Source organism: Spirochaetae bacterium HGW-Spirochaetae-1, from assembly GCA_002839375.1.
Lineage (GTDB): Bacteria > Spirochaetota > UBA4802 > UBA4802 > UBA5550 > PGXY01.
Genome location: PGXY01000005.1, coordinates 57,672 through 115,342 on the forward strand (window position 1 = coordinate 57,672; position 57,671 = coordinate 115,342).

Genomic DNA, 57,671 nt, shown 5'->3' on the forward strand with positions numbered 1-57,671 from the left:
CATTTCGCTTCCTTATAAGTTATTTGTATTCTCTTTCATGAATAGAGAAAGAAGAAAAACCGTAAACAGTCAAACGGACAGAACCGGAAAAGCAGCTTCATGCCCGGCGAGCGGGAAAAAGATTTTTGACTTTCCATATTGTTCCGGCATAAATTTAAAAAAACCTTGTACGCCCGACAATTTTTGTCAATAGTTAATCATGAAGGCTCTGCAAAACCAGTTCAGGTGATACAACACATCTTACTTGTGTTGCTTGTACTGAACTTTGTCGAAGCACTTGTGTCGACCGAAGCCCAGGCATCCAAACCATTTTCTGATGACCAACAGGTTAAAGTATTGACAAAAAATTACGCGGCTATATTGTGTATATTGAATAAAATATGATTGTTTAAACCTTAAAATATGATTACGGGGATGGAATTCCCCTGAAAGAGCGGCGGGCTGATCCATACGCAAATTTTCTGCGCCCCCCGCGTTAAACCATATTATTGAGGTTACGACAATGAACCACGAACACCCTGCATTATCCGGCTGGAACAGCTTTTTCGAAGATCAGTACAGGAAAATAATTATAGAGAACCCCGAACTCATCCCGGGTCGGGTCATTGAGGTTCAGAGGGATATGTACCGTATCCACGACGGAACCCGCGAGCTGAACGGAGTACTCACCGGCCGTTTCTATCATGGAGTAGACCACGCTTCCGAACTTCCGGTAACCGGTGACTGGGTACTCTTCCGCAGCGGCGGAGATGACCTGGCCGTTATAAACCGCGTGCTTGACAGAAAGACAATTCTCTCCCGCAGAAAACCGGGCGCGTCCGTTATGGAACAGCCGATAGCCGCCAACGTCGACATAATGTTCATCGTACAGGGACTTGACGGCGACTACAATCTCAGGAGACTCGAACGATATCTCCTGTTAAGCACCGGCAGCGGAATACGTCCTGTCGTGCTGTTCAACAAGTACGACCTGATCAACTCCGGCGGATTCGACCCTGACACGGTAAAATCCGTAACCGGGGATATCCCGTTTCACCTGGTCAGCGCCCATGACAAAACCGGATTTGCCTGTTTCGATGATTACATGAAGCCGGGAATAACGGCAGTCTTTGCAGGATCTTCCGGGACCGGGAAATCATCCATCATCAACGTGCTGCTAAACGAGGAGCGCCAGTCGGTCCGCGAGGTGCGCGCCGATGACTCAAGGGGCCGCCACACAACAACGGGCAGATCTCTCTTCATTCTTCCAGGCGGAGCGATGGTAATCGATACCCCGGGAATGCGCGAGCTCGAACCATGGGACGCCGCAGATGATATGGATAATATTTTCGCGGACATTAAACGACTCGAACCCGACTGCCGGTTCAAAGACTGCACCCATTCAGGCGAACCGGGCTGCGCGGTAACCGAAGCCGTATCAGAAGGCAGACTCGCTCCGGACCGGCTGCGCAGCTGGCACAAGCTGCTCCGCGAACAGGAATATCAGCGCTTCAGGGCCGACGAAGGTGCTGACTTTGAACGTCGCCGAAAAGAAAAGAAATTTAAGAAGGAATGCCGAAAAATTATGTCAGAGAAAAACAAAACCAGAGATAGCGGTTAAGATCCTCAATTATGTTCCATCCGGACGGTATTATTATTGACACTTGACGGAGTCTCTGTTATTTTTATTCCGCAAGTAATTTTTGATAATATCCGTCGGGATGACAACACCGTACCGGCAGCATAAAAAATAATCATTCATTTTTAAGAATTACCATGAAAACAGAAACGTTCAAAAAATTTCTGGCAATGCTCCCCCTCCTCGCAGCCCTTTTGCCGGCCTGCTGTGGCGATATTAAAATATCTACAGCAGAATATAGCAATACGGGCGGAACGCGCTATGCAGTAAATGCCCAAGACCTGGAAGAGGTCCTGGACAAGGTACGGGATGACATCGGTCAGAATAGCTATGAGGCCATAAAAAGCGCTTCCGTGGCAATACTCCTGCCCGACGGCTCCATGGTCTCCACCGTTTCGAATCCTGAAAATGATCCCTACCCGGTCGCATCGGACATGAAGTTCAGCATAGGCAGCACTACAAAAACCTTTGTGGCGGCCTGCATTTATTCTCTGGCCGACCAGGGAAAACTGGCCCTCACCGACACGCTCCAGAAGCTGCTCTACGACACGGGTGTGCTGGACGAAACGCACCGGGAAAATATCGACCCCAATATCCGCGTCCTTGATCTTCTCACCCATACCTCGGGCATAGATGATTTCCTGGGCGACCTCTACTATTACACTCTGGGCCAGGAGCTCTACGACCTGGAGGAAGGCGGCACCTTCGAGCCCTGGACGCCCCTGAAAACGCTCAGTTTCGTATCCTCGCCCGATTTTGATTTTGACTTTCTTGATTTCCTCAATAACGAATTCAATTATTCAAACACCAACTACATACTGCTGGGGCTTATCATCGAAGAGGTCACGGGCGGCAAGGTCTATCCCCTGATAAAGAAGACGCTTCTCGATCCTCAGGATCTGGCCAGCACCTTCATGGTGGGCGTGGAGCCCTACTGGGGCCTGACTTCTCTGCCGGGAACCAGCGCCCTGGGATTCGAGAAAAGCATTGACCTGGATACGTGGCAACTTATCTGGGTAAAGTCGAGTACATTGCTGGACGTCGACGCCGTGGGTCTCTATTCATCCACATGGACAAGCGGCAACATGGTATCCACGGCCGCCGAAATGGCTGCCTGGGCGAAATACTACTACGAGTTCCAGAAGGACCACGGCAATACCGACGAAAGCGCATTGAACTCCATGTTGATGACATCATCATATTTCAAGGACCGTAAATACGGGACAGGGATAGTATTCCTCAGGCATGAAAGCTCGGCCGAGCTATGGGGCCACACGGGCACCATTGTGGGTTTCAGCACCCTCGTTTTCTACATGCCGTCAAAACAGGTGGGAATAGCCATACTCCTGAACAGCCACCGCGCGGCCCGCTGGGACGTCCTGAACGGCGTGGTCAATTACATCAACGAAAACATGTAACCTGCAGCCGAACAGATTTACCAAAAATGTCATGGCAAATACGGCGGGAATGCCGGAAAACTACCGCCTTCCATGCTACTGCAATATGGAAAGATAAGCAGGAGCGGTACCCACGGTAACTGTTGTGATTACAGTATTTGTTGTCCCGCTTATTACTGAGACCGTACCGGAACCGCTATTGGTAACATATATTCTATTAGCCGCTGAATTAACGGCAACACCGGTTGGAGTGGCACCCACCGTTATTGTTGTAACTAAACTGTTCGTGTTGCCGTCAATAACTGTTACCGTCCCATCGCCCGAATTGGCAACATATATTCTATTAGTAACCGGATTGATATCTATTCCAACGGGGGAACCGCCTGCTGCTATATTTTGAATGACCGTATCGGTTGCCCCGTTGATTACAGAAATATCATCGCCGTAATTGTTTGTCGTGTAAATTCTATTGGTATTTTGATTGATTGCAATACCATAATTATTATCGATTAAAGATGTAAGGTCAGTGACTGGTGTTGCCGCATCGGTTGAGCTGTTGATGACAAATACCTGGCTGCCCCCCCAGTCGGCTACATAAATCTTGTTAGTCACAGTATTTATTTTTATATCACTGGGATATGTCATATTAGCTAAACTATTTGCGATGGGGTATCCGGTGCCGGAGATAAGCGTATTTGTTGCTCCATTGAATACTGAAACCGCGGCATCATATTCCATGGAAACATAAATTTTATTTGTATTTAAATTTATTGCTATTCCGCCGCTATCGTAATTGCTGCCGGGAAAATCAGCGGTCAATGTCGCAATCGGGGTGTCCGTATTCCCGTCAATCACCGTCACATTATTACTGTCGATATTTGAGATATATATTTTTTTACTTGTTTGATTTATCGCGATAGCATAGGGACTTGCCCCTGCACTCACTGTAGTGTTAATTGTATTATCCAGACCATTTATTACCGATATGTTGCCGCTTCCACTATTAGCAACATATATCTTTCCCAATACAGACTGCATTGTGATTAAAATAGTATTCGATTCACCGGCCCTGAGAGAAACCCGTGAAGTGCCCGCATAAAGTAGTTCATTTGCCGAATCTTTTGCCTCTACCGTAAAAAGACGCTGGTTTCCCGAGGGCACTTCAAGAACAATTGATGCTACATCAGATGCATAACTATTCTCAATCGTCGACATGTCAGGAGCGGTTACCCTGACAGTGATAGACGCGACATTTGAAGGCACCTGCGCGTGGGCCTCGGCAGCAAAAAATCGCAGTACTCTATCAATGAGCGACTGGTCCAGACAGGCATTCGTTGATTGTGATTTGATATTAATAATAACCGTTGAGTAGCCGTTACTAAGGGAACATTTGTAAATTGAAAGGCTCATGGTCAGAATTAAAATAACTGGCAATACAATTGTCCTGTCGCTTTTCATATTTACCGCCTCACGGATTAATATTATTGCCGATTGAAACTTTTAAAATTATAATCCTCTTCCATTTTATTGTAAACCACAATATTGGATATTCATAATTAATCATGTACAACGAATTCTTCCTGCCCCATGCCATGATTTTTTGTTTCAAATGAAGCAATGCATAGCAGAAATAAGCGAAAATCCTTATTAATTATGACACTGGAAAATGAAATTTATTCGTATCCGATCTCCGGTGTCAATTTGACCTTGCCTCTTGCAAATACGCCGTTGCCCCGGGCGATTTCCCGGCCGTCCTGGTCATAAAGAACCGATTCAGCGAAAAATTGTGTGCTTGTCGAATTCACGACTTTCCCTATGGCCTTAACGGTCCCCGTTGAAACCGGCCTGATCAGGTATGTGGTAAAGGATGTGGTCAAAACAAAAACATCGTATACCAGAGAATTGACGGCGAACCATGCCGCGTTGTCAAGGGCCAGAAAATACATTGATCCATGCAACGCGCCGGCAGCGTGAAACAACTCTTCTCTGACCGGCAGGGTAATCTCGGCCTGTCCTTCGCTGACAACGACACGTGCCCCGGCCAGCTTAACTATGGGCGCGGAATGCATCATGTTTTCGAGTTTTCGATAATGATTTTCTTTTGTCATGACCATACTCTCATATAATTTGATATTCAGAAAATTTCACACCGTGCATTTTCTAAAGCCAGACACTATTTATAATCCACAGGAATAGAATCTACCTCCAGAGGAAATTCATAACCGGCCTTCCGGTATATTTCACGGATTTTGAGAATATCCGCCACCTTATCATCACCGGGAATCACTTCTCCAAGCCAGCGGGTAATTTTTTGCTCATTATCCAGATACCAGCAGAGAATGGAAACATTTGCATTTTTGGCAATATGCCAGAAGCCGGTTTTAATGGTCTTCACATCTTTGCGGGACCCCTCGGGAACAATGGCGAGAAAAAATACATCTTTCTCTTCAAAGATCTGCACCATCTGCCCCACAACACCCTGAGACGCATGTCTATCAACAGGAATACCGCCCATCATTCTCAGAAATAAGGACATTGGCCATCTGAACCATTCTTTCTTGATCATGATATGCCCGGTTATTTTGGCAATCCTGAACCCGGTAAAAGCACGGACCGTGTCCATATTTGTCGTGTGGGGAAAACCTATAATCACATGTTTATTTGAAAAATAAGGAGGAAGAGGCTCAAAGCGCCAACCCATGAGCATGTATAATCCTTTTCCGCATAGACTTAACAAAACTTTCATTTCAACTCCTGTTTCCGATTCATTGCTGCTTTATAAGGGACCCACTCCTTTCTGACCAGATCGGATATAGATATCTTACCACATAGCAGACCCGCCTGTTCATACACAACACATATTCAACTTTTTAAAATTATTCATCATATTCCATGTGGGTTGTTTCAATGTGTTTCATCCAGCTAAGCCTGCTACTGATGACCGTTATGTCAAATTAATAGCAGAAAGCTCCTGGCAGGCAGGGGATTTTTTACATTTTCCCATGGATAATTTCCAGGCGTTACTTGTCGGGGTTCCTCGTCAGGATCTGGAAAAGTTTTTCCATTTTAATTGTTAATGAAAAACCTTATTTTTGCAAGGTGCCCATAAGTCTTTTCCGGGGATATCTCAGTATCCCCTCCAGCGAAGGAATCGGATCACGGGTTCCAGAAGTCCGCGCACGGCGGCACGAAGCGCCGGTCTCGGCGAAATCCATGCAGCCACGGCAGGGCTGAGCCGATAGTAGAGTGCGACCAGCAGCCTGCCCGGCAGGTGCGGTTTAAGAGCGGAATCCCTGAAGCGCCTGAGGCTCATCACCTCGGCCGCCATGGGTGTACCGTAAGCGGCAGTTGCAATAAAGCAGCGCATGTCGCCATTCTCCCGACCAGTTGCTTCGCCTCCATCAAGCATAGCCTCCCGGGAAGGCGGGTTCTCAAGGATTGCGGTACTGACGTCCCCGGTCATGGCGAACACCAGTTCGACGTCGCGGTCTTTCTCTCCCCCCTCCCGTTCTTCTTTGGTTGCGGCCGGATCGTTGCCGGCAACGTCCAGGATTTCAGAATTCCCGTGACGGATCATACGGCATACAAGGGAGCCGGTGCCGTCACCGTTGTCGCGAACAGAAATATTGCGCCACTCCATGGGCCATTCAATAATAGCGCAGGTGTTGATATTCCAGTATCCTCCCGCACCATCCACGGCCTTCACGGGGGTGATGGCATTGACATGCGAGTGCCCGTTGATGTGGGCTATCACGTTGGGGTATTGACACAGCGTCTTTCTGAACTTCGCGGCCTTGATGTCGCTCATCGGGTCCATGAAAGAGGTCTTGCCCGATCCATCCTCGGGAGCCGCGCTGTGGTGTGAGAATATCAGGCAAAGCTTGTCCTGGTTGTCCTCGATCTCCTGCACCATCCATTCGTACTGGGTTTTGTCAAGAACACCCAGAGAGAAGGTTTCCCGAGGGAGCTCCTCCCAGCTCCACAGGCCCGAGACTGCCGGGTCATAAGAGTTGAAATTGGCGGTATTGAGCACGATGCAGTGTATATAGGGCTTTGGCGAAAAGCTGTAGTATCCCTGCCAATCCCGGTAATTCTGGTACGGCTGGTTGTCAAATCCGTGCCAGTAGGGGCCGGGGCTTTCGTTCGAGGTACTGTATTTTTCTATGGTCTCATTTTTACTGCTCAGCTTCTTCATGAGCGGCAGGGCACCGAAGAGCGGGGCCAGGATGCCGAACAACAGACCCTGGCTATTAAAGGTCCCGATATATTCCACGTCATGGTTGCCGATGGTCGCATACCAGGGCACCCGCAGTCCCTCGGGCGTGAAGTCTTCCCGTATGGCGCCGCTTTCCTCCAGGCTCTCGAAAGTCGGTGATTTTATCCCGTCGGCTATCTCGACAAAGAGCGTCAGCTCTTCCTCGGTATCGGTGTCCGTATGATCACCCGTGGATATGACAAAATCCATCGGCGACTGCTCATGATGACTATTGATGGAGCGGATTACTTCATCCCAGGTCTGGCATGACAGGTCTGACTGGTCACGCTTCACTGAATCGATGACCGAATCCAGTAGGTCCAGGTTGGCGTCTTTGACTCCCAGCCATTTAAGGTTTTCGAGCCGGAGAGGTCCCTCTACATTGGTGATATGAACGTCTGAAACCTGGGCAATATTGAGAAGCTCGGCCCTAAAGCCCGTTGCGGCAGCCTCGTTTGGAACAATACCCAGTTCATCACGCAGCACCGGGGCAGTGATGGCGGCCAGAAGCTTCAAAGGCCGGGCAAAAAACAGAAGAGAGCCTGCTGACCCGGTAAGTTGCATTAACCGACGACGTGATATGTTTTTCATAGAAACCTTCCCGTATCGTTTCCGGATTTTTTTATCAGGGAGTAAGTAGGCGGAAACATGTCCGGTGAGCCGGAAATATGCTTCCATCAACGCTTCAAGAAACAGCTATGAACTGATAATAGCAGGGAAATACCGTCTGGCAAGTCTTTTTTTGTTTTCGTGAATATTAATTAACAGAAAGTTTCGGATCGTCAAGGCGTTCCTTTTAATTTTTAATAATCTTCATCGGCCCAGCCCACATCGGTTAAAAAGTCATCATAGGTACCGGGGTAGATGCTTATCCTGTCGTTATCGAAAACAATCAGTTTGGTTGCAACGCTTCTCAGGTGCATCTCGTTGTGGGTTACCATAATAACCGATCCGTCAAAATCATCTATGGCCTCGATGAGAGAATCACAGGACTGCATATCCAGGTGATTCGTGGGCTCATCGAGAAACAGCAGGTGACAGGGAGTCACCAGAATTTTTCCCAGAATCACCCGGCTCTTTTCACCGCCCGATAACACTTTTATTTTTTTCAGGGCATTGTCTCCGGGAAACATGAGCCCGCCGGCGATACTTCTGGCCCTGAAATCGTTGCATGATTTATCGGCGCTTTTTATTTCTTCAAACACGGCCCTGTTGTCATTGAGATCGAGCTTGTTCGTCTGTCCGAAATATCCCTCCAGCAGGGACTGGTGTTTTTTAATTTCACCGCTCACGGGTATAAGCTCACCGGCAAGGAGCTTGATGAGCGTTGATTTGCCTTTACCGTTTTTCCCGATAATGCATATCCTGTCTCTTTTGCCCACGGCGATGGAGAAATTTTTAATCAGAAAGGGCTCCTTTCCATTATACGAAAAGGATATATCCTCTGCGGCCATCATCTGGCCCGCTGCGAAATGAGCACTGTTGAAATAAAGATCGAGATCTTCAATTTCTTCAAGGGCCTTCATCTCGCCCTGCTTCTCAAGTTTTTTGACCCGTGACTGCGTACGGCTGGCAAAACTCGCCTTGGCCTTGAACTTCGCGATGAATATTTCCTCCTGCCTTCTTTTCTTTGCTTCGTTCAGGCGTGTTTTTTCATAAATCTCTTCTTCCTGGTTGATCATAGTATAGAGCTTATCAGTATCGCCCTCAATCTTCTTCGCCTTTGTCCGGTGAATTGCGACAATGTGCGTTGCCACGCTGTCCATAAAACTTCTGTCATGAGTAATTAAAATAAATTCGCCGTCCCATGATTTGAGAAAATCTTCAAGCCATCGTATCGCCACAATATCGAGATAGTTATTGGGCTCATCAAGCATGAGCATATCGGCATCGGACACGAGGAGTTTTGCCAGGTTCATTCGGATCTGGTAACCCCCCGATAACTCGGCCGGGTCCCGCTCCATATCACTTTCAGAAAAGCCGAGACCGGAAAGTATTTTCTCCACTTTCCAGGTATCATACTCTTCACCGGCGGGAAGCCCTAAAGAACATTCTTCGAGAACAGTCGGTTGCGTAAAACGAAGATGCTGTTCCAGGTGTCCGATGCGGTAATTTTTCGGAACATTGATATTTCCGGAATCAATCTCCACATTCCCGAGAATCATCTGGAAGAGCGTTGTTTTCCCGTGACCATTTCTTCCCACCAGGCCTATTTTTTCACCGCGGTTGATACTGAGGCTGAGGTCATCAAAAAGCACCTGCCCGCCGAAGGTCTTATTCAATCCTGAAATCTTTATCATGTGCTATCGCCTTTTCTTTTTATATAAACGAACTGCCGTCATAGAGAAAGCACTCCATGAAGAAAGCTCATTACGTTTTAATGCATTGAGGTTCCCTGGTTTTTGAAGACTGAAAAGTGAACAATTGACGGGACATTGCCGGGGAGGCAAGGATTTTTTTAAATTTTTATTCTTTGCCGCACCCGACTTGCGGGGATGAGATCATATTATTTATTCACGACAATGGAACCGGAGCTGAAATCATGAATAGCCCGGCTTTTGTCTGAAAAAATGATCGAAAAAAATGATATGAATCCTAAAATAAATTTAACCGTATATCTCATATACGCTGAAAAAACGGATATTTTTTTTAAATCGGCAATTTTTCTCACGCGTATTCCCGTGAGCAACTGGCCGAACGTACAGGCCTTGCTTGTCAGAAGCGGTTCATATAAAATAACCGTGACAATCGGGAGGATAAACCTGACAGTTGAAGTTACCTGATCTTTCCCTTCAATTAAAGACAGTGAAAGAAAAAATATAACCAGAAGCAGTATGCCATCGATAAACGATGAAAGATATCTTCGCAGAATTGTGGGATATTTCATTTCCATAATAAATACCTTTTATAAATTTAAGCTCGAAAATCTCTGAAGTCCCCTGTATAAAAAATCGTTCAGTGAATATTTCTAAATCATATGATATTTTTATCAATAAATTTTCTAAACACAGGAATTTCCGGCGGGCAGGACATTTTTACAATTTTACTTCAGAATCGAAGGGTATTCATCAAACTTTTGATTTAATAATAATTGTCCCATCAATTTACCGATAGAATCATGGTGAATGGTGAATATCGCACTCAGGATATAGCTGCATACGGGATAGTGAATTCCCTTCGCATTGGGATTGGGAACGCCATTATTGGACTTGCAGTATTCGTCTGTTTGTTCCGCAAAATGGACCCGGCATACAAACGGGCGGACTTCCCATATCGTGCATGTTTCGTCAGATTTATCCAGAAATATGCAGGGCTGGTCCTCTTCTGACTGATCATTCCAGGTTGTTCTGCCGCTAAAATTATTATTGGCATCAAACTCTATGTATGCGTGCTGCCTTTGCAGTTTTTCGTAATCAATATGAATTTTATTTTTTGTGCAGTACGAATATATGAGTTGAGCTTCTTCATCGGTGCATGCGACAGGCTGGTAACAGCAGTTCGTGCATCCTTTGCGGCAATAACATGAATGGAGCCCATCCTGCTTATCAAGTTCGACCTGACAGTCAATCGCCTCATCAATTATTCTATGAAATATTCGAGTACGATTATCTCCAAATTCCAGGTATTGTTCCGACCAGGATTGAAGCTGGTTCCATATTTCTTCCGCGGGGATATTGTGGTCTACGAGTATTAAAAATCCATATAGATCAGGATATCTTCCGTGCAAAATATTTTTATCCATCCACTCATGCGCTTCATTTACATACCTTTTCCCTGTTTTAAAATCAGAATGATTACCACAGCATTTTTTATATTTTTTACCGCTGCCGCAAGGACAAATAGCGTTGCGATCTGTTTTCACAGGGAACCCCCCGGCATTTCCGATTGGTGTCAGATGAGTTTTAAATCTATTCTTTTTACCTCAGTTAAATAACTTCAGCAACTACAGCCTCATGTACAAAATCAATTTTTACATCAATAAATGAGGTACTTAACAACTCTGCTTTGGCACACGCTTTTTCTATGGCATTACATAATTGTGTTTTTTGCTGAGCATTCAACAATCCTTTATGCGACGATATAAGAATGTCTTCTATTGATGGTTTAGGCAGATTAGCTATCTTTATCTTATATGATTTATAGAAGCATGCTACTTCATATCTCCAGAAGACTTTTTTGTTTTGATCCGCCCAATCTCTGATAATTTTAGACAATCTCTTCTTTTCTAAAATTTCCTGTCTCTTGTCCAAAAGTGTCTGCTTTGCAGTGTTCATCTTTGTTTCCTCGCTAATATCCTATTCATATATTTTGAAGTGGTGTCTAATGATTCAAAAAATTCCCTTTTTTCTTTTTCTGAAAAATCTGATATTAATGACTCACAGTAACCATCGAAGTCATTTTTAATAAGATTTGCCGCCTTGATTCCTTTTTTCGTAAGAGATAATTTTATTATCCTTCTATCGTTTTCCTGGGGATTCCTCGTGATAAAACCGTTTTTTACGAGGCAATCAACAGAGCGGGTAAATGAACTTTTTTCCAATCCCGTCATCAAACTTATTTCAGACATCGATTTTTCATTATTTTCATTAATCAACATCAGGATGTTAATCTGCGTTTTATTGATATCAAGGTTCAGTTTTGATGTATCATGTTCATAGAAAATCTTTTTAACAAACTGCGGGAAAATAGTTAATCTATCCCGAAACATGAGGCCTCCCGAGCACAGTTGCATACTCAACCGTTGCAAATACAACTATACTCCGAAAACCCTGGTTTTTGTCAACAATTTAATAAGAATTTAATTTTCCTGGAAACAGCGTATAGCGCACATGATTTTATGAGCCGGATGCAAGCTGCCAAGACAGGCAAAGATTTTTTAAATTTTACCGCCTTCTTTCTCCTCCAGACGCTTTTTATCAGCCATTAAAAGGTCACGGTGTTTGTATTCATCACCGGCAATATCCTTAAAATGTTCCGCAAGAATACTGTAATGCCGTGAAAGCCGGCTCATTGTTTCAGCTGTATTATTATAGAGATCGCCAAGCTTTTCTTCTGAATCAGCCAGCACCTGTAGAATTTTCATCAGGTCATTCTCACCTTTAATTTCATTATTAACTTTTTTTGTAACAGTGTTCTGATAGTCCAATATCATGGATTCTCCCAGGGCAGGTTTATCCGTAGTCTCCGAGATCTCTGCAAGCCTTTCCGCATGTTCAAAGGAATGGGTCTCCATAAACTCCAGTACCTGTTTGATTCTTCCGAACCTGTCTTGCTTTTTCATGTTCTCATAAAAGCCGGCCAGGCCCTTTTCCAGGAGAACAGCAAATTCAAGATATTCTTCTTTCATAGATAAGCTCCCGTTAAACATTTACCTTGTACTAATTCAATATACATCATGGCCGGGGATAAGTCCATTTCATAATTGTTATGGGCACCTCCAAAAATAAGATTTTTCATTAACAATAAGTGGAACAAAATTAAAGAAAGATATTGATTTATCATGATTCATGATTTAAACTTAACCCGTTAAATCTGGAAGTGGAATTATTATTTGTAGAAGGAGATTAGCCGTGAATATAAGGAGAAAAATAATCGCCTTTGTCATTGCAATTCTCGTTCATTTTATCGCACTTGACGGTGTTCAAGCCCAGGATGTCAAAGCCGTTTCATCGGATCAGGAAACCATGGAACGCCTTAACTTTATATCACGTTCCCTCCTTGAGGGGGAAAGTAACGCAACCCTGTGGTACTGGTCCTGGACAGGTTTATTCTGTACTTCGACAGTCACCCAGCTTTCACTTTTCTTTGCTGTCGATATCGTAAATCCGGGTAACAGGGATCATTTCAGGCAGGATCAAATGACAGGAGTCATCACCTCGGCAATTGGTGTTATAGGCATGGCCTTTACTCCCATGGTCCCCTCCTACGCCCTTGACCGTTACAAAAACATGCCCGAGGAAACGCCGGAGGAACGCATTGCAAAACTCCGGGAGGCGGAATACTGGCTCAAGAAAAGCTCAGAGCGTGAGGAAAATGGACGATCATGGATTTCCCACACAATGAATTTCGCCATCAACCTTGCCGCGGGGCTTACAATCTGGCTTGGCTTTAACCGGCCCCTTAAAGATGGACTGATCACTTTTGTTCCCGGAATTCTTGTGGGAGAATTGCAGATATGTACTGTGCCAAACAGGGCAACGTATGACTTGAGGGCCTATAAAAGAAGATATATGGCAGGGACTATGCCGAAACGGGACGATGATACAAACTGGTTCTTCTCCGTCTGTCCAGGCGGCATAGTTGCGGGCCTGCATTTCTAACGGAGATCATATAACTATGAAGATACTGATATGAGTATAGAGTAGTTTCAGAAAATAGAAACAGTCGATTCACTATCCGAAAAAAGAATGTACTGGAATAAATTGCCGGCCCTTTCATTTTTCCACTGCTTTCATGTATTGCCTGTACAGGGCATGTTTTGCTGCACGGGAATTTCCCGGCAGGCAAGGCTTCTTGAAATTTAATCCCGTGTGTACTAAACAGTCATGCAAATTAAAAAAACAATTGATTTCTGGCAACGGCAGGTATCTAATGTGAAACCTATGCTGGGTCTTCTGAAAAAAATACGGAACATCGACCGTGAGGGCTACCGGCCGGGCTTCGGGGCCCTGGAGATTTTCAGGTTCATCGGCCCGGGTCTCCTGGTGACCGTCGGCTTCATCGATCCCGGGAACTGGGCCTCAAACATCGCCGCCGGGGCCGAGTACGGCTACAGTCTCCTCTGGATGGTAACCCTTTCCACTATCATGCTCATTATTCTCCAGCATAACGTCGCCCACCTGGGCATCGCCTCGGGGCTGTGTCTCTCCGAGGCAGCGACGATTCACACGCCTCTCGCGGTTTCAAGGACAGTCCTGGCTACGGCAATGCTGGCATCCATATCCACATCACTGGCGGAAATCATGGGCGGAGCCATCGCCCTGCAGATGCTTTTTGAAGTTCCCATTGCCGCCGGTTCTTTCATGATGCTCATCTTTGTAGTCGTTATGCTCTTTACCAACTCTTATAGAATAATTGAAAAAGTCATTGTGGGGTTTGTCTCGGTCATAGGGCTTGCCTTCCTATATGAGCTTACCCTGGTGGACATCGACTGGGTTCAGGCCGGGAAGTGCTGGGTGACGCCGTCATTCCCCGAAGGCTCCATGCTCATTATCATGAGCGTCCTGGGCGCCGTGGTCATGCCCCACAACCTGTTTCTCCATTCCGAGATCATCCAGAGCCGGCAGTGGAACCTCGAGGATAAAAAAATAATCAAAAAGCAGCTGGATTATGAGTTCGCCGACACCCTCTTTTCCATGGGAATCGGGTGGGCCATCAACAGCGCCATGATTCTCCTGGCCGCCGCCACCTTTTTCAGGGCCGGGACCGTTGTCGAAGAACTGCAGCAGGCCCAGTCGCTCCTGGCGCCGCTCCTGGGCGGCCATGCGGCCCTTGTTTTCGCCGTGGCCCTTCTTTTTGCCGGGGCAGCCTCCACCATAACATCGGCCATGGCCGGCGGCACCATCTTCGCCGGGATATACGAGGAGCCTTATGACATTAAGGACAATCATTCACGCCTGGGGGTGGCCATATCCCTCGTGGGGGCCTATATCATCATCCTCCTGGTGGGCAATCCCTTCAGGGCTCTCATCATCTCGCAGATGATCCTGAGCATGCAGCTTCCCATAACTATTTTTCTCCAGATATACCTCACGTCATCAAAAAAGGTCATGGGTGAATATGCCAATACACTCTTTCACCGGATTCTTCTCTGGTCGGTGGCCTTGGTAGTAACGATCCTCAACGTGATGCTCCTCATAAGTTTTTTCCGTTAAAACTGCGAGTCTCTTTATTATCAACTCAAAGGCACTTTTATGATCCAAAACCACGACAGGAGGCACTGTACTACTTTTCTGGAACTATTCCTGACGGCTACCTTTTATAATTCCTGATAAAAATTCCTCGCGGACAGGTCATTTTCAAAAAGGGAATTGACTAATTTTTTCCCCGGTATATAGTTATAGCGGAAGCTGATAGAACTGCCGATGAAAGAATCCGATAATAACCGGAAAGTATATTCCTCCCTGCATCTCACGCTCTATCGTAATGATGAGGCGAAAGCACTTATCGCCGTGGTAAATGGCTTTATCCCCTTTGAAGAGCAGAAAATAAATCATATTCATATTCTGAAAGAGATTCGTGAGCATGGACTCAGGGGTTTTATTTCCGACAGTACTGAAGCGGGTCCCGTCTCTCCCGAAATGGTTACCTGGATTACCGAGGTGCAGTTTCCCCAGCTCTTTGACGCCGGTATCAGGACCTTTGTCAATATTGTCGCCAGGAACACCATTACCAGGTTTGGCATGGAAAAAATTCTGAATGTCATTGATTCAAAGGCGCAACTCTTTGACGCCGGTGATATCGCCTCGGCCCTTGAAATCTTGAAAGGGCTGGAAGAAAATTCATAGGAAAGCTGAGCATAATGCGGGAATCGCGGGGATTCTCTGTCGCATAATTATTGCAGAAAAGTCCTTCACCTCTAACTTTCGCTTTTTACCGATCACAGATGACCATACTATCAAGCATATAACAAGAAACCATTTTTGTTCTAAACTCCTATTTTGTAATTCAACAGGAATACTCTCTATATCATAATCTTTGTATGCCTGTTGTTGTGTATCATCTGAGTAGTGACATGCTTCTTCTTCAGTGATATCATTATTGCATCCAGGTATTGCATCACACCTGATGAGGGACGAGACGACAGGAGTGATTATCAACGGCAGCTATAATAATTTCCGGGTTTATGCCGCCTGGAACGGTATGCACCCGGAAATTAATTTTATTTATGTGACAGCATACATATGACCTGATTAATGCTTCCCCGGATCCATCTTCACCCCTTTCCTCTCAGAGCATATATAGGCCAGAAGAGCGACCATCTCCTTTGAATCAAGCTTGAGGGGTTTACCCTCAAGAGGATTTATGATGCACCAGTTCACCATCTCGGCAAGGGAGATTACCTTTCCAAGCTGCTTCTGAAATTTGGGATAAGTTTCAGGATGAGTATTGGCGGCGTTAGGATGACATTGAGCGCAGGCAACTTTATTGGTCCCCAGTTTATATTCAGCGGAATCTTCAAATAACTGGCGGCCGTATCTTGCGGCTGCATCGAATTCATTCTTCCATCTTTCAACATCTTTCTTTGTGAAAGTATCTGCATAGAGAAATCCTGCAATTAATGAAAAAATAAAAAACAGTGTTGTGGTTTTTCTTATCATAAAAATACCCCCTGCAATTTATTAATAATGTTCCTGGGCATCAATTCTGTTGTTCTGAAATTTGACATCCTCCATCCTTCTTGTTGCCGTGTTATATTTTACAATACGGTTTGTATTATCCGGCAATATATATTTTGTGGTGATTCTTCCTGAGTTGACATCAATAAATTGCCAGCCTGTAGCGTCCCTTTCAAAAAACGGGTCCGCCCTGTTCATTGGCACAGTCACCACCGGAAGTTCGCTTTTAGCAAGCGCGTAAGATTGAGGATAGGGCCATGGCCATGCCGTTGCCATCACCGAATTGAAAGAAATATTGCCTATCTGATTGTACTGAATCTGATGGACATGCCCGTAAATGACAGTGACATTAGCGAATGGCCGAAGGATAGCCTGGACCTTCTCGGCATCATCAGTCCAGAAATTCCACCCCTTATAAATCTTTTGAAGGGGGGAATGTGAAAAAACAATTACCGGTGTGTCTTTTTTAATTCCGGCAAGATCTTTCCTCAGCCAGTCCAGCTGTTTATCCCCGACCATGAATGGAGAGCCGTTGGGATTGTCAAGGCCTGCCATCTGGTTCATCCGTTCTTCCGGGCTCGGCCACTTGTTAATCCATTTGTCATATGTCAGAACACTGTTCAATACGACAAAGTGAACTCCCTTATGCTCAAAGCTGTAATAATGCTTTCCGAAAAGTTTTCCCCAGTATTCTCCCAGGTCAAGATAGTAATCGTGCTCGCCCATAACATAATGAGTCTTGATTTTGCAGGCCGACAATATTTCCGCGCCGTGATCTATCTCTTCTTTTTTACCAAGTTGTGCAAGATCGCCTCCGAACATTAAAAAATCGGGCTTTGGCGTCAACAGAATAGCCTGGGACACGGCCAGTTTCAGACCCTGGTCCCAGTTCCTCACAAATTTATTCCCTTTAATCTGCTGGATGTGGGCATCGGAAATATATGCGAATGTAAAATCAGATTTCTCATTATCCGATTTTGTTTTTTTGTCATTCGTTTCACCTGTAACAATTTTAACCAGAGTTAACGGCAAAACTGACAAAGCAAAACCCATGGCGCTATTCTTCAGGAAGTTTCTTCGGCTAAATTGTTTTAACATGATTTTGCTCCCTATAGAAATTTCTCAAATTTTTTACCGGTCATAGTCTTCAGAAACGCGACCAGTGACCTTTTTTCATCAGCGGATAAATTAAGGGGCCTTATCCCTCCGCTTAAATAAGGATTAATTTTTTCATTATCAGAGCTGGCGCCGCCCCTGTTGTAATGGTCTACCACTTCCTCAAGTGTTTTCAGTGAACCATCGTGCATATAAGGCGATGTTAAAGCGATATCCCTGAGTGTCGGTGTTTTAAAAGCGCCAAGCTCCGATAGATTTCTGGTCACAGCGAAGCGTCCGAGTTCCGATGTCTTTAAATCGGCCAGCACTTTCTGATCAACGGTTTCTTTATTGTAATCAGCATTTAAAAATTCTTTGCTGAGGCGCGCAATATCCTCTTCCGAAACATTATTGATCCCGACACCGACATTATGAAATTTGCCGTCAGTAAACAAGGCAGTTGTATATTCAACTACATGGCAGGACAGACATCTGCCTTTATTTACAAAAATATCGAAACCTTTTTTTTCCTGACTGGTAAGCACATCTTCGCCTTTAAAATACCAGCGATCGAACCGGCTATTAGATGAAATTATCACCCTTTCAAAGGCGGCAATGGATTTTACAACATGAGTGATTGTAATTTTTTCAGGAGGAATATCAAAGACATTCTTAAAGGCCTTGATATATTCGGGGTCCGACCTGACAATTTTGAGTATGGGGTTGTGATCTTTAAGGCCCATTTCAACAGGATTGACAAATGGATGAAGGGCCTGATCCTCAAGATCAGGAGAGCGGCCGTCCCAGAACTGAGTCAGGTTATAAGCTGCATTTATGATAGTGGGCGCGTTGCGGGTTCCGGTTTTTTTATCAATTCCTTCCGATGTTTTGAGGGGGCTGTCTGTGAAACCCCTTTCCTGGAGATGGCATGTTGAGCATGATACTTTACCGGTGGAACTAAACCTGGAATCCGTGAACAGTTTCTCTCCGAGGAGAACCTTTTCTTTGGTGATGGGATTATCTTTCGGCAATTCAAGTTGAGGCAATCCTAAAATTAAATCTTTTTCCAGAAATTCGGACAGTAGAAACTTCGGCTTATCTTTACACCCCGACATTATAAAGAATATAATACTGAGAAAAATCAGATAGCGGTTCATTTCTTGATACCCCCTCTATGGAAAATTTAATTGGATTTCATGTATCGATAATTTGTCTCCGGATTTAGATTTGAGCCATGTTGCGAATCAAACTCTATTATAAACACTATTTGTAAACAATTGTCAACGACAATTTGATAACTAAATTGCCTGTTTTAATTGTTTTAATTGGCATAAATTCTCACCGCCCTAAACAGCCACCAGGGCCGCAATTCCTCCTCTCAGAACCTGTTCCTGTCGGCCGATAGGTTACATTATTGACAAAAGTTCCATGACCTCATAGTACAATACGACAGGGTTATCAAACTCCCATACCTTCACAGATTATTTCAGAATAAACCTGGCATCAGCGATTACCGTCCCCCGTTCCGACGCGAACACCGGGTTACAGTCGATGGAATCGACATACTCCCGCAGTTCCCAGGCCAGCATGGAAAATTTTTTTATCAGGGCTGTCAGTTTCGGAAAATTAATGGCTTCGGCTCCGCGGTAACCCCTGAGAAGTTTAGATCCCTGGAGAGAATTCAGGGCGGCAGTTATCTCTTTTTCCCGGGCCGGCGCCATGAGAATGGAAACATCGCGGTAAATTTCCACGGACGTGCCGCCCAGGCCAACCAGAATTACCGGGCCGAACTGATGATCATTTTTTGAGCCTATAATGAGCTCAACGCCCTTCTCCATCCCCTCGATTATCACCCCGCTGAAACCCGCCAGCAATGAAAGACGGTTATATGAAGAAATCAGGTCCTCGTTATTCATGATATTCAGAATTACGCCATGAACCTCGGTCTTGTGTACGATCTGCGGCGATACTATTTTTGCTGTAACGGGAAAGCCGATTGCTTTCGCCGCCTTCAGGGCTTCATCACTGGTTCTCGCCCACCGGTAATTGGTTGTTTTAAGGCCGGATATGGAAAAAATTTCCTTTGCCTGGGGCTCCATCACCCATCCCTGGTCCTTCTTCGCTTTTTTAATTATTCTGATGGCATCGTCATTCATATTTTCTCTCCGGCTATTGCTTTCACCATATTAACGGCGCCCTCAACGGAATGCGCCACAGGAATGCCGTTCCCCTCAAAGCCTTCGATAAAAATATCATATTTATCCACATGGGGGATGTAGACCACGAGGGGCTTTTTAAAAGTCCTGACCAGCTCGGAAATTCTTGAGCCGATATCGGTGCTGATTCCCGGCAGGTACGGAAGCAGCAGGAGCAGCACGCAATCGATGTAATCGGTGGAAAAGAAAAACTTCACCGATTCAACGAAATCAATATCGCCTGCGCTCCCCGTGAGATCGACGGGATTGGAAAATGAAGCAATATCCCTGATGTTTTCCGAAACCAGCGCTTTAAGACGGGTCCGGTCACCTTCGGGAATCTCCGGGATCATGATTCCCGTATCATACAGGCCGTCGCTTGCCATGGCGCCGTGCCCGCCGCTGGCGGTTATGATACAGGTATTGGTGACCCTTTTCCCGGGATAGTTGGACAACACTTCACAGAAGGACACAAATTCGTTTTCGCTTGTCGCCTCTATGGCCCGGCTCTTTGCGACAACCTGGCAAAACGTGGTGTAGTCGCCGGCAATTGAAGCGGTGTGAGAACTGACGGCGCGGGTGCCTCCGGGGGTTTTGCCCGACTTGATAATTATGACGGGCTTCTTCATACTGTCGGCTGTTTCGATGAATTTTCTTCCCCGGTCCTCTTTAAAGCCCTCGACATATATCCCGATTACATCGGTGTCCCTGTCGGTATTAAGATATTCCAGTATGTCCACCTCGTCGAGAACGGCCTTGTTGCCGATGCTTACTGCTCTGGCAATTCCCACGCCCTCCTGCGTAAGCTTGATGAGCTGGTCCACGAGAATGCCGCCACTCTGGCTTATCAGGGATACATTACCGGGATTGAGGGCGATGAGCCGTTCACGGGAAAGGAAAAAGGTATCCACATGAGGATACGACATGACGCCGAGACAGTTGGGTCCAATAACGGGAAAATCATTTTTGACGGCAGTGTCACGGATCTCCTTTTCAAGATCCTGTTTTCCCGATTCAGTGAAGCCCCCCGAGATAATGATGGCGCCGCCGACACCGAATTTGATGCATTCCTTAATGACCTGCGGCACAAAATCAGCCTTAACGCTGATTACCGCCAGATCGACCGGGACGGGTATTTCCGAAATGGATGCATAGATTTTCTGACCATAGAGCTCACCGCCCCGGGGATTGACCCCATAAGTTTCGGCCGTGCAGTGATGCCTGTTCTTATTGTAGATTACATTGGCCGGGTTAAAGGGATTGCTCAAAGAAACGCCGATTATCGCCATTGTCTGCGGTTTGAATATTTTTGTCAGGTTCATGCCCATGATGATGGTTCCTTTTAATTTTTTTGGATCTTTTATAGTATATCATGATTACAGCCATGTCAATGGAATTTTAGATATGGATACGATGGAATAAATTATTATTTGACATTCATTCTTAATTTCAATAGAGTTCCTATGCGTTCAATTACACGGTTTTACCGATTCAAATCATTTACTCGAGTTTGGCATTTTTATTCAGGCAGGTAAAATATAACACTGTCATTGCGATGAGCGATAACGATACGGCAATCTGTTATAATTATTACTTGTATACATTATTCTTTTTATCAAAAACAAAACTCTTACGGAGGATTTTATCATGGCCATATTTAAAAATAAATATTTTTCTTCGATCAGCATAATTGTGGTCATAACCTTTCTTTCATTATTATCTGGATGTATGTCTGCAATGCTTGAGTTGCAGTTCGGGCCTGTAGATGTCATCCTGAATAAAAATGTGGAACAGTCAAAATATAAAAGAATTGCTGTAGTACCCTATGATGTAAGCGGCTATGACGGAATGGGGAGAGATAAAGTCAGCGGACCAGCACTTGCAGATCGTTACACATTTGAACTGATGAGGGCCGGATTCGACGTAATAGAGCGGCAGAGACTTGAAAGTATATTGAAAGAACAGGAACTCAGCATGACAGGTCTTACTGATCCTAAAACCAGCCTTAAAATAGGCAAGATACTCGGTGTACAGGGATTCGTATTTGGAAGTGTATCAGGGAAACCAAACGCTTTCAGCGTAATGACAAAACTAATTGATACAGAAACAGGCACGACTGTATGGTCCATAGTAATAACAAACAATATTGAAAAAAATGCCATAGGAAAACTCCGCAAAACTCTCGATAAATATTACGCACGTGGCGGGAAATAAATCGTAAATTGCTGTTTGAATTATCCCGTCATTAATTGGCGGGTTTTTTCTTTGATATGGCGCGGGGGCCAGGGACATCCTTAATGATCTTGACAATCCCTCCTGGTTCTTCAGTTACTTGAACGAGGTTCTTTCTATGGAAGCACAGGATAAAAAAAAGCGGATACTGGAAGCCACTCTGAAACTGATAACGGACAGGGGGTTTCACGGAACACCCGTATCAATGATCGCCGAAGAAGCGGGTGTGGGCGCAGGAACCATCTATCGCTATTTCAAGAACAAAGAAGCCATTATCAATGAATTGTACGATATTATCCAGAAGGACCTGCACGAGGCAACTGTTCGTGATGTCCCTGATGATATCAGCGTGAGGGATGAGTTTTATGTAAAATGGCGTCATATTCTGGAATATTTTCTCGATAATTCCGATGAAGCGAATTTCATCATACAATACTCCGCCTCTCCCTATATCAGCCGAACGGTAAAAGAGGAAAATGACCGGCGCAATGCCCATCTCCGGGCCCTGATAGACCGCGGGTTGAGGAACAAAGAAATACGTGAAGTCGATTATAACACCATCGCCATTTACATGTGGGGCACCATTAAGCAGATGCACCATTTATATATAAACGATTCCATACAGATAACCGAAGAACTCATTGCGGATATTTATTCCGTATTCTGGGAAGGAATCCGGATGCACCAGGAAGGGTGATGATGGGGCGGATATCATCACAACAGAATCCCGATCCTCAAGGCCGGGATTCTGTTGTATGAAAGGACTATTACTTTGCCGCTTCAGCGGTTTTTAAGGCAGCATTGAAATTATCTTTCAGCGCTGCCTTATCAGTCAGCACATTTTTGTAGGCATCCAGATCAATGTATATATCCTGTTTAAGGGGATTGAGCCTGTATCGGACAATCCGGTATCCATGGTAGATAAACACGGCAACGTTTGCCGCCAGGGCAAGGCCGCTAACCAGCATCAGGGCCCGGGGATCATGAGACGATTTTACCGCGAACATGGATGTATCGACAAAGGCCGGGAAACACATGACAAACATCATCCATGTGGCGAGGGTCTGCGCCCGGTGCTGAAGCCATGCTCCCTTTCTGATGAAGAAAGCGGGAATGGTGCATGAGATCAAAAGCGCTGCACCGGCATAGAATGCATGATCAGAGACACAGTTGTACACATAGGCGAAATTCCAGAGATCATAGGCAATGATCCAGAACCAGAGCTGATCGGGCCAGAGCATGTCTCTTTTTTTGTCTTTGCTGATGGTGATTCCCATCCAGCCGGATATTGTCACTATATTAAGGATTCCGGCGATGCCGTTCATGATGTTCCATGGCCCGCCGAGTATCACCACGCCGTCGACAAGACCGTTAAAACTGTAGCATTGAAAATCACGGATCACCGCTTCCAGTATGTTGAGCGCCAGGATAAAAGCGGGAAACATGAGGAGATACTTGTTTTTGTCCAGGCCTTTGATGAATCGCAGGGCCATGAAGCCCAGGACTCCCGCCAGTGACGAATAAACCTTAGCCCAGTGAAACCATGTTCCCACACTTGAACCTTCACCGGCAGTCCTGGGCCATACGATAAAAGTGAGTATTATGGGCAGTGCGACATACACCAGAAGGGATGTCCGTTTACTTGACCGCGTGATCTCATTGACGAGCATAAGACCGCCCAGAACTGCAAACCACATAAGGGCGGAATACCAGGGAATAGATTCGAAGAAAAACATATCGGGACCTCCTGTTAAAAAGGTGCGGAATGAACGTTCATTCCGTATATATCCAAATGAAAACTTCTTTTAGAAATGTCAATACAAAATGATAATAATTATTTATTTTTTAAGGAATTTTGTCGCCAAAAACTGTTTGAAGGGACAAGATTACTCTTATCAGAACCTGTTCTGGGCAAGCATGGCTTTTTACAATTTTTGCTCATATCAGGAATTATCAGCATATTAATTGCATATAAAACCTCCTAATAAAAAATCGAATAGCCCTCTTTGCAAGGATACAATTTTCTATTTTTGCTCCATTTTGTTGTTGACGTTATACGAATCTATATGATATTTGAGACAATCACTGTGAAATAATATTTAACAACAAATACTATTCCTGAACCGAATGACCCTGGAAGGCTGCGTTTTACTGAAGGTATTATTACATATCCAAAATGATTCATTCCTGATACTCGTTATTGATCTATCTGGGAGGTATAATATGCATTTTCTCAATCTATTAAGCGTATTTAAAAAAGCCCTGATTCTGACTGGAATACTGATTATTGCTCTTTCCTTTGCAGGATGCGGAAGCGGTAATTCTCCGGGAGATACACCAGATGATTTCAAGGGCTCTCTGGTTCTTAACATCTCACCCAACCTTGATCAACACAGAACAATTGCACCTGATCTGGAAATGTCGGTTGCATCATATGTAATCACCGGCACCGGACCAAATTCAGACAATTTTTCAGTGTCAATAACAACCGGCTCAGCAACATTGAATAGTCTTACTCCTGGTGCGTGGGCCATCAGCGTCAATGCCCTCAATTCCAGTGGTACCGTTATTGCAAGCGGAGACACAACTGTTACTATTGAAACTGATCAAACATCCAATGCCAGTATTACCGTAAGACCTATAGACGGGAATGGGACACTCACCCTGTCTCTCTCTTGGCCGCTAGACGCGGTAACAGACCCTTCTATCACAGCAACACTCACTCCACAGGATGGAACAGCAACTGATATCACTTTTTCCATGGCAGACAATACAGCTTCTTATTCCAATTCAAGTCTACCCGATGGCTATTATACTCTCATCGTGAACATCCTTGATGGTAGTGATACGGTGTGGACAATGGTCGAGGCAGTACGCATCATTACGGAACAGACTACATCGGGCTCGTATAATCTGACCGCTGATGACTTTATTGTTGCACAGGGAACTCTCGATCTTCAAATTGACCAGGACCTTCAAAATCCCTTGATTATTTTTTTCTCCGGCAACTACTCCATCCTGGCCTTGGGCACAGAGATGACAGTAGAGGCTTTGGCATCAAACAGTGTTGACGGTTACCAATGGTACCTGAACGGCGCAGCAATCCCTGACGCGATACAAAGCAGCCTTACCATTGGGAACGGTCTCACTGCAGGCAAATACAGCCTTTCAGTTATTGCAGTGTGTGGCAGTACACTGAGTTCAAAATCTTTTTTGTTTACTGTAAGCGACATTTCCCTTAATCCCATACCGGAACACTATCCATACAGCCTCTATTTCAGCGATACTGACATGAGTGAAAATGAAGTCAGCGGCCATGCGGTAATGGTAAAGGCCCTCAATGAGGACGATATAACCGGCTATAGATTTTACTGGGGCTCTAGCGCCACGGAGAAGCTTTCCGGGCAACCGGCCGTTGCAACCTTTGCGGCTGATAATCAGGATAAAACCTATGAATTCCCCGAGAATACAGAAATTCCTGCAGGTGCATCATACCTACTTGCCTATTCCTATAACAGCAATGGTGAATGCCTCAGCCCCGTTGTTTTCCCTGTAAAAGACAGAATACTGGAAAAGGTCGACAACATTGATTCAGGAGTTTTTTCCCAAACATTAGAACATGTTTGCATATATAACAATAAACTGTTTTTTTCCGCCTCTGACGGGAATCTTGGATCTGAACTCTGGTCATTCGATGAAACAAATGGCCCTTCGCTAGTTTTTGATATTTATGCAGGATCAAGCTCCTCTCCTAATTATCTTACAGAATTCGGAGGTAAACTTTATTTTTCTGCCAATGACGGCGTTGCAGGAAATGAGCTCTGGGTCTATGACGGGAATAACGATATTCACCGGGTAGCGGACATAAATGCCGGCACAGCAAACTCCGATCCAAAATATTTGACTGTTCTGAATGATAGGCTTTACTTTTCGGCAACAGATAGTACAGTTGGAGAAGAGTTAAGGGCATATGACGGCTCCAGCGATCCTGTACTTGTAAGCGATATATACCCTGGAACTGGATGGTCCCGTCCAACTGATCTGATTGCATTTGACAACTCATTATATTTTGTGGCTAGTACTACTTCAGGTACAACACTTTACTATTATAACCAATCATCAATACAGACAGTTTCATCACTGACGTATCCGGGGCCAAGGCTTTTAATAACACTCAATAATGTACTTTATTTTGATGGAGATTCCTTTTCTGGATATGAACTCCATTCCTTCAGACCTCCAAATACAGTTACACAGTTAACCGATATCTATGCAGGCTCCAATGATTCAAATATAAAAAATATAGCAGTTTTCCAGGACAACCTATATTTTTCAGCCAGGGATAGCAGCACAAATCAGGAACTCTGGGTTTATGAAGTAGGAACCGGGGCAAGGAATATTGCCAATATCAACTCATCGGGAAACTCAGATCCAAGTTATTTAACAGTTTATGAAGGGAGATTATATTTTACTGCGAATGATGGAACACACGGTACTGAGCTATGGGCTTATGACGGAGTACATCCTCCAGAAATTGTTCATGATATTATCAATGTTAGCGGTGGCTCAAACCCGACAACACTGATCGTATATAATAATAAACTTTATTTTAAAGCCGGTGACGGCACTGCCTATTCAATGTATACATACCGTGAAAAGTAAACGCTGATAAACTACAACCAAGCAAAATATTTTTCAGCAGGTACTCCTGCCAGGACAATCACTCAGCCTGACTGCCCCGGTATACTCAGAGCATTTCCTCTCAGGATATTATTCTGTTCATCACCGTCCGGTATGGCCATTTTTATCGGCGATATATTCCGTTCCGCTTTTAGATATGCACTAATTTTCGTCGCCCTAAAGTGGTTGGGGGGACACAATTTCTCTCATCCGTACCTGTTCCGGGCGACCGAAAGGTTAATTAAAGGTCACTTTTTAGCCCTTGACCTTAATGCTTTATCCGGATATCGATAGCAGACTCATTTTAAATCATATATCGGGGGCGACAATGAAGAAGTTACTGGCATTATCATTACTGGCTATCATATTCTCAGGCTGTGGAAGTTATCAATCCATTAAACATCTGAAGGCGGATAAAATCGATACTGACGAGGGTTTTAACTCGATTCTTATACTGCACCTGACCATTATAGATAAATCAGGAAAGCTGCCTGACTGGGGGAATGTAAACCTCTGGGAAAGATATATTGGAAAGACTCAGGAAGAAAACAGGATGTCACAGTATATCATCGAACCGGAGTGGAAAAAAACAGAAGATGGACATCAATGTACGGAAACTATCTACCTGCAGACCCGTGGCGGCGACCATAAAATTCTCTCCATAGCTTTTCAGAATTCATCGGAAATTTTGCCGTTCAAAACAAGGATTGACTATGCTGTTCCCGGTAATGCTATTGCATACCTGGGGAATTTAATTCTTACCGTAGAAAAGGATTATAAATATGGCTATGCGGTAAGTCATAATAAAAACGATAAAGAAGCAGTCCTGGGAGAATTCAGCAAAAAATTTCCCGGATTGTATGAAAAATTTGAAAAAAAATATATCCTGGTAGAATCAAGGAAAGTAGGGGATTAAACATGGTTATATCTCATCCCGCCATTAAACCATGCATGAACCTGAAAATATTTGTCATATGACAGAAGCGCCGGTCCATCACTGAAACGGCACAACCCGGCCGATGATGGCGGTTCCGTCCCTTTCATGCCGAGGGGCAGAACCGCGCTTCGCCGGTACGCACGGCATCACACGACTGGTGTATCTGTTTAAAAATAAAAGGCCACACCCACCTGTCCCTTGTAGGAATAGAAGGAATAATAGTGGTCCGTATAGTCTTCCGTCAATACATGAAAACTGTCCCGGTCCTGGTATTCATAATTCCTGAAATTGAAGCCCAGACCGAAATCAGCGAATATGCCAAAAGATTCGCTCACCATATAACGCCCGCCGATAACGGCCAGGACAGTGGCATCAATGGTTTTCTTTATAACTTCAGAGCCTGAATCTTCCTCATTCTTGTAGCTTTTATATTTAAATTCGAATTTGGGGCCGGCATAGAGAAATACATTGCCTCCCGTGCTGAACTGGTAATAGGCACCCAGGCCTGCTCCCGTCTTCCAGACCTCCCTGTTGCTTTCAACGCCGTTATCATCATACTTTCTGTCCGTATACATCCCCATGAGTTCCGGCGCGATAAACAACTCCGGCATCACATATATATGCATCCCGACCCAAACTTCCATGGATTCCAACGGATTCCCTTCTGCGGCGAGAAGCTCCACTCCCCGGAGACCGAAGGAAAGGCCAATCTCATCACCGGAAAAAGACACGTCCCTGTTCACCGTATTTTTTCTGTCCGCCTTCTTCGCGGCAAAAAGGGCTGAAGCCAGGAACAGCGTGCTTATGACACACATAATAGTTATTATTTTTTTCATTATATTCTCCTCCCGGTCCTTCAATTCACGTAAAATACCACGCCCACCTGGGCCTGGTATACATAGATGGTTTTATATTGCGTACTTTCAGTACCGGGAGTCGAATCAAAATCCTCACTCCTATTATCGAGGAACATGAATCCCAGGCCCAGGTCTGCAAAAATACCAAAGTTCCGGGAAAACATGTACCGGCACCCGAAAAGACCCGACAGGCGCAGCTCATTGACAGTGTTCTTCTCATAATCACTGGTAGAAAAATCTCTCCCATCTTCAAATGACGTAAAGATATAGGCCATTTCCGGTCCCGTATAACAGTAGAGGTTTTTATTCACGGTGAACTGATAAAAGACGCCCAGGATTCCTCCCAGGCGCCAGAAAGGCTTATCATAGTCCCCCCCGGCTGGCAGGTTATTAGAACGATTCATCGACGTGAAACTAAAAGTAACGAGGGTCCGTATCATGAGGTAATCATCGATATTCATGGTAAGACCAAGCCATTGTTCACTGTAGGGCTCCACCAGGTCAAAATAATCGTTATAAAAATCATTGTACCCGGAAACACCCATGGTGAGCCCGGCACGGAAGCCGGTAAAATAGGTGTCATCATCTGCAGCAAAGGCTGCCGATGACAGAAACAGCGCCAGCAGCAGCGCCGCGGGAAGCGTTATCTTTTTCATGTATTCCTCCATAGTAATATTTTTCATATTCCACGATCCTGAGGGTATAACTTGACGGCAAGGTGACATAATATAGAGTTTATGCGGGTAAAGTCAATGGTTTTATCAAATGAAGAATATATCAGACTTGTTGCATTCCTTCATTGCAGCCCCGCTCCGGGGCTGCTCATCGGGGATTCATGGCAGATAGGGTTTCTGATTATTATAATTTCCGCCCTGGTACTGCAGTTTTTCCGGGAAGAACTATACCACCATTGCCTGGCAGATTTCCTCGTCGAAATGATTGGACTCTTCCGGATGATGGGAATTGTAATGCACCTGGGCGAAAAAGGGATTTTTTCGCGCAATTGCATCATGATTCCATCCCGGGGCCTCGCAGTGGGGGCACCAGTGACCACCCAGGAGGGTCAGGGTTGTACTGGCTTTGAACTCATGGCCAAAGGCGCATTTCCATGTAAGTTTTTCATCACGGTCTTCGTTATAGGACGGTGAGAGCAGTTCTCCTCCCCTGAAACGGGCCGCTTCACGAAGCTCATTGATGGTAAGGGCCTCAACAGCCACCGATGTATCGTATCCGTGATCCAGAAGTCTTGATTCGGCGTTTATAACCGGCACATCATTCCAGTCTCCTATCTGCAGAGATCGTTCATATGATCCGAAAAATGCGGTAACCCTTCCCGCCATTTTTTCGGCATTTTTTTTCCAATAAAGGGGGCCGTCTTTCCGTAAAGCCATGGGCCTCATGACCAGATTTTTAATCACCGGTTTCGGCACATATCTTCCCAGAGGTACATACCAGGCCATAGCTTCCTTTACCTGCCGGTAGTGGTCATTAATAGACTGCCGCTGGTTGCCCAGGTACCGGTGAAGGATGTGGGAGTCTTCAAAATAGCCGCAATGAAAGTTCCGCAGGCAGAACCAGTCTCGGTTCACTACTCTTCGGAAATCACCCATACCCATAAGGTTCATCATCTGGTTCATATAATCGATATAAATAACCCGGCAGGATTCTCCACCGGCCATGTTATAAATGCGCCGCCAGAAATCAGAATTATCGGGAATGTCAATAATCCGCGAAAGACCGTATCCAGCATCAGCTGCCGTATTCAGCTCAATGTGCTGTTCAATGGGCTGATGAAACATAATGGGGTCCATAAGGGACATGGAGTCGGGAATGGCAATATACGTCTGACGAAGCGAGACCCAGTGTTTGATGCCCGATTCAATAAGCATCCGCTCAGCGGCAATTTTAGTCGTGCCATAAAAATCAAAACGTGAAGGGGCCATGGGGTCACCGGTTCGTATACGGTGAATGGGGGGAAGCCTGTCTCCATACTGGGCAACAGAACCGATCATTGCGACCTTGATCCGTTCGGCGCCATTGGGCTCTTCTTTTATCGCTCTTATAATATTCTCAGCGCCACCGGCATTGACCTGATATGCTTTATCCGGATAATGGTCCGCTTTCGGTGAAATAAGGGCAGCAGGATGAAGGATATACTCCTGGCCGCGAACTGCTTCCCGGACCAATGCATAGTTTCTGACATCACCCCAGACAATGGAAACCGTACCGCTATATTTATTAAACATTCTTCTGTTTTTCCTGCTGGGCCGCAGAAAAAGGGTCAGATTGATATCATCAATATTTTTTAACAACTCATGAAAGGCTGCATTACCCATTGAACCTGATGCGCCTGTCAGCAATACATTTTTTCGGTCCTTCATAAAGAGGTTCTCCTGAGACAGTATTAAATTTTGGTTATCATTGATTAACTTATTTAATTAACTTATTAATTTATTGCCTGAACATAATTAAACATTGATATACAGGAAATTACACCACCCAAACCCGTTCCACGAGACTGAATGTCACTCATCTAAACCTGTTACTCAAAACAACAATGTTTAATTATTGATTGAAAGAACCGGGCAGGCAAGGCTTTAAAAAATTATTAAAACCTGTTCATTACCATGTAATGTATTTCCTATGATGACGGGTTGTCAAGAAAAAAAAGCCTGTCACATCTTCATCCCAAAGAGAAAACGGGAGACGATGTTCCTCCTTATTAGCGCTTCGTAAAACAGTAACGATAAAAGAAACGATACTGATTGTATCAATAGAAAAGCCATGCAGGACGGCCAGGATACGCAGCCAGTCCAGATAATATAAGCGCTGTCTTGTCATTCAGCTTCCCAATGATTCTATGAGTAGTTTAACTGCCCCATCAATGGACAGGTGCGTCACTGTGCGGGCCCAGTGGATCAACAGCGTAGCTTTTGACCGCCTTCCGGGGAATATAGATTTCATTGCTATCCATGCAGCCTGATTCTTTTTGTTTATAGTGAATTATTATCGTATCGTCGGTCACCCTGACAATTTTGCATATTATGGTGCTGCCGTTTCTCAGCACCACTTCATCGGCATGGGAGTCCGGTGCGAAGAGGAACAAGGGCATCATGAATAACAGCAACACCAATATTCTTTTCATTTAAACAGACCTTCCCGGTTCATTTCATGAAGCACATCCATGATCATTTCACTTTTAGCTGTCGATATCAGTTTTTCATCTCCATCGACAAAAAACTGAATTAGCATAAAAGACAGGTGATACCATGTTTTGAATTCAGCCTTTCTGCTGAAATGATAGTCGCGTTCCGTATTCTTAACATGGAACCGGGCTTTCATTTCCAGCATCGTTTTATCCACAGAGGGTATTATCATGAGCGTACACAGTGAAATCCAGTCCATAAAATCCCTGTTATCGTTTTTTTCATCAAAGAATAATTCAATAAAATAATCCGTATTATACTTATCCTTCGGGACTTCTTTTGAGTAGCTGTCAAAGATAATAACAGGATCGGAAATACGGAAGGCATCAAAAACACACTGGCGGACGATATACGTCATATGAAAATAATATTCAGGATACAGAAATTCATCACGGTCTGACCGGACAAGGACCGTCAGTGTTTTGTTTTCCGCAAGATGGGTGATATTATCTGCGTGTTTAAATCCAGCATCAGTTCTCTGCATATAACTGCAGCTGACTGTTACAATCACCAGTGCAAGTAGTGATACGATATGTGCCGCGCTCTTCATAATGATCATCTCTACTGTAGAGCTTTTTATCAGATCGAATTTTGATCGTCAAGAATTATTCCCTTGATTATTCCGGCGCGGCATGTTTATCCTGCTGTAGAAATATTCTTCAATAGCAAAGTATCAATGAGAATCAAAGGAGAAACCCATGTCAAAAACCATACTCATCACCGGGGCCAGTTCCGGCATAGGACAGGCCCTGTCATACATCCTGGCAGAAAAGGGATACAACCTGGCCCTGGCCGCGCGGAGCATCGATGTCCTGGAGAAAATGAAAGGCGAGCTGACAGGCAAATATCCTGCAATAAAAGTGGAAGTACGGAAACTCGACGTTACGGACTATACGGCGGTGCCCCGGGTCATGAACGAACTGGCAGAAGTTCTGGGCGGCCTTGATATCATTTACGCCAACGCCGGCATCGACGAGGTGGGCAAAGTGGGCACGGGAATCTTCGAGAAGCACCGGAAGAACATCGAGGTCAACCTCCTGGGCGCCATCGCCACGGTGGAGGCCGCCGTGGAATACTTCAAAAAGCGCGGACAGGGACACGTCATGGCCACATCATCCATTGCCGAGTACCGGGGTCTTCCCAACAATTCATCGTACTGCGCGGCCAAGGCTGGCATCAGCATCTTCTGCGAGGCGGCACGGGCCGAGCTGCACGGCACGAAAATAAAGATCACGGTCCTTTCACCGGGCTTCATCGACACGCCCATCAACCGAAAGATGAAATCGCGGCCCTTCGTCATCGATGTGGAAAAGGGAGCGCGCGCCATCGCCCGGCTCATGGAAAAACAGGTGAAGCGCTCAACAGTACCCGTGTTTCCCTGGAACCTGGTGCGCCGCCTCCTGAGAATACTTCCCACGGGGATGATCGCGAAGATGTGAATTAATTGAACATGGAAATCATGCCGGTTTATGTTTTTAATTAGTAGTTATACAGTCGCAGGTTTTTTATAAACTTGAAATCCTTAATATTATAGGTGAACAAGTCCATGCCATAGACCATCGCAGTTGCTGCAATAATTGCATCCGGTATATTCAATGAATGGCTCTTGGCATATTTCTCTATCAGAGCCACAGCATTTTGCGATACATTTGAATCGACATGGAGTATTTCAAGGGATTGTATCGACTTCTTTATTTATTAAGCTCAGCCTTATTTAAAGCGCCGAAATACAATTCCATTTCAGTTATGGAACTGATCGATATATATCCAGTCCGGCATTTTCCATGACACCGATTGTTTCCCTGTTCCCCTTGAATAACTCGATGATTATGTTAGTATCACATAAAATCATCGCTTTCTGTCCCATGCAGCGCTTTTTATTTCTTTCAGACTGATTTTCCTCCCTTTCCAGAGGCCATACAGCTTTCTGAAATTGCCGCGGTTTACACCTTTTGTTTTTTGTTTTTCCAGAACTGCTACAAAAGGAATCGATTTTAAAAATTCTATCAGCGCCTTTTCTTTCGATTTATCATGTATGTCAATTATTACCCTGCTCATGGCTGCACCTTTCAATTTTTTGAATAATACTACTCTCCCATGCAATAAAGTCAAGACGAGTTTTTTGAAAATAAGGGAACCTGTAAAATTTTTAATATTGGGTGCATTCCACTGGAACCTGGTGCGCCGCCTGCTGCGTGTGCTTCCCACGGGAATGATTACGAAAATGTAAAACAAGGGGCGCCCCTGAATGTTTCAATTTATGCGGCCCGTATAAAAATTATTCATTTAAAAAGAATAAGCCGCACCGGCCGTGATGGAGTAGCCTGTGAGCTTGATAGTTTCTTCCCAATCAAATGTCCCACCTTGAGCAGCAGAGGTATCTTCCAAGTACGCCGTTTTAAAACTTTTATATTTTGGCAGGAACTGATATTCTCCTCCGATAAATATTTTATATGCTGGGCTCAATCTATATTCAATGAGAATTCCATGCTTCACTCCTGTCAAACTCTCCGGGATAGTTTTCAGCAATCGCCCCGTGCTTTCCCCTGTGTCCCCGCGCCCCTGTGGTTACATTTTCTTTTTTTCTTCCGGAATGAATTTCTTCCCCGCAGCGGATTGTTTTTAAATATTAACTTGACTTTTCTGTTGTATATTATTATATTGCATACAATATAATAATATACAACTCCGGAGGAGATCATCATGAAACAAAGCAATTGCGAAACCTGCCCCATGCGTAAAAAGTATGACAAAAATCCCAAATCCCTCGTGGGACGTTTCTGGAAATGGCACATCGGCTTTTGCCCGGGATGGAAATCGTACCTTTTATCAAAATCGCCGGAGGAGCGTGAAGAGCTCTTCAAGGTCTACGGCCGGCGCAACCTATAATCAGGAGAAATACCATGTCAGCCTTATACGATATCACGGTAAAAACAAACGCCTTGCTGAACAGATCCATGGGCGAATACAAAGGAAAGGTGCTGCTCATCGTGAACACGGCCAGCAAGTGCGGGTTTACGCCCCAGTACGACGGTCTTCAGGCCCTCTATGCAAAGCACCGGGAAGAAGGTTTCGAGCTATTAGCCTTCCCGTGCAACCAGTTCATGGAACAGGAACCGGGAGATAACAGCGCGATAAAGGAATTCTGTTCCGTGAACTTCAACATTACCTTCCCCATATTCGACAAGGTGGATGTGAAGGGCGATGCGATCCATCCTCTCTACGCCTTTCTCACCACGGCGAAACGGGGAATCCTGGGAACAAAGGCCGTTAAATGGAACTTCACGAAATTTCTCGTGGACCGTACGGGAAACGTAGTCAAACGCTACGCGCCTGCGACAAAACCGGAAAAGATCGAGGGAGATATTGAGAAGCTTCTCAGAGAGAAATAGACCATGAAAGACGAATATCTCCGCCTCGACAACCAGCTCTGTTTTCTGTTCTATTCCGTTTCGCGGGCCATGACGCGGATGTATGGCCCGCTCCTTGCGGAACTGGGTATCACCTACCCCCAGTACCTGACCATGCTCATTCTCTGGGAGAGCGACCACGTGGAGGTGAACCGCATAACAGAGCTGCTTCACATGGACACGGGAACCGTAAGCCCCATGCTTAAAAGGCTCGAGACGGGCGGCTTCATTATCCGTGAACGGTCAAAGGAGGATGAGCGGAAGGTCATCATTTCCCTCACGAAGAAAGGGGCGAATCTGAAAGCGCGGGCCGCAGGTGTTCCCGAGGAACTATTCTGCCGGACCGGCCTTAGCGCTGAAGAGTATCACCGGTTTAAAAAGGAACTGGCGGATCTTCTCCTGCGCATGGAGGGCAAATCGGAATGCGGCGGAGCCGCCCCACGGTAAAAAAAAGGCGCCCCTTCCGGGACGCCCAATGGATGTGTGGTGTGTATCACAATTGGGATTTACGCCCTTTTCCTCTCCAGAAAAACTGAAGAAACAGGATGGTGTTCGGGCAGATATTCGGGCATACAAATCTCCTGAAGGGGGATATCATTCCCCTTTACCGGAGCCGCATGGAGCACATGACCATAAGAAATCCACTGCGGAACATCGAGCTTTTTCCCCCCGGGATGGTTCCATGTTTTGTACCAGAAGATGTCGTTGACGGACTTGCGCTGCTCCATGGCCTGCACCTCGGCTATCATGGCATCGCTCTCACTCTTGGCGGCCAGGGCCACCACGGCGATGAGCTTGTTCGTTTCAGGGAGCTCCGGAGCCAGTATATCCCAGAAACCATGTCCCCAGCCTCGCTCCAGCTGCTCAACGGAATCATTACATTCGGCCGAATGGATGGGGCCGGTAAGACAGAAGGCGCCGTAACGCATGTCTTCTCCGCGGGGTATATCCGTGGTGCCGTCGAGGTGGATGGAATTCAGGCCGGCCTGGATCGCCTCGCCGATGGAATGCTCAGTCATATCAACGGGCCTGCCGAGACGCTTCGCTTCCTCCATGTTGATATAGATGAATATCATTTTATGGGCGTCCTCCCGGGGCTTCAGGACTTTTTTGCCCATGGCAACCACCATGTGGGCCAGGTTGGTATAATCCTCCAGCGTGGCCTGGATCATGCCCTCACTGAAATTGCTTTCATAGGCCCTGATCATGTCATCATAGGTTTTTGAAAGGCCCGTATCGATACGCTCCCTGATACGGTCCAGGATTTTCTTTCCTTCATCGTCGCCGCCGTTCACCACAATGGTCTTCACCATATCACCGACGCCGTTTTTCACCAGCTCGCCGTTGAAACTCCTGAGAAAATTAAACATTACCGCGGGTTGGACGGACCGGGAAAAATCCACGTTCCTCCGCTCGCTTTTGCGCTCGATGATCTTGGCAGCGGCAATATCCATATGCTTCTTTTTAAATTCCACACGGTCCTGCTGCTGCTTGAACCCGATCTGGATTATGGAAGCGATCTTTCCATTGGGATTCATGCCGGGAAGGAGAAGCATCCTTTTCAGCCTGTCATAACCTTTACTGTTAGCGCCGTTGATGAGCTCTGCGCCCAGGCTGTGGCGGATGATATTAACTCCAACAGCGCCTCCCAGCACCGATCCGATGGCCGCCTTGATATTATGCTCAAAGGTCCCCATGTCGATCTGTTCAAGACTGAGCATGCTGGGCGGTATGGGCATCCTCCTGAACCGCAGCATGTCCATGAAGGGGCCGCCGTATCCCGTGTTCATGAGAACTACCGTGGCAAAGGCATTGTCAACGAAGCGCTCTTCACCGCTCATCTCGCTGAACTCATCGATAATCTCCCGCATGTTGCCGTTAAAGGTCCAGTCGAAGTACATGCCCTCCCAGTGCTGCGAATAAGTAGCGTTTGTCGCCTTGAGCCCGCAGGCCAGGACCTGGGCCAGGCGGTGCTTGTCGGGCACATCGGTGATTTCAAAAGGAGTGAAATCCTGGCCATAATAATGACTTGACTTCCAGATTCGCCTGATTACCATGTTTTCGCGATGACTTACTGAAAGAGGGTACAGAAGAAACGGCACCTGGCATGTGCCGGGATGTTCACGGGGAACCCACTGTGACCGGTGAACATCCGCTGTACCTTCCACTCCGATCCTTCTCCCCTTTTCATTACCCAGAACTTTTGACTTTTCAAAAGTCTCCATACATAAACCTCCAATTTTAATAATTTCATATAGCATTCCTGGAACTCCTGTGGCCCCCGGCAAATGTATATGTTCGCTAGCTTTAATTATTTACTGCCACCCCCACCGGGGGTTTATATATTTTTCTGTCTCCCAAAGTCCCCCTCCGGGGGATTTAGGGGGCTTTGTCCTTCACGAATCCCCGGAAAAGAACCTCCAGTATCTCCGGTATCTCATCGCGGAGATCATAATTCATGCCGCTCTTAAACCACTTGATAACTACACCGTCGATATATCCCAGGACGCCGTAAAACACCGTGTAGAAGTTGATGGTCTTCAGCATATTCTTCCGGTTCATGGACACGATATGCTCCTTGAACATGGGCAGGCTCGAGGTGAGATGGTAATAGAACACCACCTTGTTTCCCGTGCCCTGCGAATTGGACTCGGTCTGGATGAGAAGATAGATCACGGGATTACGCGAGATGTAATCCACCCAGAACTCGATCATCTCGCGGATCTGTTCAAGGATATTGATGCTCCGTGAATTGATCTCATTAATGGCTCTTACAATTTCCCCGTAATGTTCATCGAGAAGCTGCTCCATGAGCTCTTCCTTGTTGTTGAACATGCGATACACCGAGGCCTTGCCGATGCCCGCTCCCTGGGCGATGCGGTCCATGGTGGCCCTGCGGAAGCCCTCCTTTTCGAAAACGTCCAGGGCGGCGCGGAAAATTTTATCTTTTTTTTCATCCCGCGTGGGACGCTCCTTTTCAGCCTCAACATTTTCGGGAAAGGGCGATGATAGAAAAAAATCAAGATGCTCCGGCGACAGGGAGAGATTTTTGAGTCCGAGACGTTTTGTCTCCGCCACTGCCGCCCTGAAGACAAGCCAGGCCGACCGGGGCATGTCCTTCTCCAGCAGGTATGCCAGTATTTCCGTAAGATAACAGGAAAGGCGCTCATGGAAGGACCGGTCTCCGTCCTTACCGTCCCTGTCGCGCCCGGGGGGAATCATTTCGCCCAGGTTCTTCCTGAATATCCTCTCGTCGAAACTCCCGTCGGCGGTAAAATATTTGCCTATCTCCGTATAGAGAGGTATCCTGTTGCCTGGTTTTTTTTCTTCGGTCTTTTTTGCCATATCTGTGTCCCGCCTTTTACCTGCAAATTTCATACACTGCATACCGGACGTACTGGTCCGTCCGTTTACTTTACATGCATAAAAATGTCAATACTTTTTTTGCAAAAGCATCAATGTATGCTCTTATATTGCTCATTTAACGGCAATTCGGAAAATTATTGAACAGGCAAGCGATTCAATGCCGGAAAAAAATGGGGACTGTACAGGCTGGAAAATAATATGAATTCGTGCAGGACAAGAATTGTGAAAAGCTATTTCTGAGAGATTCCAGGCGAGGCCGGTCGGGCTTTAATTACTCAATTCACCATCGCACCCAGTAGCAGATTTCGCTGTAGTGCCGGCTTGAACCGGAACTGACCATGACGGTTTCCCGTATTATTGACAAGAACATATCTCTTTTCTGGTTTTTCCGTGTCACGGGAATTACCAGCAAATTGAAAAGGGAGACCTTCTCGTCCCTGGCAAAACACTGCAATCAGCTTAACGATTTCAACTGTCCATGCCACGCCCGGTATCGGCACGAGACATTCAGTTTCATTAAACCGGTTTTGACGATGGGAATTTCCTCTCAGCACCAAAAAACGGCAACCCTTTCACAGGGCTGCCGCTGATAAGTGCATCAGAATATGATGAAACCTATTGAAGAATCAGCCGATTCCGTATTTCCCTTCCTTCTAAATCATGTGAAGAGACACTGAACTCTATCTCATTGAGTTCAACGCTTTCAGGAGAAGTATCGCCCTCATCATCACAGTCTCCACCCGTACATATCATCGGGTTAAACATTTGAGCAGTGTACTCCCCATTATACACATTGCCCTCTTCCTCGGTGTAATTGGTATTGGTGCCTGAATCACTTCCGTAAGTCCAGTCAAACTTGAACCCGGCCCCCAGACTGTAAAAGGATAAACCCGCAGGCAATGACCAGGCATAGGCCAGTGTCCAGGTCGAGGGCGTTTCTGGAGTGATGCCCGTTATTCCGTCCAGGCTTGTTGCCGCAGGGGCGGTGAAGGTGGCGAAGTAGCTCCCCGGGCTTGCCGAAAGAACGGTCCCGGCAATGGGGATGTAGTTCAGCCTTTTCACACCTGTATAGACCGGAGTGAAGGTATCACCGGCAGTAAACGTGTTGCTTGTATCATTATCATTAAGCCGAAGGGCTATATAGCGGTACATCCGGTTTCCCATGGCCGTAATGTCCAGTGAAGAGATATCCTCATCGATCTCCAGATAGTCCTGGTGTCCCATATCGGTGCTGTTGCCGTTTACGATTTCGAATTCATCAGAACCCTCTGACCTGAGCAACAGAAGCCCTTTATCTCCTGATGAGTTGTACTCCGCCCTGATGCCGTCACCCATGACCAGTATGGCATCAATATCATAGAGAGCCTCAGACTCATCGTACTCCCTGAAGCTGAGGCTGATCCCTGTGGATATTTCGGGTATGCCGCCGTTCGTGATGCTTCGCTCCATGTAACCCTCGACACGGAATCTGTCCATGGGACTCTGCGAACCGAGCCACTTCCAGTCGGGCTCGTCATCTGTTCCCTCATTAATGAAGTAGTCATAGCCGGTCATGGTAAAAGTCTGTTCGCCCATTATGGCCGTGCAGGTGGTCTCGCATATCAGGGTTTTTTCGGTGAAGGTCCAGTCTTCTCCGCTCACGGTCAGTCCCGGAGCAGCCGGATTGCCATTAAATTCAGGAATATTGACGGTGGTGGTGGAAAAACTAAAGGCCTCCATGCGTCCCAGGATACGGATATTCTTTAGAGTCCACGAATGGACATTAATGAAAAAACCCTCCTCGAGATCGGATTTATCAGCGATGAAGTTGTTGATTGCCGTTGTCCTGCCTACTCCTTCATCAAGAAAGAGAGCATCACCGGCATAGTTCGCTTCCAGCAGCACCTCAACCGCGTCTATATCATCAGCGTTCGGAATGCTTCCGGAAAAGCGCACCGGATAGTTCCGCGCGCTATATATGTTTTCAAGGGTCGCCCGGGCAAGGTCAAGGTCCGTGGCCTCTTCCTCTATCACATCTACAAACGAGTCCAGATCAGTCACTGTCGCGGTATCCGTGGTAACATTCTTTTCATAGAATATGGTTCCCGTAGAGGTGCTGCCTATGGTAATAACCGTTTCACTCCCAGAGGTGGCAGCCTCAAGGCTTACCACGTCCAGGACCTTATCAAAGCCGGTACCATCAGCGGTAAAGCTGCCGGAGACAAGATCAAAACTCCCATCAAGACTGGAATCAACTTCCGTCATGACCGTCACAAGAATACTGGAAAGCTCCTCCTTCGCGTCATTCACATTTACAGCTGCCGGTGCATCGGGGATGTCTGCACCTTCAGTCATCATGTCAACCGGATCGTAGAGTTCTTCAGGGTCCTCCTGAAGAGCCATGTGCATGATAAGCGTTGTCGCGGGCGTTACATTGACATTCCCCGGCTCGCCTATTGTTGAATAGAGCTGCACATACTTCGTTCCCACGTTCCCAATCGCCATCAGCACAAAGGGCCCTGTCATCCCTTCAGTGCTGATGGAGAAGGTCCCGTCGGCCCCGATCACACCGCTCGCCAGGGCATCAAGTGAATCCCTGACATACACAGTGCCGCTCACGGCCGCCCCAACAGCAGCAGTGCCTGTAAGGGTATTTTCCGGGTCCGGAGAGGAACTGGAACCGCCGTCACAGGCTGTTATAACCGCAACTGCGGCAGCCAGGATAAAACTGAATAATTTTTTCATAAGCTCCCTCTTTTATTTATGTTAGATTTATCGCCGTGGGGAAAATCAGATAGTGCAGGGAAAATGTTTTTACAATCGTTTATATTTGACAGACATAAAACGTAAGGTAATAATTTCATATACTTCCCTGGAAACAATACCATATTTCACAATATCATCACAATTATCTACGCCTGCTTTAGACGTATAGAACATACGCATAATCCCTGAAATAACAACCGATGTGCGATGTATCGTTCCCTTTGGTGCATGAACAGTTCTATTTCGTGCGTGAATACTATAAAAGTGTATGAAATGTAAATTTCCATTGACATCTCATGATAAAAAAGTATTTATATGAAAAATTGTATCCATCGGACTCGTCGTTCACGAAACAGTAATTATAACTGCAGATATGGAGTCAGATATCAAACCTACTATTACATCAGCATTCGCTCTATGTATTTCTTTATTATTGATATCATCAGTAATGGGATGTTCATCGGAAAAAAGACCACTGGCAAAAAATGGCATTCTCGATCTTTCTGATTATAATTTTAAAGAAAAGGGAGTCATTAAGCTTAACGGTCAGTGGAAGTTCTACTGGAAGCAGCTTCTTTCTCCTGAAGATTTTAATAAAGACCATATTAAAGCAGAGCTGATAACGATGCCATCACGATGGAATGGTATGGTTATTGACGGAAAAAGACTATCCGGCGACGGCTATGCGACCTTCACCCTTGAAACAAAACTGAAAAAAACCGCAACCCCGCTGGGGATAAAAGTCCCTGAGATGTCCAGCGCGTACAGGTTGTGGATCGATGATACATTGTATGCATGGAACGGAACCGTGGGCAATGATAAAGAAACAGTGAAGCCGCAGTTTCTTCCACGCATATTTACCCTTAAACCCAAAAATGAAACTTTAAAAATAACCTTACAGATTGCGAACTTTCATGATTATGACGGCGGTGCACTCCATAGCATAAAACTTGGCCTGCAGGAACAGATACAAAGGATCAATTATCTGGATATTACCAGTAATGTATTCATGCTGGGCGTCCTTCTGATTATGTCCATCTATCATTTAAGCCTTTTCCTCCTCAGGCGTGACCAATACTCTGCTTTGATCTTCTGCCTTTTCTGCCTGGTCATTGCCCTGAGGACATTCCTTATGGGCGAGCGAATGATAGTCTTTTTAATTCCCGATATAAACTGGGAGCTTGCGGCACGCCTGGAACACATCACCCTGTACGCCATTCTCCCGCTTACAACGCTCTTTACATGGTGTCTGTATCAGAAGATAATGTCAAAAAACTTCGTCCGTTCCATTGTGATCATCTGCGGTGTTATTATCGTTGCGGCGGCATTCCTGCCGGTAAAGACTAATGCATATATTGTGGTCCCGTATCAAATCCTGCTCTTACTGTCATCAATATATATTCTGATTGTTCTTATCATGGCGGTAGTGAGGAAAAGTGAAGGCGCTGCCGTTCTATTAACCGGAATAGTTATCCTGTATCTCTCCGGAATAAACGATATCCTCTTTGACAGGGGGATAATACCCGGTAATTTTATCTTACCATACGGCTTTCTTATTTTTATTCTCTCCCAGGCCTTCGCGCTGTCAATACGCTTCTCCAAGGCGTATAACCGCGCTGAAGCGCTCTCCATAGAACTGAATGATCTCAACATGCTTCAGGAACGGCTGCTGAAAAAATATGAGGAGTCCCGGTTTAACAATCTGCAGAAGAGAATGTACCCTCATTTTTTATTCAACGCCCTGCATACGATACACAGCCTCATGAAAAGAAATCCGGAAAAATCTGAAGAGGCTATTATCTCCTTATCGGAGATGTACCACTTTCTTCTGGGAAAATCCTTTAACTCTCTCATCAGTTTTGAAGACGAGTGGAATTTTACAAAAAATTATCTTGAATTTAAAAAAATTGAATTTCCCGATACACTGCATTACGAAATGATAAAGGATGAAAATCTTGACTTTATAAAAGTCCCTCCCCTTATTCTGCAGCCCGTAGTTGAAAATTCTCTAAAGCATGGAATTGCCGGAAACAAAATGGGTTTCATCAAGATAGAAACATCGTATGATGACAAGCAGATCACCATAATCGTGGATGATAACGGCAGGGGATATTCCCACAACGATCTTTATTCCGGCACGCTGGGAAATATAAAGGACCGACTCAGGTTTTATTTCCCTGACTCCTCTTTTGAAATGAATAACAAGAAGGATAATGGAGTGAAGACATCAATTGTCTTTGAGACACAATAGATACTATGGATGATAGACTGTATACTGTTTTTATCGCGGAGGATATGGTTCCGGCAAGGGAATTACTGGTGAGCTATATACTGGAAAGACCGGAACTAAAACTGGAAGGTATGGCCAGGGACGGCAGAGAAGCGCTTGAAAAGCTCTCTGCCCATACATATGATCTGCTTTTCCTTGACGTTGAGATGCCATTTTTTAACGGTATTGAAGTTTATGAAAAACTTGAGCCCTCCCCCCTGGTTATCTTTACGACATCCTTTAATGAGTTCGCCGTAAGGGCATTTGATCTCTGCGCCGTAGACTATCTTCTTAAGCCCTTCACTCAGGCACGGTTCGATACTGCCGTGGACAAAGCCATAGCACAGATACTCAATGCCGATACCCCGACAAGGCTTAAAGATAAAGTCTTTACTTTTAAAGACAAAAACAAATACAGGGTACTCCCCTTTGAAGACATTGTATATGTATCATCCCATAAAAGAAAAACAATAATTCATACTGAAGAAAAATGTTTTGAGCTCAATTGCTTTCTCAGTGACGTCATGGAAAAACTGCCCGGGAATATATTCATAAGGGTCCACAAACAACACGCCATCAATATGAATAAAATTCGGGAATTTGAACACATCCTGGGAAGTCAATACCGGATTTATCTAAATGACGAAGATGAGACAATTCTTCCCATAGGGCAGTCCTTCGTATCAGATATCAAGAAAATAATTTCTTTCTAAAACTAATACTCATGATTGAATAATTCTGAATTCATCATTAAAACAACAAAGCAGTAATATGACAAAAATGCACCGTCAGTCTCCGGCAGGTGGTGCTGAAGATTCCCTGGTATCATGTGTCCCGTTGATGGGGCGAGTATCACAGACCACACCATCGGCTCGATGAAATAATCCGTCAGCTACCCGCCTGTACACGCCCTTCCGGAAACCCCTTCCGGTACACAAAGGAATAAGCGGTGAGAAGAAAAAAGTCCAGGCCCACAACAATTGCCAGGACCTCCTTCATGACCGGCCCCATAAAGAAGGCCGCGATGCCTGCCGCAAGAGCAAGTACACCAAAAAGAGAAAGTATCTTTGAGAAGACAGTGCCGCTGTAAAAATAAAGGGACAGGACAGCGAAGACCAGGCAGATACTCATCCACTTGATCCAGGTGAAAATATGCAGCAGGTACAGGTGTCCCTGAAACGTTCCGACGGCAAGATTTTCCGTTATACCCAGGAGTTGTATATTTTCGATTATATCGCCGGCCAGGGCTGATACCGAGAAAAAGGCCCCCATGAGAAGGATTTTACTCCCCTTTGCCTCGTAACATTTTATGCTGAAGAGAAACAGGAACAACGAATACACAACCATAAAGGCAAAATCGAGGCGGTTTCCCCGGTCCATCTTTTCGATATATGCCTCCCGGGCATCAGCAGGGGTGATATCAAAAATCGCCCTGACATCTTCAGGCGTCCTGGCGAATTCAAAGGCGATGACAGGAGTGACATATCCATCGGGAAGTCCGGGCGCGCCGGGAGGAAAGATGCCCAGCAATACAACAAGCAGTAAAATGTACAGTAAACCGGTAAACTGAATTGCCTTGATGTTAATGTTCATCACGCATATCCCTCCTGATTTTAGCCGTGTAAATATATTGCACTCCATAAACTTCCTGTCAAGATTGGATATGAAAAAATAATTATTTTTTGAGAACACTTTTACCTCCTCCCCGGTCTATAGGACAAACTCAACCAAGGGAGAAATCATATGAAAACACAACAGTTATTAAAACGAAGGATATCATTCCTTCATCTCATTACCCTCCTGGCCTTTTTCATGCTGGCCATCATGGCAGGATGTTCCAAGGAAATAGCCAAGGGGCCTGTAAAACAGGTCACACCTGAAATCAACGAGCCTGTTGATGATGCGTTGACCGAACGGGAGGAGTACAAGGCTGCACCCATGGCCTCAAGGTCCATGAAGAGAAAATGCGAAAACTTTGCCGGTGCTGCCGACATGGATTACGCCCCGGTGGAGCACAACACCGAGGAGTATGACCACATTTCAGAAAACGAATTCAAGAGCGCCGTGCAAAACCCCCTGTCAACCTTCTCCATCGATGTTGATACGGCAGCGTACTCCAACATACGCCGTTTCATCCAGTACAACCAGCTTCCCCCGAAGGATGCGGTCCGTATTGAGGAGATGATCAACTATTTCACCTACGACTATCCCCAGCCTTCGGGAAAGGACCCTTTCAGTGTCACGACCGAAATGTCCCTGTGCCCCTGGAATAAAGAGAACAGGCTCATCCATATCGGCCTCCAGGGTAAAAAACTGGACTACAGCAACCTGAAGCCCTCGAACCTGGTATTTCTCGTTGATTCATCGGGCTCCATGAGTGATGCCAACAAGCTGCCCCTCCTGCAGAAATCCCTGAAGCTCATGCTGAGCGGCCTGAGCAGCCGTGACCGCATAGCCATCGTGGCCTATGCCGGTTCGGCTGGTCTCGTATTGCCGTCAACACCGGCGACAAAAAAAGAAACGATAATAGCGGCCCTTGACCGGCTCATGGCCGGCGGTTCCACGGCCGGCGGAGCGGGCATCGAGCTGGCCTATAAAGTGGCAAAAGAAAACCTCATTAAAGACGGCAACAACCGCGTTATTCTCTGTACCGACGGCGACTTCAATGTGGGCGCTTCTTCCACAGGCGACATGGTTCGCATGATCGAGGAAAAAAGAAAAGATGACATTTACCTCACCATCTGCGGTTTCGGCATGGGCAACTACAAGGACGGCCGCATGGAGCAGATCAGCAACGCCGGGAACGGAAACTACTTCTATATAGACGGCATCAGGGAAGCCGAGAAGGTCTTCGTGCGCGACCTGAGGGCCAACATGTTCACCATCGCCAAGGATGTAAAGATCCAGATCGAATTCAACCCGTCCAAAGTGAAGGCCTACCGTCTCGTGGGGTATGAAAACCGGATACTTGCCAAGGAAGATTTCAACAACGACAAAAAGGACGCCGGGGAACTGGGCGCGGGCCATACTGTAACCGCCCTTTACGAGATCATTCCAGCGGGATCAAAACAGCCCGTGAATGAATCGGATGAACTCAAATACCAGAAAACCGTTACCTCAAAAAAAAGCTCGGGTTCCGATGAGATCATGACCGTGAAGCTGCGCTACAAGCCTATCAAGAGTGATGTGAGTACGCTCATCGTTATTCCCGTGAAAGACACGGCCGTTACCCTGGAGAAGAGTTCCGAGAACTTCAGGTTTTCCGCTGCCGTTGCCGGGTTCGGCATGGTGCTGCGTGATTCACAGTTCAAGAAGGACCTCTCTCTTGATGATGTTCTTGCCCTGGCTAAATCATCGCGAGGAAAAGACAGCGAAGGATACAGGAACGAATTCATTGAACTGGTTCGGACCTGCGCGCTACTGAAGAAATAAACCGGTCAAAACCGCGGCGGCGCGACGCTAAGCGCCACCGCGGCAAGCTTTCACTCCCTCAGCAATATCCCCTCCGGCATAGCAATTTATGATCCATCAGATTCTGGATAGAATATCCCGTCAATTTTTAGTATGATGCATATGACACCGCTAATTTACCGGCGCCGATATGGATATTTTACCGGAGGACACCTTATGGGATCATCAACAAATACCAAGAGCTCAGCCAGAGCTATTCCTGAAAAGATAAACATCGATGGAAAAAACGTGGAACAGCTCTACGACCACCTGCGCAGCCACTCGGACCTTTCAGCCGAAGCGATCCGTCATGAGATAGACACGATCCTGTCCGACATCAATTTCGGGGAGAGCCTTTTCCATGTACTGGGTCTTGAGGAGATTTCTTTCCTTATTGAAAACAACCGTTACCAGGAAAAAGCTCACGGCAAAAACGATGGAACCTACATTGACATCGATGTTGAAGGCCGCGTAGGCGATAAAAATCTCTTCCTGGTATCGGAAACAGGTCCCCTGATGAAAAAAGTCGCAAGGACCATTCAGGAAATCATGAAGAAAAGCCCCGGCAGGGGGTTCCGGCTTTTTTCCTGTTCTATCACCAGCAGGAGACAGGCCAGGGACCGGCGGCGTCTCCTGGTATTGGAAGAAACGGGTACTCCGGATCACACCGGGAGTCTCCCGGGAACAACATTGCAGTATTCCGGCAGCCCCTATGCCGCATCCATTGAAACACTGCGCGGGCTCCTCAAGAAAGGCGAAGATATTCTCATCGTCAGGGAAGACATTCCCGGCATGGACGATGAGCCGTCACTGAAGCAATTCCTCCTCTGGCTTCCCCGGGAAAAATTCCAGGAGAACTTTGAAACGATCAACATGATATTTCAGCGCAAGGGAATATCCTCGGTCCGCCAGCATTTCAACACAATAGTGATCGACGGGCAGATGTTCATTGCCCTTTCAACCCTGGTGGAATCTGCGCGCCTCACCCCCGAGATGGAGACATACCTGAGTGACGAGCTCTACAGCCGGTCCATGCTTCTCAAGTCATCCCCGGTGTCGGTTGGCGAGATACGGGACATCCTGGACCGCATCGCATCGGCGCGCGACCATGAAAAAATCGATCTCATCACGCATATGCAGCGCAACAAGCAGAAGGAATTTCTCATACCCCTCATGGTGATGCTGAATGATCACAACCTGGAAATCCGCAGAAAGGCCTTCGGAATCATCCGTCACTACGTTCTCAATCCCGACGCGGCCATGAAGAACGACTATTACTGGTCAACTCTTAAAAACATCTTTTCAGCAGCTACGGTCCCCATCAGGCGCGAGAAGGATCGTCTTGACCGTTCCCTCTTCGACGAGGAAATCATGAACCTCATCAGGTTCCGGGGCCTCCATTATGAAACCATGACGGAGAAAGAATCGGGCCGCGAATTTCTCTTCATAAGGATAAACGGTACGGGCATCGGCAAAGGCGGGATACGGGCCCATCGGAGCCATGTTTCCTTTTCGGGGGAAGGGGCACTGTCGACGAACATGCTCTTCAAATGCATCGGCCTGGGTGTGCCCTGGTACACCATCGGCAAGGGCGGCATCCTGGGTGATCTGGCTATAAAAGAACTTGATGTCGCCGCCCGTGATCGCGTCAGGAAGGCCGTTCTCGAGGCCTATGCCGATTTCCTGTACTACCGCTCTGATGTGGGGCCTCTCTCCGACGTTCCGGCAGGAGATGTGGGCATTGGCGGAAGTGAAATCTCCGTAATTTATGAACGCATAACAGACAATGCCATGAAGGGCATTCAGGCCGTGCTTAGCCGGGAGCCCGGCTATGACCAGGAAATGCGGATACTGAAGGAAAACTTCGGTCTCAACTGCGCAAACGGGGCCCTGCTTGAATCGCTGGCGAAAAACAGAGACCTGGTGAAGAAGCTGACGTCCCCGGCCATAACGGGAAAACCTGGACCAGAAGGTTTGAAACTCCGTACGGGGGCAACGGCCCGGGGACTCATGGAGATACTGTCGGCACAGCAGAATTACCGGGATTTCAACGATCCATCGCTCTGGTCCGACCGGGCCCGCATTGGCGAGGCGCTTTCCCTTGAAAATAACTTCAAAGAACATGCCGTAAAACGTATCGCCATGCTCACTTTTGCGATCCAGGGTTTCGGTAAGGTGGGTGCCCACTTCGCACGCATGGCCGCCGAAACAGGCGCGTCGATAAAGATGATCTCCGACGCCTCGGGGACTCTCGTCGACCCGGGAGGTCTGTCGGAAATAGCCGTGCTGTCAGAAGCGTCCCTGGAACGGGGCTCGTCCCTTGAAGAGATTATCAAGAGCAATACTTTTAAGGGAGAATTCATCGCGGCGAATTCCACGTTACCCCTGTCCGCCATCGTGGACGTGGTGGTGCCTGCCGCCCTTGAAGAAGTCATAACCACCGGTGAAACCGGAAATCCCCAGGCCATTCACGAGGAGGCCTTTGAGGGTAATTATCTTCTGCAGGGAGCCAATGGACCTGCCACGGTAGAGGCCGAAGAGGCCCTGGAAAACCGGGGCGTCATCGTTTTTCCCGACATTCTGGCCAACGCCGGAGGGGTCCTGGCTTCCTACATGGAATGGCTAAAAGGGCTCATGAGCAGTTTCGGGTACAGGACGATCTTTGAATGGGGTTTCGTACATCGGATAACGCATAACCTGGTCATACATTTCCATCCCGACGCATTGGAGAAAAATATCCGCGAGATCAGCGACGAGGTCTATGAACATTCCTTCGCCTTCATCATGCGCTGGAGTACACTGGAAACCATTAACCTCTCACGCCGGTACAAGGTTTCGATGCGAAGGGCATTCATCGCCATAGGCATCCAGCATGCTGCCGACGAAGGCAGGCTCTCGGAACAGTTCAGCATTACCATGGATCGGCTCAGGGGAACTTTTGCCGAGAGAACATGACCATCAAAGGACATAATCGCTCGGCATTTCTGCCGTCTGCATATGACCGGAGGTTTCTTATCCATGCCTGCATCCGGGAACCGGCATGCCGCAAAATCGACAGGAAGTTTTGGGCCGGCGGGAAAAATATTGATTTGCAATATTCACCGCCATTCGCTTAAGGTATATTCATGGTATGCATTTCAGATATACATTTCGGGGCGAATCTATCGTGCCATATTTCTCACTTCATCGAATCGGCCCTGGACCCCGGTTCTAACCCCGACAGAATCGTCATCATCGCCGGCGACATGACCCAGCACGCCAGCAAGCCGGAATACCGGGAAGCGACGAACATGCTACGGTCCCTTCTCGATGAAGGAATACGCGTTGTACTGACACCGGGCAACCATGATTTCGGCGACTGGATAGGCGAATATTTCTACACCAACAGAAAGGCCAGGAACCGGTACCGGTCATTGACAGAACCGGTATTCGACCAGAAAGAAATCGTTGCCGTTGAGGATTACGATTCCATCATGCGGTGCGGCAATAACATCTTCGTGGCCCTCAGGAGCACCCACCGCGGTAAGGCCCGTTCCCTTGGAATCATTGGCATAAACCGCATACGGGAAAAACAGGTGGACTGGGCGGCATCAAAGCTTTCATCGATGGACATCAATGGTGTCATGATCCACCTGGTTACGCACCGGAGCCTATGGCGCGATTCCGGGGACCGTCATGACGCCATATACCAGCCCGGTTACATCGAAAGGAACCTTTTGGAAAAATTCAACTTTCATTCGGTCATCCACGGTCATAATCACCGTTATCTTTTCGCCGGCACCTTGACACCCCGCCTGGGAGTGCCGATACTCAGATTGTCACTGCCGACCATTTCCGACCGGAACAGGAAAAACCGAATCGGTTACGTCCGATGGGACGCCCCCTACCGGGAAATCCCTGAATTCGTGGCGTTATGATAAATCCCTTGATCCGCCCTGACTGTTTCAATCATGCAAATAACATCCATTCAATCCTGAAAGAGGACTGAACTCTTCATAGATATGGCACCGTTGATTACAGGTCGGGGAAAATCATTCCTCCATGTTTTCTCCGGAAAACCCTTTGATCTCCATGGGTCTTAGTTTCATCTCGAGGGGTTTCAATTTCAGTTCTGTGGATTTAACAACGGGATACATGAGCTGTACATGCGCCTGATACGGCCTTTTTTTGTAAAAATTGGCGATGAATATCATAAAATTGCCTTTTGAACTGTCAAGCTCAAGGCTGTCAACGGAATATTCAACAAGGCCCCGTTCATGTTTGAAACACACGGACTTTCTGATGTATTTTTTATCCAGGAACCTTGATCCGGAATGATATCCCCTTGCATCAACTATTATTATCCTGAATAATTTTTCATTCTTATCAAGATGGAATGATCCTTCCGGTTTCCTGATGTGAACGGAAATTCTGCCCGGGGCTGAAAGGTTAATATTGAACATAAGCGTATAAGGATCTCTGATGGAAGTTGCGTTCTGCATGGTAATATCCTGATCAAGCCTTTCCGTGGCTGATTCAACGCTTAAACTCTCTGAAACCGAGGAAAAGGTAAAAATAACCGTAAAGGCAAAAACCGCTATGACTGTTCTGCTTAATAATTTTTTCATATTATAATCCTTTGTTTGTAGATAATGGAAACTCTAAAAATTTGCATCACCTGAAACCTGTCCGGGGATAAACTCCCCGGCCCCCATAATCACTTCAGCACGGCCCTGGTTAAAGTCACAAAATCATCGGGGCCGATGATCGTTATGGTCGCAGTGCCGACGCCGGTCTTTGTGTTTTTCTCAGTTTCGACCTTGACCGTGTTTCCTTTTTTATCCAGGTATACAAATTCTTCATTGAACATATCATTGGAGCTCCAGCTGCCGCTGCTGTTCTGATCTAAGTTGCCTTCGAGATATTTCCTGAAAGCGGCAATCCGGGCATCACTGATATTAAAAGACTTGGTTGCGGAATAGAGTATGGTCACATCGAATCCGTCTTTTTGAACCTCTGCAAATGCGATAGAAGAGACTGCAAGGCACAGGACAAGAGATACGAGAATCTTTTTCATATAGGACTCCTTAAAAATAGTATTGTATATACATTCATTTTCCGCTCATCACCCGGACGATGCCTGAAGTGATCTTGAGAAATCTACAGTTTGTACCCCACGCCCGTGGCAATATTAAAAACAATTTTCCTGTATTCCACATCGAAGTCACCCGCTGCCGTGGAAAGGGTCCCCGAGTAAGGGATGTAAAATGTCGAAGTGAAGGCCAAGGTAACGTCAATTCCGATACTTCTGAAGAGATAGGTGGCCCCTGTCCCGAGGGTTACGGAATCAAGGGGCGGGTTAGCGCTGGCGTTCAGCATCGTGTACGATGACTTGAAATAGGAATCCTTTGTCCCAGGGGTGGCATAGGCGAAACCCATTCCGACCTTCAGGTCCTGGAGAACCTGGTATGAGGCGCCGATTCCTGCCTCCCAGCCCACACCGAAATATTCATTCACATTGCCCAGGGGGTCCGTTGTCCCGTCGGCGCTGTCATAGTACTTGCCCAGGTCCGTGACGGGCAGGAGATACACCGTTGCCGAGGTCATGAGGGAGAGTCCCTGCAGGAGAAAGGACATGTCGTATTCGGCGCCTGCGGAGATGATATGGGGAAGGTTATAGTTGAACTTGTTGCCGTCATAGAGTCCGCCTGCGGCCAGTCCCTCTTCAACCGTATCGTAAACATTGACTATCAGAATTGTTTCGGGATCAACACGCAGATAATCCTTTTTGTATTTAAAACTGAGACGGGTTTCAGCCTCGTATCTCATGCCGACCGTCAGCCCCTTAAGGGGTCTCACATCGGCGCCCAGGATCGGAGTGTATCCCAAGGAAGTATAGGAAAATTTTCCCGAAAGAGAAATATTTCCACCTATGATAGGTATTGCTCCGCTTACCGCTGAGAGCTGCACGCTCCTGTCGGGAATTACCATCCGTACCCCCGCACTAAAGGAGACCATGTCCCTAAAGAAGGAATAGGAAGCCCCCACACCAATGCCGTAATAGACGCTGTAGGCCTTAAAGGAATGGTCCGTAACGCCTCCATAAGAACTGAATGAATTTGAATAGGCTGCATAGGTGCCAATTGTCCCATCCGGCCAGTTCAGGGTCCCTCCCCCGGCTACAATGCCCATCTGGAGATACACGGCATGGCGGCCGGGACCGATATTGCCAAAATTATAGAGGGCGTAGAAGTTGGGCAGATACCAAGTCGGTTCATTCTGTTCATATTTTCTTGTGACAGGATCTGTATCGCTCGCCTGTGCCCGGTAAGGTTTGAAGAGCATCTGGCTGCTAAAATCCAGATAGAGCCCCTTTTCCAGGAAAGCGGTGCCGGCCGGATTGTAATTTACGATGTCCGCAGACGCGTCGGTCGAGGCAGTACGGTGAAAGGTAAGGCATACCTTCGCGCTCTGGTTCGTGAGATAATCAAGGCTCCCGGCAAAAAGGGATAAGCCTCCCGTCACGATAAAAAAAGTAAAAAATGCCACTAATTTTTTCATAAAATATCCTTTTTGTTTGTGTAGATAAATATTCCAATAGGCACCCCAAAAAAATCATGCATCAAAGTCTTAATAGTTATTATCCGGACGGCAAGACTTTTTTTGAATTTTCATAGACAGACTGATAAAAATTCCTTAAATATCACACACGCCTCGCATACAGGACACCAATAAGGATATCATCCCCCGTGTCAGAAGATAAAACCGACATGGTTACTGTAAGCCCCTCCACCCATGTAATTCTTCCCGGTATCTGTTTACCGGGTAGAATGATCCATGCTATAACAATCGTTTTATGATCCTACTCATGCAAATCAGAATTTGATTATCGATTAATCAGAATCTGATTGGCACGGTACTGATAAAGGGTATAAAAGATTACGATCGGACGGTTGATGAATAAATTAAGATTGGGAGGAAATCATGAAAATTCCAAAAGCACTGTATTTTTTATCGATCATTATTCTCATTTCCCTGCTGTTCCCTGGATGCGAAAACGACTGGACCGATGCACCCGCCGGAGCCTTGTCACCGGGAAACTGGAAAATTTACCTGTACAAGAACAATATCCAGAGAAAGATTTACGTGCATGTACCAACATCCTATGACGGTTCAAAAGATGTGCCCCTTCTTCTGGTTTTCCATGGATACATGGACACGGCGCTGAACCAGTTGGAAACGGACGGTTTCATAAACCTTTCCGACAAAAAGAACTTCATCGTGGCGTACCCTGAAGGATATGGCACCGAGGGACTTCACAGCTGGAATGCCGGTGAGGCCTGTTGCGGCGCGGCAGAAGACAAGGGACTCGATGATGTGGGTCTTGCAAGAGACATAGTCATCGATATCAGTTCCCGTTGCTCCATCGATGAAAAAAGAGTCTATGCTCACGGACATTCCAACGGGGCCGGTTTAGCCCACCGGTGCGGACGGGAAGCGGCCGATGTCTTTGCGGCAATATCACCCAAATCAATGCCGGTGCTCGTACCCGATATAATTCCCTCATACCCGGTACCGGTAATTCATTTCCATGGCACCGATGACAGCACCATTGCTTACAGTGGCGGCACCATTCCCTTTGAGGACGAGCCCTATATATCGGCCGCAAGCAGCTTTGCCAGTTGGGCCGATGTCGACAACTGCTCAGGAGAGCCGGAAACTGTTTATTATGGTGACAGCTATTGCCGGAAATACACGTCATGCGGCAGCGGCACTCAGGTCGTGCTGTGCACCCTGGACGGCGGCAATCACAACGACCTTTACGGCAGGGACGATATTGATGTGACAGAAATGTCCTGGGAATTCATGACACAGTTCACCCGCTGATCAGGAAATCATCGACAGAAATGAGGGAGGCCCGGCAATAATAATTCCTCGTTTCTGTCGTTCACCGGTCTTTCTGATTATAGCCTTATCAGACTTGGAAAGGATTGACCGAATTATTTAAATTTACTGCAGAATGAATCTGTTCCCTTTTTTCAATCCCGGTTCGCATCCACTTCCTTTTTAAGCACTTCGGCAACCGTGGCAATCGCCTCGGCGCTCCCTGCTATCTGTTCCGATCCGGCGGCATTGGACTGACTTACCTCATTGATCGCGCTTATGGACTTGACAATTTCATCCGAAGCGATTTTTTGTTCATTCGTCGCAGTCTTGATGCTTTCCGATGAACTTTTAACTTTTTCAGTTTCCTGGTTAATTTTAATATTTGCTTCAAGCTGCCGATCCATCTCACTGGTAATGTCGTACATCATCGTATTGATTTTATTAACCCCTTCAATTATGCTCCCCAGGGTTTTTACGGTACTTACAACATTTCCCTGCCCGTTGTTGATCTCCGATTCACTTTTTTTAATAAGGATGCTGATCTCTTTGACGCTCGATGATGTTTTGTCGGCCAGTTTGGAAATCTCGTCGGCGACAACGGCAAAGCCACGACCGGCATCACCCGCCCGTGCGGCTTCAATGGCCGCATTCAGCGAGAGAAGGTTTATCTGGTCGGATATGTCGTTAATGATACCGATAATATTGCTCATCTCACCGGAACTGGAACCGATCTTTGTCATGCTGTCATTCATAAGTTTCAGGTTGCTATCTCCGGTCTGCGCAAAGGATGAAATTTCTTCCGACAGAGAGAGCATTTGAGAGAGATCATTTTTTATCTTTTCAATATTTTGTGAAAAACTTTCCATCTGCCCGATCAATGAATTCATGGAGCGATCCTGATCCACGGCAGTCTCCGATATCTTTTCAACACCGGCTGATATTTCTTCGATCGTCGCCGTTATTTCCTCAGCCGATGCCGCCTGATTTTGTGCATTATCAGAAAAGGACCGCGAAGAGGCCGAAAGCTCTTCGGAAGAAACGGCAAGCTGTTCCGACGTTTTCCGGACAGATTCCAGGATGGAGGCGATGACACTGTACTGCTCTTTATTCTTCTCGGCCTGATCCTCAGAACGGATCAGGGCCTTTTCATTGACCCAGTATATGACGTAGGTCAACGAAGCTGTAATGATGAAGGCAACTGCATTATCCATTGTATAATCTTTCAGATCAATACCGGACAGATTGAGCTGATCATGAACTACAAATTTTATAAATAGAGAATATATGAAGAAATTAGCTATAGTATAAAGTATGATACTGCGCTTATTCAAAAGCAGGGGAATCATGGTCTGGATTGCTATAATATAAACTATGGTGTCGATCCTGGTGAGAACCGTTTCACCTTTATCAAAGAATATAGTCATCCATACACTGAAAAGGCAGATTATAATGATCAGATTTGCCGCAATCAGTATTTTCCCCTTTCGCAGGGAAAAGAACACAATGCTTGTGAGCAGGATTGCCATAATCAGGGGCATCACAAGGCTAAGGGGAACATCGCCTTTTCGGATTAGCGAAACCAAAATGAGAACAAGGAACTCAAATCCCATAACAAGAAAGGCAAGAGCAAGAATGACTTTTGATTTTATCTGGATTATAAAATCGCTCTCCAGATACCGAGCAAGAAAAAACTGTGATATTTTACTCATATACGATTGCCTTCATATCCCTTTAATCTGTTTATTGATATACAAGACATATCTATTTTATTTATTAATTTCAACAAAATAATTCAACTCCTCATAGTAAATCCTGATTTTATAGATACAGAGGAATCGTACCGTTTTATTGCACACAACTCCACGCTATAAAACCGCATTTTCCCACTGTACCTGCAATCCATGCTATAGCTCCAAGGTCATCCAGGATAATAAAGGTATTGACACCCATGTCGGGGCATGTTAACAAAATGACTCATGTCACCCTCAACTTTTTCCATGCTGCACGAGATGCACTTTAATACCATCACCGATTTCATCGCCATTATATTGACCTTCTTCAGTTCAGGACTGGCCTTCCTCATGTTTCTCGGCAGGCTCATGGCGGGAGAAAAAAACCGTGATGGCATTTACTTTGCCCTGGCCATGCTCTGCATATCCCTATGGCGCCTCGGCGACGGCTTCAGTTACCTGGTCCTGTTCGGCATTTCCGGTTCCACCCCTCTTTCACTGAGTATTATTTCATCTATCGCCTATTTCTACACCTGTCCCCTGCTGTATTTTTATATAAATGTTCAGATCCGCGATCAGGAAGATTTATCGGGGAGGATATTTCCGCACATGATCTTTCCCTCGGCAATTTCCATAGTTCTCCTCTCAGCGCTTCTTGCTCTCGCCTTTTCTGCCTTTGACCTGCACACTTTTACTTCCGTTGATAAAACACTGGTTCGTTTTGCCACGGTACTTAACTGTCTCTACGCTGTTTCTCTTTTATCGAAAATGATAATTCTGTTCTACAAGGGAAAAAAAGTTATCAGCAGACATTTCCTCCTGAACGGTGTCATCATCATCCTCCTGATCGTCACTATCGCCTTCTTCCTTGCAGGCGATAAATTCATGCTCTCACTCCTTTTTTTCCTGGTAATTTCCCTGTTCCACGTTTTCGGCGGTCTGTTCAACTCAAACCTTCAAATACTCAAAGACGAGGCGGAACGGGGTAAATATACAAAATCGCACATCCGTGAACTCGATGTTGA

Annotated in this window: 53 protein-coding genes and 1 pseudogene (1 of these 54 only partly in view); 21 read left to right on the plus strand and 33 right to left on the minus strand. The window is 46.2% G+C overall.

Features of this window, described 5'->3' with window-relative positions:
• Positions 1–502: 502 nt before the first annotated feature.
• Both rsgA and CVV44_10600 read left to right on the plus strand, forming a co-directional pair.
• Positions 503–1,600: a ribosome small subunit-dependent GTPase A gene (rsgA, locus tag CVV44_10595; protein PKL38331.1), complete on the plus strand. Its 1,098-nt coding sequence runs from the start codon at positions 503–505 to the stop codon at positions 1,598–1,600.
• A gap of 155 nt (positions 1,601–1,755) precedes the next feature.
• Positions 1,756–3,036, plus strand: coding sequence for a hypothetical protein (locus CVV44_10600; GenBank protein PKL38332.1), 1,281 nt, complete (start codon positions 1,756–1,758; stop codon positions 3,034–3,036).
• 75 nt (positions 3,037–3,111) lie between these two features.
• On the opposite strand, the gene CVV44_10605 is transcribed toward CVV44_10600, so the two are convergent.
• From CVV44_10605 to CVV44_10650, 10 genes are all read right to left on the minus strand, one after another.
• Positions 3,112–3,480, minus strand: a complete 369-nt coding sequence (locus tag CVV44_10605; protein ID PKL38605.1) for a hypothetical protein — start codon at positions 3,478–3,480, stop codon at positions 3,112–3,114.
• 1,208 nt (positions 3,481–4,688) lie between these two features.
• A complete protein-coding gene (locus CVV44_10610) occupies positions 4,689–5,123 on the minus strand; it encodes a thioesterase (GenBank protein PKL38606.1) in 435 nt (144 codons plus the stop codon).
• A 65-nt stretch (positions 5,124–5,188) separates the two neighbouring features.
• Positions 5,189–5,761 carry an acyl-phosphate glycerol 3-phosphate acyltransferase gene (locus CVV44_10615; protein ID PKL38333.1) on the minus strand — a complete coding sequence of 191 codons (573 nt, stop codon included), beginning with the start codon at positions 5,759–5,761 and terminating at the stop codon, positions 5,189–5,191.
• A gap of 381 nt (positions 5,762–6,142) precedes the next feature.
• Complete coding sequence (locus tag CVV44_10620) at positions 6,143–7,948, minus strand: hypothetical protein (GenBank protein ID PKL38334.1); 1,806 nt, start codon at positions 7,946–7,948, stop codon at positions 6,143–6,145.
• A 125-nt stretch (positions 7,949–8,073) separates the two neighbouring features.
• Positions 8,074–9,570 carry an ABC transporter ATP-binding protein gene (locus CVV44_10625; protein ID PKL38335.1) on the minus strand — a complete coding sequence of 499 codons (1,497 nt, stop codon included), beginning with the start codon at positions 9,568–9,570 and terminating at the stop codon, positions 8,074–8,076.
• Positions 9,571–9,776: 206 nt separating this feature from the next.
• Entirely contained in the window at positions 9,777–10,163 is a 387-nt protein-coding gene (locus CVV44_10630; protein ID PKL38336.1) for a hypothetical protein, read from the minus strand.
• Positions 10,164–10,313: 150 nt separating this feature from the next.
• The gene (locus CVV44_10635; GenBank protein ID PKL38337.1) at positions 10,314–11,132 is read right to left on the minus strand and encodes a hypothetical protein; all 819 of its coding nucleotides are present in this window, start codon (positions 11,130–11,132) and stop codon (positions 10,314–10,316) included.
• Positions 11,133–11,196: 64 nt separating this feature from the next.
• Positions 11,197–11,544 carry a hypothetical protein gene (locus CVV44_10640; protein PKL38338.1) on the minus strand — a complete coding sequence of 116 codons (348 nt, stop codon included), beginning with the start codon at positions 11,542–11,544 and terminating at the stop codon, positions 11,197–11,199.
• A complete protein-coding gene (locus tag CVV44_10645; protein ID PKL38339.1) occupies positions 11,541–12,002 on the minus strand; it encodes a hypothetical protein in 462 nt (153 codons plus the stop codon). Before CVV44_10645 ends, CVV44_10640 begins: the two co-directional genes overlap by 4 nt.
• A 144-nt stretch (positions 12,003–12,146) precedes the next feature.
• Positions 12,147–12,617, minus strand: a complete 471-nt coding sequence (locus CVV44_10650; GenBank protein PKL38340.1) for a hypothetical protein — start codon at positions 12,615–12,617, stop codon at positions 12,147–12,149.
• A gap of 223 nt (positions 12,618–12,840) precedes the next feature.
• On the opposite strand from CVV44_10650, the gene CVV44_10655 reads away from it, so the two are divergent.
• The 3 genes from CVV44_10655 (at position 12,841) to CVV44_10665 (ending at position 15,777) form a co-directional block, all read left to right on the plus strand.
• Positions 12,841–13,590, plus strand: coding sequence for a hypothetical protein (locus CVV44_10655; GenBank protein ID PKL38341.1), 750 nt, complete (start codon positions 12,841–12,843; stop codon positions 13,588–13,590).
• 282 nt (positions 13,591–13,872) lie between these two features.
• Positions 13,873–15,144 (plus strand): Mg2+/Co2+ transporter, encoded by a 1,272-nt coding sequence (locus CVV44_10660; GenBank protein PKL38342.1) that lies wholly within the window; start codon positions 13,873–13,875, stop codon positions 15,142–15,144.
• 210 nt (positions 15,145–15,354) lie between these two features.
• Positions 15,355–15,777 (plus strand): hypothetical protein, encoded by a 423-nt coding sequence (locus CVV44_10665; protein PKL38343.1) that lies wholly within the window; start codon positions 15,355–15,357, stop codon positions 15,775–15,777.
• A 405-nt stretch (positions 15,778–16,182) separates the two neighbouring features.
• On the opposite strand, the gene CVV44_10670 is transcribed toward CVV44_10665, so the two are convergent.
• The 5 genes from CVV44_10670 to CVV44_10690 form a co-directional block, all read right to left on the minus strand.
• Complete coding sequence (locus tag CVV44_10670; GenBank protein ID PKL38344.1) at positions 16,183–16,590, minus strand: cytochrome C; 408 nt, start codon at positions 16,588–16,590, stop codon at positions 16,183–16,185.
• Between the two features lie 21 nt (positions 16,591–16,611).
• Positions 16,612–17,706, minus strand: a complete 1,095-nt coding sequence (locus CVV44_10675) for a serine/threonine protein phosphatase (GenBank protein PKL38345.1) — start codon at positions 17,704–17,706, stop codon at positions 16,612–16,614.
• Between the two features lie 11 nt (positions 17,707–17,717).
• On the minus strand, positions 17,718–18,818 hold the full coding sequence (locus CVV44_10680) for a cytochrome-c peroxidase (protein ID PKL38607.1): 1,101 nt from the start codon (positions 18,816–18,818) through the stop codon (positions 17,718–17,720).
• Positions 18,819–19,184: 366 nt separating this feature from the next.
• Positions 19,185–19,859 carry an acetyl-CoA synthetase gene (locus CVV44_10685; protein ID PKL38346.1) on the minus strand — a complete coding sequence of 225 codons (675 nt, stop codon included), beginning with the start codon at positions 19,857–19,859 and terminating at the stop codon, positions 19,185–19,187.
• Positions 19,856–21,226 (minus strand): CoA-binding protein, encoded by a 1,371-nt coding sequence (locus CVV44_10690; protein PKL38347.1) that lies wholly within the window; start codon positions 21,224–21,226, stop codon positions 19,856–19,858. Before CVV44_10690 ends, CVV44_10685 begins: the two co-directional genes overlap by 4 nt.
• A gap of 319 nt (positions 21,227–21,545) precedes the next feature.
• On the opposite strand from CVV44_10690, the gene CVV44_10695 reads away from it, so the two are divergent.
• Both CVV44_10695 and CVV44_10700 read left to right on the plus strand, forming a co-directional pair.
• Positions 21,546–22,112, plus strand: a complete 567-nt coding sequence (locus CVV44_10695; protein PKL38348.1) for a hypothetical protein — start codon at positions 21,546–21,548, stop codon at positions 22,110–22,112.
• 136 nt (positions 22,113–22,248) lie between these two features.
• Positions 22,249–22,827, plus strand: coding sequence for a hypothetical protein (locus tag CVV44_10700; GenBank protein PKL38349.1), 579 nt, complete (start codon positions 22,249–22,251; stop codon positions 22,825–22,827).
• 70 nt (positions 22,828–22,897) lie between these two features.
• On the opposite strand, the gene CVV44_10705 is transcribed toward CVV44_10700, so the two are convergent.
• Entirely contained in the window at positions 22,898–23,866 is a 969-nt protein-coding gene (locus tag CVV44_10705) for a hypothetical protein (GenBank protein PKL38350.1), read from the minus strand.
• Between the two features lie 391 nt (positions 23,867–24,257).
• Between CVV44_10705 and CVV44_10710 the strand changes: the two genes are divergently transcribed.
• Together CVV44_10710 and CVV44_10715 are read left to right on the plus strand one after the other, a co-directional pair.
• Positions 24,258–26,792 carry a hypothetical protein gene (locus CVV44_10710; GenBank protein ID PKL38351.1) on the plus strand — a complete coding sequence of 845 codons (2,535 nt, stop codon included), beginning with the start codon at positions 24,258–24,260 and terminating at the stop codon, positions 26,790–26,792.
• A 289-nt stretch (positions 26,793–27,081) separates the two neighbouring features.
• On the plus strand, positions 27,082–27,726 hold the full coding sequence (locus tag CVV44_10715; protein PKL38352.1) for a hypothetical protein: 645 nt from the start codon (positions 27,082–27,084) through the stop codon (positions 27,724–27,726).
• Positions 27,727–27,914: 188 nt separating this feature from the next.
• Here CVV44_10715 and CVV44_10720 read toward each other — a convergent pair whose 3' ends face one another.
• The 5 genes from CVV44_10720 to CVV44_10740 all read right to left on the minus strand — a co-directional run bounded on the left by CVV44_10720 (position 27,915) and on the right by CVV44_10740 (position 32,369).
• Positions 27,915–28,607 carry a hypothetical protein gene (locus tag CVV44_10720; protein ID PKL38353.1) on the minus strand — a complete coding sequence of 231 codons (693 nt, stop codon included), beginning with the start codon at positions 28,605–28,607 and terminating at the stop codon, positions 27,915–27,917.
• Positions 28,604–29,287 (minus strand): hypothetical protein, encoded by a 684-nt coding sequence (locus tag CVV44_10725; GenBank protein ID PKL38354.1) that lies wholly within the window; start codon positions 29,285–29,287, stop codon positions 28,604–28,606. The genes CVV44_10720 and CVV44_10725 overlap by 4 nt, the downstream gene beginning before the upstream one ends.
• A 216-nt stretch (positions 29,288–29,503) precedes the next feature.
• Positions 29,504–30,985, minus strand: a complete 1,482-nt coding sequence (locus CVV44_10730) for an epimerase (protein ID PKL38355.1) — start codon at positions 30,983–30,985, stop codon at positions 29,504–29,506.
• A gap of 500 nt (positions 30,986–31,485) precedes the next feature.
• The gene (locus tag CVV44_10735; protein PKL38356.1) at positions 31,486–31,749 is read right to left on the minus strand and encodes a hypothetical protein; all 264 of its coding nucleotides are present in this window, start codon (positions 31,747–31,749) and stop codon (positions 31,486–31,488) included.
• On the minus strand, positions 31,746–32,369 hold the full coding sequence (locus tag CVV44_10740) for a hypothetical protein (GenBank protein PKL38357.1): 624 nt from the start codon (positions 32,367–32,369) through the stop codon (positions 31,746–31,748). The genes CVV44_10735 and CVV44_10740 overlap by 4 nt, the downstream gene beginning before the upstream one ends.
• Before the next feature lie 139 nt (positions 32,370–32,508).
• On the opposite strand from CVV44_10740, the gene CVV44_10745 reads away from it, so the two are divergent.
• Positions 32,509–33,249, plus strand: a complete 741-nt coding sequence (locus CVV44_10745) for a short chain dehydrogenase (protein ID PKL38358.1) — start codon at positions 32,509–32,511, stop codon at positions 33,247–33,249.
• A gap of 40 nt (positions 33,250–33,289) precedes the next feature.
• On the opposite strand, the pseudogene CVV44_10750 reads toward CVV44_10745, so the two are convergent.
• The 4 genes and pseudogenes from CVV44_10750 to CVV44_10765 form a co-directional block, all read right to left on the minus strand.
• Positions 33,290–33,662: pseudogene (locus CVV44_10750) on the minus strand (hypothetical protein).
• A complete protein-coding gene (locus tag CVV44_10755) occupies positions 33,659–34,045 on the minus strand; it encodes a hypothetical protein (protein ID PKL38359.1) in 387 nt (128 codons plus the stop codon). Before CVV44_10755 ends, CVV44_10750 begins: the two are co-directional and overlap by 4 nt.
• A gap of 51 nt (positions 34,046–34,096) precedes the next feature.
• Positions 34,097–34,339, minus strand: coding sequence for a hypothetical protein (locus tag CVV44_10760; protein ID PKL38360.1), 243 nt, complete (start codon positions 34,337–34,339; stop codon positions 34,097–34,099).
• Positions 34,333–34,515: a hypothetical protein gene (locus CVV44_10765; GenBank protein ID PKL38361.1), complete on the minus strand. Its 183-nt coding sequence runs from the start codon at positions 34,513–34,515 to the stop codon at positions 34,333–34,335. The genes CVV44_10760 and CVV44_10765 overlap by 7 nt, the downstream gene beginning before the upstream one ends.
• Between CVV44_10765 and CVV44_10770 the strand changes: the two genes are divergently transcribed.
• Genes CVV44_10770 through CVV44_10780 form a run of 3 tightly spaced genes read left to right on the plus strand, consistent with a single transcriptional unit; the run spans position 34,514 to position 35,667 of the window.
• A complete protein-coding gene (locus CVV44_10770) occupies positions 34,514–34,699 on the plus strand; it encodes a hypothetical protein (protein ID PKL38362.1) in 186 nt (61 codons plus the stop codon). The genes CVV44_10765 and CVV44_10770 overlap by 2 nt on opposite strands.
• A 14-nt stretch (positions 34,700–34,713) precedes the next feature.
• Positions 34,714–35,202: a glutathione peroxidase gene (locus CVV44_10775; protein PKL38363.1), complete on the plus strand. Its 489-nt coding sequence runs from the start codon at positions 34,714–34,716 to the stop codon at positions 35,200–35,202.
• A 3-nt stretch (positions 35,203–35,205) separates the two neighbouring features.
• Positions 35,206–35,667, plus strand: coding sequence for a MarR family transcriptional regulator (locus tag CVV44_10780; protein PKL38364.1), 462 nt, complete (start codon positions 35,206–35,208; stop codon positions 35,665–35,667).
• A gap of 59 nt (positions 35,668–35,726) precedes the next feature.
• Here the strand turns inward: CVV44_10780 and CVV44_10785 are convergent, their stop codons facing one another.
• Together CVV44_10785 and CVV44_10790 are read right to left on the minus strand one after the other, a co-directional pair.
• Positions 35,727–37,481, minus strand: a complete 1,755-nt coding sequence (locus tag CVV44_10785) for a hypothetical protein (GenBank protein PKL38365.1) — start codon at positions 37,479–37,481, stop codon at positions 35,727–35,729.
• 118 nt (positions 37,482–37,599) lie between these two features.
• Complete coding sequence (locus CVV44_10790) at positions 37,600–38,607, minus strand: hypothetical protein (protein PKL38366.1); 1,008 nt, start codon at positions 38,605–38,607, stop codon at positions 37,600–37,602.
• A gap of 317 nt (positions 38,608–38,924) precedes the next feature.
• On the opposite strand from CVV44_10790, the gene CVV44_10795 reads away from it, so the two are divergent.
• A complete protein-coding gene (locus CVV44_10795; GenBank protein ID PKL38367.1) occupies positions 38,925–39,176 on the plus strand; it encodes a hypothetical protein in 252 nt (83 codons plus the stop codon).
• Positions 39,177–39,201: 25 nt separating this feature from the next.
• On the opposite strand, the gene CVV44_10800 is transcribed toward CVV44_10795, so the two are convergent.
• Complete coding sequence (locus CVV44_10800; protein PKL38368.1) at positions 39,202–41,310, minus strand: hypothetical protein; 2,109 nt, start codon at positions 41,308–41,310, stop codon at positions 39,202–39,204.
• A gap of 394 nt (positions 41,311–41,704) precedes the next feature.
• Here CVV44_10800 and CVV44_10805 point away from each other — a divergent pair, with 394 nt between their 5' ends.
• Together CVV44_10805 and CVV44_10810 are read left to right on the plus strand one after the other, a co-directional pair.
• Positions 41,705–43,582, plus strand: coding sequence for a hypothetical protein (locus CVV44_10805; GenBank protein ID PKL38369.1), 1,878 nt, complete (start codon positions 41,705–41,707; stop codon positions 43,580–43,582).
• Positions 43,583–43,587: 5 nt separating this feature from the next.
• Positions 43,588–44,313: a DNA-binding response regulator gene (locus CVV44_10810; protein PKL38370.1), complete on the plus strand. Its 726-nt coding sequence runs from the start codon at positions 43,588–43,590 to the stop codon at positions 44,311–44,313.
• 175 nt (positions 44,314–44,488) lie between these two features.
• Here CVV44_10810 and CVV44_10815 read toward each other — a convergent pair whose 3' ends face one another.
• Entirely contained in the window at positions 44,489–45,292 is an 804-nt protein-coding gene (locus CVV44_10815) for a hypothetical protein (protein ID PKL38371.1), read from the minus strand.
• A 120-nt stretch (positions 45,293–45,412) separates the two neighbouring features.
• Between CVV44_10815 and CVV44_10820 the strand changes: the two genes are divergently transcribed.
• The 3 genes from CVV44_10820 to CVV44_10830 all read left to right on the plus strand — a co-directional run bounded on the left by CVV44_10820 (position 45,413) and on the right by CVV44_10830 (position 50,967).
• Positions 45,413–47,032 (plus strand): hypothetical protein, encoded by a 1,620-nt coding sequence (locus tag CVV44_10820; GenBank protein PKL38608.1) that lies wholly within the window; start codon positions 45,413–45,415, stop codon positions 47,030–47,032.
• A 132-nt stretch (positions 47,033–47,164) separates the two neighbouring features.
• Positions 47,165–50,005, plus strand: coding sequence for a hypothetical protein (locus tag CVV44_10825; GenBank protein ID PKL38372.1), 2,841 nt, complete (start codon positions 47,165–47,167; stop codon positions 50,003–50,005).
• A 170-nt stretch (positions 50,006–50,175) separates the two neighbouring features.
• Positions 50,176–50,967, plus strand: a complete 792-nt coding sequence (locus CVV44_10830; protein PKL38373.1) for a hypothetical protein — start codon at positions 50,176–50,178, stop codon at positions 50,965–50,967.
• A 114-nt stretch (positions 50,968–51,081) separates the two neighbouring features.
• Here the strand turns inward: CVV44_10830 and CVV44_10835 are convergent, their stop codons facing one another.
• The 3 genes from CVV44_10835 to CVV44_10845 form a co-directional block, all read right to left on the minus strand.
• Positions 51,082–51,657: a hypothetical protein gene (locus CVV44_10835; protein PKL38374.1), complete on the minus strand. Its 576-nt coding sequence runs from the start codon at positions 51,655–51,657 to the stop codon at positions 51,082–51,084.
• A gap of 89 nt (positions 51,658–51,746) precedes the next feature.
• Positions 51,747–52,106 carry a hypothetical protein gene (locus tag CVV44_10840; protein ID PKL38375.1) on the minus strand — a complete coding sequence of 120 codons (360 nt, stop codon included), beginning with the start codon at positions 52,104–52,106 and terminating at the stop codon, positions 51,747–51,749.
• An 83-nt stretch (positions 52,107–52,189) separates the two neighbouring features.
• The gene (locus CVV44_10845; protein PKL38376.1) at positions 52,190–53,590 is read right to left on the minus strand and encodes a hypothetical protein; all 1,401 of its coding nucleotides are present in this window, start codon (positions 53,588–53,590) and stop codon (positions 52,190–52,192) included.
• A gap of 423 nt (positions 53,591–54,013) precedes the next feature.
• Between CVV44_10845 and CVV44_10850 the strand changes: the two genes are divergently transcribed.
• Positions 54,014–54,916, plus strand: a complete 903-nt coding sequence (locus tag CVV44_10850) for a hypothetical protein (protein PKL38377.1) — start codon at positions 54,014–54,016, stop codon at positions 54,914–54,916.
• Positions 54,917–55,068: 152 nt separating this feature from the next.
• Here the strand turns inward: CVV44_10850 and CVV44_10855 are convergent, their stop codons facing one another.
• A complete protein-coding gene (locus tag CVV44_10855) occupies positions 55,069–56,625 on the minus strand; it encodes a hypothetical protein (protein ID PKL38378.1) in 1,557 nt (518 codons plus the stop codon).
• Between the two features lie 267 nt (positions 56,626–56,892).
• On the opposite strand from CVV44_10855, the gene CVV44_10860 reads away from it, so the two are divergent.
• Positions 56,893–57,671, plus strand: partial view of a hypothetical protein gene (locus CVV44_10860; GenBank protein PKL38379.1) — the 5' portion only. It continues 331 nt past the right edge of the window; 779 of the gene's 1,110 nt are visible here — the first part of the coding sequence; the start codon lies at positions 56,893–56,895; the stop codon falls past the right edge of the window.

Excerpts from the sequence above, each read along its gene's own strand:
- CVV44_10685 (PKL38346.1), bottom strand. The coding sequence starts at position 19,859 with ATGAATGACGATGCCATCAGAATAATTAAAAAAGCGAAGAAGGACCAG.
- CVV44_10840 (PKL38375.1), bottom strand. The coding sequence starts at position 52,106 with ATGAAAAAGATTCTCGTATCTCTTGTCCTGTGCCTTGCAGTCTCTTCT.
- CVV44_10670 (PKL38344.1), bottom strand. The coding sequence starts at position 16,590 with ATGATAAGAAAAACCACAACACTGTTTTTTATTTTTTCATTAATTGCA.
- CVV44_10620 (PKL38334.1), bottom strand. The coding sequence starts at position 7,948 with ATGGAAGCATATTTCCGGCTCACCGGACATGTTTCCGCCTACTTACTC.
- CVV44_10695 (PKL38348.1), top strand. The coding sequence starts at position 21,546 with ATGGCCATATTTAAAAATAAATATTTTTCTTCGATCAGCATAATTGTG.
- CVV44_10785 (PKL38365.1), bottom strand. The coding sequence starts at position 37,481 with ATGCTATATGAAATTATTAAAATTGGAGGTTTATGTATGGAGACTTTT.
- CVV44_10675 (PKL38345.1), bottom strand. The coding sequence starts at position 17,706 with ATGTTAAAACAATTTAGCCGAAGAAACTTCCTGAAGAATAGCGCCATG.
- CVV44_10600 (PKL38332.1), top strand. The coding sequence starts at position 1,756 with ATGAAAACAGAAACGTTCAAAAAATTTCTGGCAATGCTCCCCCTCCTC.
- CVV44_10705 (PKL38350.1), bottom strand. The coding sequence starts at position 23,866 with ATGTTTTTCTTCGAATCTATTCCCTGGTATTCCGCCCTTATGTGGTTT.
- CVV44_10770 (PKL38362.1), top strand. The coding sequence starts at position 34,514 with ATGAAACAAAGCAATTGCGAAACCTGCCCCATGCGTAAAAAGTATGAC.
- CVV44_10795 (PKL38367.1), top strand. The coding sequence starts at position 38,925 with ATGACGGTTTCCCGTATTATTGACAAGAACATATCTCTTTTCTGGTTT.
- CVV44_10615 (PKL38333.1), bottom strand. The coding sequence starts at position 5,761 with ATGAAAGTTTTGTTAAGTCTATGCGGAAAAGGATTATACATGCTCATG.
- CVV44_10820 (PKL38608.1), top strand. The coding sequence starts at position 45,413 with ATGCTGGCCATCATGGCAGGATGTTCCAAGGAAATAGCCAAGGGGCCT.
- CVV44_10825 (PKL38372.1), top strand. The coding sequence starts at position 47,165 with ATGATGCATATGACACCGCTAATTTACCGGCGCCGATATGGATATTTT.
- CVV44_10845 (PKL38376.1), bottom strand. The coding sequence starts at position 53,590 with ATGAAAAAATTAGTGGCATTTTTTACTTTTTTTATCGTGACGGGAGGC.
- CVV44_10645 (PKL38339.1), bottom strand. The coding sequence starts at position 12,002 with ATGCAACTGTGCTCGGGAGGCCTCATGTTTCGGGATAGATTAACTATT.
- CVV44_10805 (PKL38369.1), top strand. The coding sequence starts at position 41,705 with ATGGAGTCAGATATCAAACCTACTATTACATCAGCATTCGCTCTATGT.
- CVV44_10775 (PKL38363.1), top strand. The coding sequence starts at position 34,714 with ATGTCAGCCTTATACGATATCACGGTAAAAACAAACGCCTTGCTGAAC.
- CVV44_10680 (PKL38607.1), bottom strand. The coding sequence starts at position 18,818 with ATGTCGGGGTGTAAAGATAAGCCGAAGTTTCTACTGTCCGAATTTCTG.
- CVV44_10710 (PKL38351.1), top strand. The coding sequence starts at position 24,258 with ATGACCCTGGAAGGCTGCGTTTTACTGAAGGTATTATTACATATCCAA.
- CVV44_10700 (PKL38349.1), top strand. The coding sequence starts at position 22,249 with ATGGAAGCACAGGATAAAAAAAAGCGGATACTGGAAGCCACTCTGAAA.
- CVV44_10660 (PKL38342.1), top strand. The coding sequence starts at position 13,873 with ATGCTGGGTCTTCTGAAAAAAATACGGAACATCGACCGTGAGGGCTAC.
- CVV44_10740 (PKL38357.1), bottom strand. The coding sequence starts at position 32,369 with ATGATCATTATGAAGAGCGCGGCACATATCGTATCACTACTTGCACTG.
- CVV44_10780 (PKL38364.1), top strand. The coding sequence starts at position 35,206 with ATGAAAGACGAATATCTCCGCCTCGACAACCAGCTCTGTTTTCTGTTC.
- CVV44_10650 (PKL38340.1), bottom strand. The coding sequence starts at position 12,617 with ATGAAAGAAGAATATCTTGAATTTGCTGTTCTCCTGGAAAAGGGCCTG.
- CVV44_10625 (PKL38335.1), bottom strand. The coding sequence starts at position 9,570 with ATGATAAAGATTTCAGGATTGAATAAGACCTTCGGCGGGCAGGTGCTT.
- CVV44_10730 (PKL38355.1), bottom strand. The coding sequence starts at position 30,985 with ATGAAGGACCGAAAAAATGTATTGCTGACAGGCGCATCAGGTTCAATG.
- CVV44_10715 (PKL38352.1), top strand. The coding sequence starts at position 27,082 with ATGCTTTATCCGGATATCGATAGCAGACTCATTTTAAATCATATATCG.
- CVV44_10735 (PKL38356.1), bottom strand. The coding sequence starts at position 31,749 with ATGAAAAGAATATTGGTGTTGCTGTTATTCATGATGCCCTTGTTCCTC.
- CVV44_10745 (PKL38358.1), top strand. The coding sequence starts at position 32,509 with ATGTCAAAAACCATACTCATCACCGGGGCCAGTTCCGGCATAGGACAG.
- CVV44_10850 (PKL38377.1), top strand. The coding sequence starts at position 54,014 with ATGAAAATTCCAAAAGCACTGTATTTTTTATCGATCATTATTCTCATT.
- CVV44_10630 (PKL38336.1), bottom strand. The coding sequence starts at position 10,163 with ATGGAAATGAAATATCCCACAATTCTGCGAAGATATCTTTCATCGTTT.
- CVV44_10765 (PKL38361.1), bottom strand. The coding sequence starts at position 34,515 with ATGATGATCTCCTCCGGAGTTGTATATTATTATATTGTATGCAATATA.
- CVV44_10610 (PKL38606.1), bottom strand. The coding sequence starts at position 5,123 with ATGACAAAAGAAAATCATTATCGAAAACTCGAAAACATGATGCATTCC.
- CVV44_10640 (PKL38338.1), bottom strand. The coding sequence starts at position 11,544 with ATGAACACTGCAAAGCAGACACTTTTGGACAAGAGACAGGAAATTTTA.
- CVV44_10800 (PKL38368.1), bottom strand. The coding sequence starts at position 41,310 with ATGAAAAAATTATTCAGTTTTATCCTGGCTGCCGCAGTTGCGGTTATA.
- rsgA (PKL38331.1), top strand. The coding sequence starts at position 503 with ATGAACCACGAACACCCTGCATTATCCGGCTGGAACAGCTTTTTCGAA.
- CVV44_10810 (PKL38370.1), top strand. The coding sequence starts at position 43,588 with ATGGATGATAGACTGTATACTGTTTTTATCGCGGAGGATATGGTTCCG.
- CVV44_10690 (PKL38347.1), bottom strand. The coding sequence starts at position 21,226 with ATGGGCATGAACCTGACAAAAATATTCAAACCGCAGACAATGGCGATA.
- CVV44_10835 (PKL38374.1), bottom strand. The coding sequence starts at position 51,657 with ATGAAAAAATTATTAAGCAGAACAGTCATAGCGGTTTTTGCCTTTACG.
- CVV44_10790 (PKL38366.1), bottom strand. The coding sequence starts at position 38,607 with ATGCAGTGTATGAAATTTGCAGGTAAAAGGCGGGACACAGATATGGCA.
- CVV44_10830 (PKL38373.1), top strand. The coding sequence starts at position 50,176 with ATGGTATGCATTTCAGATATACATTTCGGGGCGAATCTATCGTGCCAT.
- CVV44_10665 (PKL38343.1), top strand. The coding sequence starts at position 15,355 with ATGAAAGAATCCGATAATAACCGGAAAGTATATTCCTCCCTGCATCTC.
- CVV44_10725 (PKL38354.1), bottom strand. The coding sequence starts at position 29,287 with ATGAAAAATATTACTATGGAGGAATACATGAAAAAGATAACGCTTCCC.
- CVV44_10855 (PKL38378.1), bottom strand. The coding sequence starts at position 56,625 with ATGAGTAAAATATCACAGTTTTTTCTTGCTCGGTATCTGGAGAGCGAT.